Origin of the sequence: Paenibacillus sp. S25 (assembly GCF_019454085.1) — a bacterium.
In the GTDB taxonomy this organism is placed as follows: Bacteria; Bacillota; Bacilli; order Paenibacillales; family Paenibacillaceae; genus Paenibacillus; species Paenibacillus polymyxa_B.
This window is the reverse complement of record NZ_CP073683.1, coordinates 591201-648871: the sequence shown is the minus strand read 5'-3', so window position 1 is coordinate 648871 and position 57671 is coordinate 591201. Positions and strand designations below refer to the sequence as shown.

Sequence of the window (57671 nt, the reverse complement as noted above, 5' to 3'; positions counted from 1 at the left end):
TCGCTGAATATAACGGAGATCGTGAACAGATTGGGAAGGCGCTTGCCCATATCATGAGCGAAGTGAATGAAATGATATTCAAGGAAGAGAATATTTTGCTGCCGATGGCACTCAGTAAGCTGACAGAGGATGAGTGGCTGAAAATAGCCCGGGAAAGCGAGGAAATCGGGTTCTGCCTGACTGCTCCCGAACGTGAATGGATACCCGAACGGGCAGAGGAACCTGCAGAAGCCCTTGAGCAAACGGAAGGCACATCCGGAACACCGCAAGGCTTCGTGAGATTCGAGACAGGGATTGTATCCGTCCAACAATTGGAACTGCTGTTGAATCATCTACCCGTTGACCTGACTTTTATCGATGAAAATGATGTTGTTCGCTATTTTTCCCATGGTAAGGAACGAATCTTCGCGCGCACGAAAGCCGTCATTGGTCGTACCGTACAGAATTGTCATCCACCCCAAAGCGTGCATGTCGTTGAGAAGCTGCTGGAAGATTTTAAAGCAGGCCGCAAGGATGCTGAAGATTTTTGGATTCCAATCAAGGACAAATTTGTCTACATCCGTTATTTTGCCATCCGTGATGCTGAGGGCCACTATCTGGGAACGTTGGAATTCACGCAAAATATTGCACCAATTCGTGCCTTGGAAGGACAAAAGCGTATTCTATCCGAATAGTATCCAACCGTAAGCCACCATGTTTAGGTTTTTGCCACTCATATTTATAATATGTTGTTCTACTATAAGTTTGGCTCCCAGCCTTTCATAAAAAGTACATGCTGGATTATCTGCTAGCACCCATACGATTACAGAGTGAATATCCATACTATCAAAATGTTGAAGCAGGCGTAAAAATAGTCTCTTCCCCAAGCCTAAACTATGGTATTCACTCAAAACGTAAATAGCCGTTATTTCTCCCCCATACGGGGGATATTCACCTGACTTTTCCGGACCTCCACTCACAAATCCGATGATTCCCCCCTTCTCATTTTCAGCAACATATACCCGATGACCGTCTTCACTGGATAGATTCGCATTCCACAGTTCTGTTCTTTGCTCATAAGAAAGCTGTTCCAGAACCTGGGCAGGCATTATATCTTTGTACGTCGTTCTCCAGCAATCTACGTGCACCTTGGCGATGCCCTCGGCATCTGATATCGTTGCTTCCCTGATGATCATGTGAGTTCCACTCCTAGTTTCCAATATTATGCTTTCTATTATACCGACGATCCAAATCTTGATCTATAATAAGAATATTCATTGTTTAGTGAAGTTGGATAGGATAACCGTTCACTACACTACTCGTTCATTACTGGAGGATTTGACTTGAATAAAATTGTTTCATTTTATGTGCCGCTTGGCATTTCGTCATTAATTGCTGCACTAACGCATGTCATCGTCAATGCTGTGCTTGCTCGTTCGGAACATCCTTCGTTTACATTAAGCAGCTATGCGGTTGCCGTCAGCCTGTGCCTACTGTTGGAAACTCCGTTAACCGCAGTACGGCAGATGACCACGAAATTCGGTTATGATCGCAAGTCCGTTCATTCTATTGGTATTTTATGTACGTTCGTGGCGGTGACTGTATTGATCATAGGCTGGAGTATCGGGTTGACGCCCGTAGGCAATCTAGTCTTTCAATATGTATTTGGTGTGTCCCCAGTATTGATCGAACCCACCAAGAACGTATTTCAGGTTCTTACTTTACTATACATATTAGTAGCTGTCCGTAACATATATCAGGGACTTATTATTAACAAGCACCGAACGGCATGGATGACATTCAGCTCGTCCATACGTATTATCGTGATGCTAATTGCTTCCTGGTTTTTGATCCATGCTGGCTGGACGAATGACGGACGAGTCGGTGCCGCCATTTTTATTGCAGGTATCCTCATAGAGCTGGTCGTTACTTTTTTAGAAGGCCGAGTTCTCAAAAGAAAGCTGCCTCCTGACAACGCGGAGCAAACCATCCATCATGCGAAGCATCTCCTACCTTTTTATCTTCCTTTGCTATATTCGGCGCTGGTACTGGTTATCTTGAATCCTTCCATCCAAGCTGCGCTGAACAATACAACTGATCCACTTTTGGCCGTGGCATCCTTTTCTGTAGCACTGCAAATCCTAAATTTATTTGTCTGGTTTTGCAGCTCTTTGCATCAAATTGTGATTCAATTTTATACGTCCAAGCGCAGGGAAGTGCTGATATTTTTGAGCTTTTTGTCTATCCTATCGCCGCTGCTACTCCTGTTACTTTCCTTCAGATTTGCTGGCGATCCTGTGTTACGGAATGTATTGGGATTGGAAGGAGAATTGTTGCTAGAAACCAGAGGATTGCTTCGCATACTGGCTGTCTATGTCGCATTTTATCCTTGGGTGGAATATTTTATTGGAAGGTCAATATTAATCGGCAATACCAAACCTATCTTTATCGGTAGGCTGTTTTCTGTAAGCTTTGCGATTCTCGCGCTTATTCTGTGTATCTGCTTTTTTCCAGGACTGGACGGCAACGTGGCGGGAATTGTGATGGCTGTTTCCTCCCCTGTCGAGCTGGGGATTTATCTGTTGCTTTACCGAAAAATCTCTACAAGCACGATGAATGTATCCTCCTGAAAAAACTTACCTAGAGAGCCTTATGCAAACGACCCGCACATTGACTCCCTATGGCACAACTATCCTTTACGAGGTCAAAATATAGGGGCCGTTCTTAGTAATCGCAATCGTGTGCTCGTATTGAGCTCCCCAACTGCCGTCTGCTGTGCTGATGGTCCAGCCATCGTCCCCCCAGAGCACGGCCCCCTCGGTTCCGAGGGTAAATACCGGCTCAATGGTAATCACCATCCCTTCTCGCAGTGGTAATCCCGTCTTGGGACGACCGTAGTGCAGAACCTCTGGCGGCTCATGCATTTGGCGGCCAATGCCATGCCCGATCAGAGGCTTGACGTTGCCGAACCGCCGCCAGCCTGCCGCTTTTTCCACAGCATGCCCGATATCCCCCAACGTCCTCCCCGGGCGGGCAACCTCGATACCGCGTACCAATGCCCTATGGGTCTGCCGCAACAGTCGTGCTACCGGGCGGCTAATGTTACCTACCGCATAGGTCCATCCTCGGTCAGCCAGCCAACCATCTTTGTTAACCACAATGTCGATGGTCACAATATCCCCATCATGAAGCACCCGCTCCGAGGGAAAACCGTGACATACTACCTCGTTGACCGAAGCGCAGGTGGCATAAGGGAAACCTTTATAGCCCTTTTGTTCAGGCGTGGCTCCACGCTTGCTTAAAAACTGCTCCACCCAAGCATCGATTTCAAGCGTTGTGATTCCCGGAAGAATACGACTTTCCAGCGCACGATGGCAATCTGCCAAAATACGTCCGGCCTCCCTCATGTAGCCGATTTCCTCCGGTGTTCGTATCGCTATCTCTATTGGAATCCGCCTCCTTTGAGCATACAAATTCACTAAACCTATCCCATTGTATGCAGGACGGACACAAAAAAACCGTCTCCTCTGTGGATAGACGGTTTATAAAAGTCGTATTTCTAGTTTTTCGGGTAATCGAACCCTTTAAGATACTGAAGAATTTATGCGACCGAGTTCGTTTTCCACCACCATGGTCAACTCTTCCTCATACCCTCCTGTAATCCGGTATTTTCGCACATATTCCTTTACAAATTTTTTGGGATCCTTAGGCCGGAAAATTCGAGTCATTTCCCGCAGACTTTCCTTAACTTCATTGTGACCTTTCGTTGCCATGTAACTCCCTCCCAAAACGTTGAAAATAAGTGCTCCGTTGAAGAGAATGCCGAAAAGTATTGATGTCCTTATGCAGTGAAGTAGTATGTCTAATTGCAGCTTAGGTCGGGAACACCTTATACAAGGCATGTACCTGACACTATTATTAACCGATTTTCTTTTGGCTGAATCACTACCCCATTATAACATATTCAGATACAGCTTTCAGCTTTCCAGTAAATTTACATTGATTTTACCTATCTTTTACGCATCATGTCATTTGGGGTACTCAATCAGCTGTTGCACAGGAGGGTATACCTTATTTATCGGTTTTTGGAGTGTATGTGTTTGGGGTAAAATAAATAAACATAACAAGGAGGGAAAAGGATGAGCCGCTATGCTCCGCTGTTCACTGCACCTGTTGCCCGTATGTCTGCCCTGAACATAGGAACTTGCGAAGAGGAGGGCATCAGCGTCTCCCTACTTGATCAGGCAGACCGTGAAATCCAAGCCAAGTTTCCTAAAATGCACAGCTTCCTGCTGCTGCGCCACGGCAAACTGATCTGGGAACGCTATTATAACGGGCATGAAGTAAGCTCTCTGAACGATTTGCGATCCGCGACCAAAAGCTTCACTTCCACGCTCATCGGCATAGCTATGGCTCGCGGTGATATGCCCGGGCCAGAGACGGCTGTGCATAAGCTGTTGTCTGAGTATTTACCTAGGCGGAAGGAAACACTGCTAGAGCAGATTACGATTCGCCATCTGTTGACCATGACATCCGGCCTATATTGGCAGACGGGCAAAAAGCTCGGAGAAGCTTTTATCCACCGTTTTCATCGCAGCAAAAGCTGGCCGTCCTTTGCCCTGCGTTTACCTGTACAGGAGGATCAACTCGGTGTATTCCAATATCGTAGTGTTGATTCTCACCTGTTGTCCGTGCTGCTGACCCAATGCTGTGGGATTGACGCCTATACGTACGCTCTCCAGCATCTGTTCGAACCCTTAGGTTTTGGAAGAAGTGGTTGGGCACAAGATCCAGAGGGCTACACCATGGGACACATCGGGCTATATCTGACATCGCGTGACATGGCTAAATTTGGCGATTGCTGCCTTCATCAAGGCAGCTGGAACGGAAAAGAATTGATTCCGGCCGATTGGCTGCATCAGGCGACACAGCGACAGGTTGAAGGCTATCCAGAATTCGGGGATTACGGATTCCAATGGTGGACAGGACGACTCCACGGCATCAACTACGCGTGTGCACACGGACATGGAGGACAGCAAATTTATCTTGTGCCAGAAGCGAACGCAGTCGCGGTATTTACAGCAGACAGCAAGGTGAGCCGTTGGAAAAATCCGCGAACACTGCTGGAGCGCTACGTTTTGCCAGCCGTATCCTCCCTCAACTTGGAACGTTCCTGATATGAGCTTCATGTGCTTATTGATAATAGGAGGCTAAACAATCATGGAAGTCTCACCACCAAAAATTCTAATATTGTACGCCAGTTACGGGGAAGGCCATGTGCAGGCCGCTCGGGCAATTATGGACAGTTTGCGAAGACTCGGACGCTGCGAGGTACAACTTCTCGACCTGATGGCTGAATCTCATCCCTGGTTGAACGGTCTGACCAAATTTGTATATATGCAAAGCTTCAAAACCATTCCGCAGCTTTACGGCTGGGTCTATAACATCACGCGCGGTATGCAGGCTAAATCGGCCTTCGGCCATGTGTTGCATTCATTCGGGATGCGTCAACTCACGCTCACTTTGAAAAAGGAGTTGCCGGATCTCGTGATACATACGTTCCCGCAGCTCGCGCTCCCGGTGTTACGCCGCAAAATGGGAATGAATTTGCCTATTGTCAACGTGGTTACAGATTTCGATCTGCATGGGCGCTGGCTGCATCCTGATATTGACCGCTACTATGTAGCCACTGAGGATATCCAGCAGGAAGCCGCCCAGCGGGGAATACCTATCGAACGCATTATCGCTACGGGTATTCCGATTCACGCTTCTTTTTATAACATGTCTGCCAACGAAGTTCCCGTTCAGGAACAGGTAATTCCATCACTACAGTCTGAGACTACTACGCTACTCATTATGGCTGGCGCCTATGGTGTGCTATCCGGCATACTGGATATCTGCCGGCAATTAAGCCAGCTTCCTCAGTTGCGGCTACTGATCGTCTGCGGACGTAACCAGCAACTGAAAGCAGAATTGGATGCGCTGTATGCAAACCACCCGGACATTTACACCTATGGATTCGTGGACTTTGTCCCAGCACTTATGCGTGCGAGCAATCTGGTGATTACGAAGCCCGGCGGCATCACACTCTCGGAAAGCATCGCATCCGGTTTGCCTATTCTTGTGTTCAAGCCCGTACCCGGTCAGGAGCTAAATAATGCTCTGTATTTGCAGCAAAAAGGAGCTGCCCGTATTGCTCGCACTACGGAGGAGCTGATTCAGCATTGTCTCGACCTGATTTCCACCCCCTCTCTTGCCGAAGAGATGATGCAGGCGATTGAGTTGCTTCGCAAACCTCATCCCGCAGACCAAATTGCCGAGGATATTTTGCATCAGCTTGTGGATAAAAGACCTTCCGTCCGGACAAATTAACGAAGAATAAAGTCAGACGGAGGGGATACCTATGGAACACAAAGGGAAGGATTTGCTCCCGCTAACAGGAGAAAAGGTAGAAGTGGATGGTGTTTATATTGATGAGGATGGACATGAGCAGCATTTGCACAGAGGTCAGCATTTTCCCGCTGATGTTGTTCTGGGGACTTCCGAGTGGAAAATGACCGAATATGCCTTTGATAACCATCATGAAGGACGTACTGATGAACGACTTATCCCCAAAGAGGACGACGAGGATAAAAAGGGTAAAATCACACATCCACGCCGTCGTTTACAACGCGGAGACCGCTAAATAAGACAACTTATCCACGGTTAATACCAATCTGTTGATATTTTGTGGACAACCTGTGTGCAAAGTGTGCTAAATCGCTATACTGTCTACAGTTTGTGCACAATTTGTGCATAACCTATGTTTATTTTGTGGACAAGTAGTAGGGTTTAGTGGATAAAATGCGTACAACATGTGCAAAACCTGTGTATAACCCTGTGAATGACTGAGCGAATTCTTTTCGTTCAGTCTTTTTCGTGTTTTTATACACATTCCCTGATTGAACTTTTTCTGGCGTTTCGGGCATATCTTTAATTCCTATCCTCATAGCTTGTATAGTACGGATAACTTATAAAGGGGGATTTGCCTGACATGTCAGTCTATAAGTCTTCCACGGGATTGGATGAAAATATAGCAGCTGTCCTGTGCTATCTGTTCGCATTTATTGGCGCACTGGCCTTTGTCATGCTGGAAAAGAAAAGTCGATTTGTATTATTTCACGCGCTGCAATCCATATTTCTGTTTGTCACCCTCATGATCGGGCATGTGCTTGTTGGATTCATTCCGCTGCTCGGTCCTCTGCTCGCTTCCCTACTAACGCTGGCAGGCCTTGTATTGTGGGTCATCCTGTTAATTCGCGCGGGACAAGGCAAGTGGCTCAAGCTTCCCTGGGTAGGCGATCTAGCTCTTCATCAAGCCCGGCAATTGTGAAATCAACAAAAAACCTTGATCCTTAGCAGGATTCAAGGTTTTTGCTGTTTCGATGATTACTCTTTATCGCATGTTCGCTTCTTCTGTCCTATATGAATGTATCCCAGCTTATCTGGGTTGACCATTAAATAAAAGCTCTGAATATGCTCCCCGTCCGGTGTCAGTCTGAGACATAAGGTTTCTCTCACTTTTCCATCTTCCAGAAATGCCAGCTGGACCTCACCATTGATGATGGTGTGGAACACATCTCTTTCTCGTAAAACGGTTAATACCCGACGAGAAGTCAACAGGGCAAGAACGCCTTTGCGTACAACCATCGGTCTCATCACCGTATGGACATTACCTCCGCCATCTGACACGAATACAGGTTGTTCAGCCAGTAGTTCCAGCATAGCAGTCACATCGTAGGCAAGAAAGGCGGTTGTAAAACGTTCTAGTAGTTTTATTCGGGATGAGTTATTCATATTACGACTGGACTGAGCCTCAAGAGCAGATTCTCCTGAAGATAGAATACGACGGGAGCGACTGAACAACTGACGACAGTTGCTCTCAGTCTTCCCCAGCAATTCCGCAATATCTTTGTAATCATATTGAAAAGCTTCCCTCAGCACAAAAACAGCCCGCTCTATCGGCTTTAGCTGCTCCAGCAAAACCAGAAAAGCGTAAGATATCATGTCTTTACGCTCTAACCAATCCGCAGGGAGATCTGCGCTTTCACCCAACGGCTCCGGCAGCCACTGTCCTACATATGTCTCTCTTTGCTTGCGCGCAGAGTTCAACAGATTCAGACACCGATTCATCGTCATTTTGGCTACATAGGCTTTGGGATTGTGTATATCATCCAGGGGCTTATTCTTCAGCTCGACAAAGCAGTCTTGAACTACATCCTCGGCATCCGTAACCGCTCCAAGCATGCGATAAGCAATGGCAAAAGAATATTTGCGATATCTTTGATACAGCTCCTCCAGATTTAAATCCACCGATTCTTGTTCAATTCTGTGTTCTTTGCCAGACAAAGCATAGCCCCCTGTTCATTTAAAGAATGCCCGGATACATTCCCGTTGCAATCGCAATCCGGTTCCAACTGTTAATCACGTTAACCGCGGTTATCAAATCTACGTATTCTTCCTCTGTAAAATGTTCTCTGACCCTATTGTACAAATCCGTAGATACCCCTTGTTCAGAGATGCGAGTGACCGCTTCAGCCAATTCAAGCATAACACGTTCTTTTTCCGTGAACAAAGGAACCTCCCGCCATAAGGCTAGCTGCAAAATGTGGTCAGCATAATCCCCCAGCTTGAGCAAATCCTTCGCATGCATATCCAGACAATAGGAACATCCATTGATTTGGGATACTCTAATTTTCAGTAGTTCGTACAATACTTTGTCTGTAAAACGACTGGAAATATATTTTTCCATCTCCATCATTGCCTTGAATGTGCTAGGACTCACTGCTCTGTGATTGAATCTTAAACTCACGATACATCGCCTCCATTATTGGTTTACATATAGAAGACAAATGAACATGTGATTTTGTGACAATGTGTAATACATCAATTTGGAATTGCCCTCAATTGACATAGCATGTATTATAGATAAATGATTTTATGTAAAGAAGGTGAGCACTCACATGAGCGGAAAAGGTATTATAAAAGAATTTAAAGAATTCGCTGTACGGGGTAACGTGATTGACCTCGCGGTCGGTGTTATCATCGGTGGAGCGTTTGGCAAGATTGTTACTTCTGTGGTAAACGATATTATTATGCCTCCGATTGGTAAACTTCTGGGCGGCATGAATTTTCCAGACTTGTATGTAGCTTTACGAGCTGCCGACCCTTTAAATGCTGACGGTACACGCATGACTTTGGCACAGGCCAAAGAAGCAGGGATCGCAGTCCTCGCCTATGGTCAGTTCATTAACGTTCTGCTGGACTTCCTGATCGTGGCCTTCTGTGTGTTCATGCTGGTCAAAGGGATTAACATGCTGAAACGCAAAGAGGAAGAAAAACCTCCTCAGGAAAAAACGATCAAGGAATGTCCACATTGCCTATCCGAAATTCCTGTAGCCGCTACCCGTTGCGCACATTGCACTTCCAAGCTGGAAGGGTACGTCGAAGCACGCTGACCCAACCCACACCTATATGACTACAACAAACGGCTTAAGACGGTATACCGTCTTAAGCCGTTTTAGTATGGTGTAGGAGATCTGATTAGTTGAAATTGGTGATAATGCCACGGGGTCTGACGGGCAAGCCCTCAGCGTACAGATGGGAAACATCACCGAAGCCGATGCAACGGGGAACTGCCCATTCCTGAGAGCGCTCATCAAACAAGATCGTGGTTACGGAGCTAGGCGGCATCCAAAAACCGGACCAGACCAAGGCCAATGGCAGCTCCAACAGATGAGCAAGCCAGGTCAACCCGAAGCCGCCATGACAAAACACGGCCACCTGATCTTCGGTATGCTTCAGAATCCGGTACCTGCCCTCCACCCGCTCAAAGCCTTGCCGTTTCAGGAATTCATCGGAATGAAGCTTCAGCCGTTCGAAGGTTTCGGGACTTTGCGTTCCCTGATAATAGGAAATCTCCTGCCAAGAGTCATGAGTCGGCAAGGGCAACTCGGAACGGATCACTTCACCTGGCAAATCCCAATGGGAAAGACGACCGTATGGAGTTTCCTCCAGCTTTAGAGCCAGCTCCTGTGTCCAGTGTTCCACTTCATGAGTCATACCCAGAGAATCGGCGGTGTAGCGCATCGTATCCAAAGCCCGCCCCAAAGGAGAGGCATAAATTCGATCCAGTCCGTGACTGGAAAGCCGTTTGGCCAGTGCCTGGGCTTCCAAATGCCCCTCCGGCGTGATGGTGTTGTTGGGGTAATCGGGGTCTGCGTGCCGGATAATATACAATCTCATTATTGGTTCTCCGTTTCTATGAATGGCGACAGGATCGCTTTATCTCATTACATCGATTAGTTCTCCTGATCTTTAACGTTTATTCAGCAAATTTTCCAAAATCGCGCGCAAATCCCTGTCTTCCTGGTAGACTTCCTCACCTGTATCCAGCTCAATAACCCGGATATATGTATAATTGGCTCTGACATCGACTGGTTTAAAAATTAATTCCTCCGGATTGTCTGGGCGGACATCATAGCCCATATTTTTGAACATATCCGTGATTTGATCAATCCCCGGCTTGCCTCCGCTTTCCAGCATAATCAACCCGCGCAGTTCCTTGGGTTCCTCTGGATGCATGACTCGAAAATGTACTATACATTCCATGTAAAATCGCTCCTTTCAATCGTAAACCTGTGTGATATTACAAATCCTTATGTTCCCAGCATACCCCAAATGCCACTCCACATTCCACACCCGCCTTCATATCGTCGGGACAGAAAACACGTTATACTGTAAAGTAGACCTTTGATTTCTGCTTACTATAGGAGGAACCACGATGACTAGCGAGCTTCTGGATATCTACGATGATGAAGACAAACCTCTTGGCACAGCCTCGCGACAAGACGCACATGCCAAGGGATACTGGCACCATACCTTTCACTGCTGGCTTGCACGAGACACTTCGACAGACCGTCGCTTGCTGTTCCAACAGCGTCAGGATACGAAGGACACCTTCCCCGGATGCTACGATATTACAGCAGCCGGTCACTTGACGGCAGGCGAAGACATGTCTCAGGCGGCTCGTGAGCTGGAGGAAGAACTGGGCATTCATGTTCCCTTTACCTCATTAACACCGCTGATGACCGTTCGGTATGAAAGCAAAGGTACCGCACAGGGCACCTCTTTTTGGGATCGGGAGGTTAGCTCGGTGTTTGGACTGCTATCAAACCAGCCATTGGAAGCTTATCACCTCCAGCAAGAAGAAGTAGCCGGACTGTACGAAGCAGATCTTAACCAAGCACTGGCCCTTTTTGAAGGCCGTATTCCCTTTATCGAAGCCCATGGCATTACGTCGGGGCCGAACCCGGAAAAAACTCGCCGCCTGATTACATCGGATCAATTCGTGCCTCATAAGGCGGGCTATATTACATCTATATGCCGGGCACTAATGGAACTTCCTACCCGGTAATCTTTAGCTATTCTCCAGCTGACATATATTTGCCGATAATGCCTTCATACCGCCAGCCATACCGGGTCGACAGTTCTCTGCCCATATCATGCTCTAGCTCATACAGAATAAGATCCTGAGCAAAATGATTAAGCAGCAGACCTGTCATTACCGGATGCTCGGTAATAAGCGCCTGTGTCGGGCAATTCTCTCCCCGCATACCCAGCATGCACCAACGCCGATCAATAACAAAAGAAAATTTGCGCCCTGCTGGTTCCTGTCCGTCTGTACCAGACCTAAGCGGTAACCACGGTCCCATCATGCTTTCTCCGTTATCGCAGGACCAGAGCAGACGCACACCTCGACTCTCAGCTTTCTCCAACTCTGTCCGCAGCAGTTCGGCTTCCTCGCGCCACAAATCCAACACAATCTCATGCTCTGCCCGTTCCAATTCACGTGTCAGACTTTCCAGCACCTTCCGATCGCCTTCCGCGTTATAAAAGGTCGGCTTGCTTGGTTCTGTTCGTGGCATTTCCTTCTCCACCGCACGTAGAGACTCCTGCATCTGCCCTTCGATCATCCGGGTCAGTTCACCCGGTGGCAGCATGCTGTAACGAACAGGCTCTCCAGCACTGGTTCTGAGGTATCCCTGCCCGGCCAAACGCTGCAAAGCCGCGTACACGTTGGAGCGCGATGCGCCCAGACGCTTAGCCACTTCATAGCCGGAAGCCGCATTTTGCCTCGAAAGCTCGACCATAACCTTGGCTTCCATTTCCGTAAAACCCAGATTCCGCAGATGATGCAGCAAACGCTCCATATGTTCTGTTCCCCCTATGCTGCCTGGCGTTATGTCTGTGTCCTGCGGCAGCCTGTTCGGCTGCGTCAAATCTGTTCAGCTCCGCAGCGCGGGCACCACTTAGACCCTTTGGGTAGTTCTGCAGTACAGATTTGGCATTTTACATTTTCACGTACTTGTGCAGACGGCGTTGCCGGCTTCTCGGCCCCGGAGTTGTTGGCCTTCCAATATCGAATCCGCTCGTCCAGCTCTTCCTGACGCTCACGCTCACGTGCCAGTTCTTCAAGACGACGGTGTTCTTTTTCCAGATCTTCCTGACGACGGCGCTCCCATTCAGCGTCGAATGCCGCTTTTTCTTCTGGCGTAAAATCAGATACTGTGTAATCGCGGTCTAGTCCCGCTGGTTCGTGTGTTTCATACCGCTCATCCTGTTCCTGTTCATGCCGATCGACTACTTCATGTTCTGCATATTCCGTGTAAGCAGGCGCAGCATCCTTCACTACCTCTGGCTTGCGCAGATCAAAAGAATAGACGTCCGTTGGCACCTCTTCACGCACAGCAGCTACTTGTTTGGAAGCAGCCTGTCCTTCATTGAGCTTGCGTCCGCATTTGGGACAAAAGTTCGCATCCAGAGGCACAACCGCTCCACAGGTGCATAAATGAGCGTTTTTCAATTCTGCAATTCTACTGCGCAGCTCGTCAATTTCATCCTGAAGCTCATCACATGCAGTGGATAGCTGTGTCATCTCGGTTTCTGCCACTGACATGTCGGATGCGCGGTAACCTTCGTAAAAGATCTGACCCATTCGTAAGAAATGAACATCCATTTCCTGCTGAATCGTTGTAATTTGTGAATTGATCTTACTAATCTCGACAGCATGCTGCGCCTTTTCTGTTGCGCGATTAGCGCCTTCCTTTATACGTTGAATCAGCTTCATCGTTATTTCCTCCCCATATCCAGCCGGATTTCATTGTACCGTCCGTATATCCCAAAGTTTTTTTCTGTTGGCAAACCTCGAACTCCTGTATAATGGAATGCGGTCATATCGCCTGATTGAAGGCTATAGGCATTAGCGTCAACGTATTGACGTTCTGATGCTCCGCCAAGATCCGCATGAATTTCAGCATTATTTTAGTCCATCGCCTTGTTCTTATCGTCAGCTAAAGCTGACTAGAACTCTATCATACCAAAAACTACCCCCATTTGTGAAAATGGAAGATTTTAAGAACGAAAGGGGTTTCAGGATTATGGACCCAAATCCTTCTTTTTACCCCCGACCCATCGGGGTTCCTTATTCAACGTCGAGCCCTCAGGCACGTCGTGCTTCCATGGATACCAGTATAACGCTGGTGCCCGACACCGACCAAGACTCGGCCTATTTTCGTGCTTTAGAGAACGCCGGCATTCACCTGAACCGCCCGCAGATCCAGGCCGTTCGCCACGGCAAAGGCCCCCTTCTAACCCTTGCAGGGGCTGGCTGCGGCAAAACCACAGTGCTGGCTGCCCGCGCAGGCTACCTGATGGCTATGCGGGATGTCCCTGCATCGTCCATTCTGCTGGTGACCTTCACCAGCAAGGCAGCTGCCGAAATGAAACTGCGCATCGGCGGATTACCCGGTGTGCGCCCTGCCGCTGCACGTGCAGTTCAGGCACGCACCTTTCACTCATTCGCTTTGGCGATGCTGCGTCATCGTGGCGTACAAGATGAAGTGTTCGGCGAAACGCAGGCCCAGCATACCGTCATGAAAATGATGCTGCGGCAGCTTGGGCTCAGCGAGGCTTTCCAGCCAGAAAGCCTGCTGTCTGCCCTCTCCGCCTGGAAAGCGGAAGGCCGCAGCGCGGATGAGCTACCGGAAACCGTGCGCGAGGAATCGGATGCCAAGCGTGCCATGCTCGCCTATGAAGCGTGGAAACAGGAGCGCAATAAAATGGATTTTGACGATATTCTGCTGCGTGCCTCCGCACTGCTGCGTGACCCGGATGTGCTTCAGCCGCTTCAGCGGCGTTTTTCACATATCATGGTCGATGAATTTCAGGATACGAATGCCCTGCAATATGAGATGGTGCAACGATTGGCTGCCCGACATCGCAATCTGATGGTTGTGGGGGATGATGATCAGACGATCTATACGTTTAATGGGGCACGCCAGGAATCCATTCTGGAGTTTGACAAGGTCTATAAGGATGCAAAGGTCATCACCCTGGATATTAATTATCGCAGCGATGCGCGGATTTTGGGGCTGGGCTCTAACATTGTCGCCAAAAATGTTCATCGACGCTCCAAACGTCTTTCGGCTGCCGGGCGTGAAGGCTTGCCGCCGCAGTTTGCCACCCCATCCGGACCCGAGGAGGAAGCGGGGCATATTGTTACCCATCTACTCGGACAGGTAGAGGAAGGGCGGCTGCGCTACCGGGATATCGCTATTTTGCACCGGACAGCCAGCGGAAGCCGGTCTATTTTTGAGCAATTAATTATGCGGGATGTCCCATTTATTCAGTACGGAGCAGGGGCTGTATTTTATGATCAGTCCCTGATTCGTCCCTTAATGGATCACCTGCGCTTGTCGCTGAATCCCCGGCGTATGGAATCCATTCCGAGCACCCTTGGGCCGCTGTACGTCTCCCGTGAGGCGGGTATGGAATGGATTATGCGCGAGGAGAAACAGCAGGCTAAAAAATACCCGTTGATTCATCTCAGCCGCTGGGATCGACTACGCGATTTTCAGCGTGAGCAGGTAAAAGAACGTATTCGTTTGATTCGCAGTCTCACTACAATGAAGCCTGCCTATGCCATTCAAGAAATGCGGCGCATCTTTTATGACAAATATTTGGAAAGCGGAGATACGGGCGCATGGACTCATTATAAGGAAACGATGCAAGAAAGTCTGGAGGAGCTCGAAACGGCAGCCAAGCGGTTTGACACCGTGGAGGCGTTCGTCAGCTTTGCAGATGAGCTTTCCGAGCGTCACCGCCAAATGGAATCGCTGCGCAGAGAAGAAGACAGCGATGCTGTTCGGCTCATGACGATCCACCGCGCCAAGGGGCTGGAATTCCCTTGCGTATATTGGATCGGAGCCAGCGAAGGCATTCTGCCGCACAGCTCGGCGCTGCACAGCGAGCTGCCGGAGGATCGGCGGGCAGGCGCCGCCCCGACTACCGCTGTGGATAACGATGCAGCGCTTGAAGAAGAGCGCCGCCTCGCTTACGTGGCCGTCACCCGGGCGAAGGAGTTGCTGTACATCACCTCTCCCGCCTCTAATCATGGCAAGCCTGCCGCCGTGTCACGATTCCTGCTGGAAGCCTATGGGGTCACCCCTGAGGCTTCCAAGCCAGAAGCACGCCGCAGCAGCTTCGGCCAACCGAAGGGTGCTTCCGGGTATAGCAGCCGTGCTGGCGCTGGATCGCCAGCGTCTGGCACAGCGACCCGCGTGAGCAGCAGGCCGGGACCAGGCAGTGCTACGACACGGACGACCTCGTCGGTGGCAGGGTCTCAGGCGGAGCCACGCATCAACGTGCCCGTGTGGAAATGCACCGACGGCGCCTGCAAAGCGTGGATGCGGCGCGACACAACAAGCGGACGCCGTACAAGCGCGGCTAGCACAGGCACGCCGCCGGTGTGCCCGCTCTGCGCCTCCCCGATGACAGAGGGGACACGCAACATCCCGGCCAGATAGGTATAAGGCGTATAGCTGGTATTGGAGAACTGTGCTTTTCTGGACTGGTGACACCCGTGATTTCCAGCCTAACTGTTGCAGATTTTAATGAATCAAATAAGCTTTAGACAGACCAATAAAAGAAAAAGCGGCAGACTAGGACGTGAAAATAAAGTCCTAGTCTGCCGCTTTCTGTTTCAACTCGCTATTGAACGTTCGTTTTCCGTTAGTTCAATGCCTTGCTCTTTGTGATCATCCAATAGGTGTTCCATCAGGTAGTTTGATATCTGGTTTCAATAGAACCACATCCCCCTTTTCGGGAATTCCTCCAAGGACTAATACCTCTGATTTAAAGCCTGCTATCCGTCGAGGTGGAAAGTTGACTACACCTATGATTTGTTCCCCTATAATATCTTCAGCCACATATCTTTTTGTGATTTGTGCACTCGAAGCTTTTATTCCGATATCTTGTCCAAAATCAATTTCAAGTTTAATAGCAGGTACTTTTGCTTCTGCAAAAAACTCAGCTTTAATTATGGTTCCAACTCGAATATCTAGTTTCAAAAAATCATCAATCGTTGCCATCTAAACATTCTCCTCATCGATTATTTTCTTCAATTTCGTGATAATCAGTTTCAAATTTAATATTTTGCAACTGTAGTATACCTTAAAGATTTTGCCCAAAAATACATCCCCATACCGAATAAAGTCATGATTCCACCTATGAATTGAAATGCAGAGATTATTTCTCCCAAGAATAAGTAGGCGAGAATTATGGCAAGAACAGGCTCTCCAATAATACCAACTGAGACCGTAGTTGCACCCATTGATTTCAACAACAAATTAAAAATATATTGTCCGAAAATAGTTGGGATTACTGCAAGTAACAAGAAATACATCCAATCCGACGAGTCATATTCGATCAAGGAATAGTGATTCAACAAATTGTAGACCAGCATGATGCTGCCACCAATAAAAAAAACAATAACACTATATAAATTTGCATTTATTTTGTGGCTTACTTTCTGTCCTGCCAACATATATGCTGAAACCAAGATTGTTCCTACTAAAGATAATCCATCTCCGATTAATGCCTCTCTCGAAATCCCTATGTCTCCCCAAGCTATAACGATTGAACCGACAAGAGCGGCGATCAAACAAAGAATGGTCAATATATTTGCTCGTTCTCTGAACATAAAGTATGAACCCATCATTACAAATAAAGGCTGTAAGGATAAGATGACCATGGAGCTCGCAACTGAGGTATATACTAAAGATTCCATCCAGAATAAGAAATATAACCCGAGAAAAAGACCAGCTATGAAAACAGTACTCCAATCTTTTTTGTTCATTTCTAAGGAACGAAACATTTTCCAAGGTACAAAGGGAAGCATTATGAGTACTGACATATACAATCTGTACATCCCAGCCACAGAGGTTGGAGTATCTGAGGATTTTATCATGATAGATGAGATAGAAACAGACAGTATGCTGATTAAAAGCAAAATATACGGATGAAACGGTAACGACGATTGATTTATTTTCACATATACGCCTCCAAGATGTCTTATCCAATCGCCTGTGCACAGGATTGTAATGATAAGCCGAAGATCTGGTATAATAATATCACCACTTTTATTTTATTTGTGTAACTATATCTTTAATTTATATAGAAATATCGTCATCAGAAAGGACCTCGCTAAAATGGAAAAACAATTGCATGAGACCATTCTATATCCCGATGTTTCATTTCCATACATCATGTACACCCATACTATTCATGCAAGTAGTCCTGAAGGTAGAGGATTCAACGATTTACATTGGCATGAGGAACTACAAATCACTTTGGTTACCAAAGGAAAGCTAGTGATACAAGTTAACGGCATTGATCATGAATTAGAAACAGGTCAGGCCATTTTAATTAACAAAGGTGTCCTTCACGTTACTACACACCTTACACATAACGGTCAATATGTCAGTTTTAATTTCCCTGAGAAGCTGCTGGCCTTTTATGCAGATAGTGCGATGGAAAAAAACTATGTACTGCCTTATACAAACTCTTTCTTATTGTCATTAGTAATCAAAGGAGATGTTGAATGGCAAAATCAAATACTGCAAATGCTTTGGGATATGAAACAAAAATTTGATATGAAAAAAAAATGGGGCTGGGAATACGAGGTTTCCATCAAAACGGCACAATTATGGTTAGTCTTAATATCTAATATTTCGCTGTCTTCTGAGGAAGCACCTAAATACATGAAATTGCAACAGGAGCGACTTCAATTGATGCTCAGCTTTATCCATCAAAACTACTCAGATAATATAACACTGCAAGAAATTGCCGATATAGCACATTTAAGTATTTCGGAATGCACTCGTAGTTTTAAGAGAACCATTCATATGACACCTTACGACTACTTAATTAAGTACCGTATCAAGAAAAGCAGCGAGTTATTAATTTCAACAGATTCTACAATAACTGAAATAGCCCACAGAGTGGGGTTCAATCATGTAAATCACTTCATTCAGTCTTTTAAGAAACATCATAAAAAAACACCTAATGAATTCCGGAAATTTAGAAATGAATTCATTAATTAAGGAATGAAGCAGCCGTCAGCGTAACGACTTACTCTGTTGATGATCCTGTTTTCAATCTACATTCAAATGTAACTCCCACATCTTCCTCAGTTTCATGTCATTCATCATTCGTATAAAAAAATGGCTTCCCCTTCCTCAATCAGTACAGCTGTTGCACGCAAAATGCCCCTTTTCATATAAAAAGGGGCATTACTCAATCGATTGTCTTTTCTCTTTCGGCAGTTTTACAGTTGTACTAATCCTTTACGCCTTGCCGGGCCATATTGCCCGAAGCCTGAACCATCCACTTTCATAGTCTTTCTGTCCGTAGACAAGAGGGAGGCCCAACTTCATAAGCCTATCCCCCCCATTAATAGACTTTTCTCCGCTATTTCCTGACTGAACTTCGTATTCGAGCTCTGGATTAAGTCCGTCAAGGCGGAGAACTCGCCAAGGCGCGTTCGGAACAGCCATCACTTGGAAATAATAGACGAGGGCTTCCTCTTTGTCTTCAGAAACAAACATCCAAGCCGACTCGTTATTTTCAAACGGACTCTTTAGGCGATACAAGTCACCCTTCTGTACTAAACCACGAATCTGCTTGTAGGCTGTGATTTGGCGTTTAACCGTCTCTTTTTCCTCAACGGTGAATTTCGTGAGATCAAGCTCATATCCAAAATTTCCAGACATGGCGACATCACCTCGAAAATCAAGGGGCGTTATGCGTCCAACTTGATGGTTCGGAACTGCCGACACATGCGCTCCGGTTGCACTTACAGGATAGACAAGGCTAGTTCCATATTGGATTTTAAGGCGTTCCACCGCATCGGTATTATCACTAGTCCAGACTTGGGGCATGTAGTAAAGCATTCCTGGATCAAAGCGCCCTCCGCCACTTGAACAGCTCTCGAAAAGAATATGCGGAAATTCGGTGGTGATGCGCTCCAACAGCTCATACAATCCAAGAACATAGCGATGGGCAGTCTCGGATTGGCGTTCTGGCGGCAGAGCAGCGGAACCGATTTCCGTCAGACAGCGGTTCATATCCCATTTCACGTAAGAAACCGGCACGCTGGAGAAAATGGCAGCAAGTGAATCGTAGATGAAATCGCGCACTTCCTTGCGAGTATAGTCCAGCACTAGCTGCCATCTGGCTTCGCTGCGCCTGCGTCCCGGAACGTGGAGACACCAGTCCGGATGCTCCCGGTACAACTCGCTGTCTGGAGAGATCATTTCTGGCTCAAACCAGAGCCCGAATTTAAGACCCAGCCGATTGATACGGTTCGCGACATCCGCGAGTCCGTCTGGCAGCTTCCGACGATCCTCGTACCAATCGCCGAGAGACGAATTGTCGGAATCCCGTTTTCCAAACCAGCCGTCATCTAAGACAAATAGTTCGATGCCTAGCTCAGCCCCCTCTTTCGCTATCGATACCAACTTATCTGCATTGAAGTCAAAATAGGTAGCTTCCCAGTTATTGACCAGAATAGGGCGTTCTTCGTCCCGATATTTCCCTCGGCAAAGTCGAGTCCGATACAAGCGATGATACGTCCGCGACATATCTCCCAGTCCTTGACCGGAGTAAACCATAATTGCTTCTGGCGTTTGGAAACTCTCCCCTGGGCTCAGTAACCACGAAAAGTCAAAGGAGTTCACGCCGATGTTAAACCGTGTTGAGCCAAATGAATCCATTTCCGCTCCCGCCTCAAAGCCCCCGCTGTACACGAGGCTAAAGCCGAATACCTCGCCATAGCATTCCGTTGTCTCGCGAGTGACCAATGCAGTAAAAGGGTTGAGTTGATGGCTGCTCATGCCCCTTTTACTATCAATTCGGGTTTCACCTTGAAGAATCGGTTTGCGGGTAATATTCCCCTCCCGAGCCCATGCTCCCGAAAGATACATGAACTCCAAATCGCTTTTACCCGAAAAATCGACACTGGCACTTAGTGCACGAAGGAGCCTAAGATTCTTTTCCCCCGCATTAGTCAAACGAGCCGAACGAGCGATTACGTTTCGATCCGCGAAGACGGTGTAAAGAAGAACAACTTTAAGACCTGAAAAGTCATCTTTTAACTCCAGTTCCAACGTATCCGCTTCGTCTTCATTCTCGGTATATACGGCCGGAAGCCCGGTTAATGATGGCTTTCCCTTAATGATCCGGTAACCATTGTACTTTAACTCTGTGATACGAGTTCCATCTTCAAGTTCTACTTGATACGCCGGGTTACGGAAGTCCCCACTCCCATACTGCGGGTACTCTTGCGGTAGCCGATCCAATCCAGCCATCGCAGAAGTGTGAAGCCATAGATCGGTCATTGATTCGCGGTGCTTCAGCCTATCTCCCCAATATACGTGCACAGGAAATCCATCCACAATCTGAATAATATAACTCATGCCCGACGACTGTAGATGAAACAGCCCCGTTTGCTCTTGAACAATGATACCCATTGGAAAAACAACCCCTCCCTCTAGATCATACCCCTCGGAAATCCGCACCTAAAAAAGGACATAGAAGAACCTTTTTGTAACACCACCAACTAAGTTCACATGGTGTAAAGCTTGATAAGCTCCTCATTAGTCGCAATAGGTTCTACAGAAATGATATATTAATTTTAGATATGAAGTACATGGCATGGTACTCACTATTTATGTTATAATGCTTGATAATTTACATAAGGAGATTTAGCGTGATAGAATATTTGCCACGTAGTAAACAGCACTCTGAATTGTATCTAACTCAGTTTGGCATGGAGGAATGCATACCGGGGCACTTTTTTGGACCTGCGATAAGAGATCACTATCTGCTCCATTATATTTTGGACGGAGAAGGTACCTTCGAGGTCGGTGGATTCAGTTATCGCTTGCGGAAAGGACAGTGGTTTCTAATCTGTCCCCAGATCGTCACTTATTATCAAGCCGATGTAGTAAATCCTTGGTCTTATTGCTGGTTTGGTTTTAACGGGGCATTGGCAGAAACACTCCTCAAGCAAGCAGGTCTAACGATGACGCGTCCAATTCTCGACTTTGAAGGAGACCATTTGATTTATCAGTATTTACAGCTCATGAACGAATCAAGTGGATGCCATAAAGCTCGGGAAACCAGACTGACCGGTCTGCTATGCCTAATGTTATCGGAGCTTATAGAGTTCGGTCCGGTAACACCTCCCGAACAAAAGGAAAGCCGGGCGGAAATTTACGTTGAAAAAGTGAAGGATTTTATCGAAATGAATTATGCTCAGAAAATTACTATTGAGCACATTGCAAATTTTATTGGACTCAATCGAAGCTATTTATGTTCGTTATTCAAACAACAAGTGAACACAAGCATTCAGGATTATTTGGTTCGCTATAGGATCAACAAAGCATGTGAAATGATGGGAAACGCCGAACTTTCGATAGGTGATATTTCCCGTTCAGTCGGCTATAACGACCCTTTACTCTTCTCGAAAATTTTTAAAAAGGTAAAGGGATTCTCCCCCAGACATTATCGAACTGAAACCCATGCTCAAACTCAAGCCTACTACTAAAAATACAATCGCTGACTTATTTGGAGGATGGGGCAACATCAACTCAACGTTTGTCACCTATTCGGCGTGGACTCCAAGAGCAGAGATGACGTTCTACCCGACTACCGGTAAGAGGCCTCTTACACGAACAAAAAAGATCAGCCAGAAAAACTGGCTGATCTCATAAGTTTATTTTGTTGTAGTTTGTCCTTCCAAATAAGAAACCGGCTCTTTAACCTCTACTTTGGTACCGCCAAATTCATCTTTAATGTATTTTTGAGTATCCTCGTTATGATAGAGATCCGCTAACTTTTGCAGCCCTTTGTCATTCGCCTTATCAGATGAAGTAACCAGGACGTTAATATTATTTTTGGTTGCCTGACTGATTTCCTCATGGAACAAGGAATCTTTCAGTACATTCAGACCCCCTTCTAAAGCAATCGTATTCCCAATCAGCACCAAGCCTACATCTTGAATCACTCGTGGTCCTGTTTTGTCATCAATTAGTTCAAATTTCAGGTTTTTAGGATTGCTAGTAATATCATTGACTGTACCCAAGGCATCATTAAAGTCAGCCTTAAGCTTAATCAAACCGGAGGCTTCCAATAACTTTAAACCTCTTGCTGTATTGGCCGGGTTATCTGCCAAAGCTACCAGAGCCCCGTCGGTCACTTCATCGATGCTTTTGAATTTTTGCGAATAAATCCCCATAGGCTCCAGGTAAGTTGTGGCTATAGCCTTCAAATCGGCTTTGCTCTCTTTGTTATAGCTAACCAGGTACGCCCATGATTGGAATGCATTCACGTCTACTTCGCCTTCTTTGGTCGCATTGTTCGTTTCGATTCCACCGTTAATTTCTTTCACTTCAATGTCCAGCTTGGCATCCTTGGCGGCCTGGGACTGGGCAATATGCTTCCATATCTGGGCGTCAGAGCCCATGGAGCCGATGATTACTTTTTGCGTTTCCGAACCGGAAGCGGCGCTGGAGCCATTACTGTCTGAACTTTTATTACCGCATCCTGCAGCAACTAATAATAAACTAATCCCTAATAGTAAAACGAACGATTTCCTCATGTTGTTTTCCCCCAGATCATGCTAGTATGCTAGTGCATCGTCATTCCACCTGTAACATTAATCGCTTGTCCTGTCATATATGCAGAGAGTGGACTTGCCAGAAATAGTACCACATTGGCGACATCCTCCACCTCAGCCGTTCTCCCCAAAGGTACCTGTGAACAATCTTCTTCGTATATTTCTTGAGCGGTCATTCCGCGAATGACGCCCCCTTCAATCCGTTCACGATGCTTCATCGGCGTTTCTACAATGCCAGGGCAGACCGCATTTACCAAAATATTTTGCCGGGCAAGCTCAATGGCCATTACCTTGGTCAAGCCGAGAACCGCATGTTTGGAAGCACAATATCCGCCCATGGCCCGATATCCATTTTTTCCTGCCTGCGAAGCAATTTGAATAATTCGTCCTGATTTACGAGCGGCCACCATTTCTTTGGCAAAACGTTTGGACGTTACATATAATCCGGTTGAATTGATCGAAAATACTTTCTCCCAATCAGCTAACTCACTATCAATGACATAATCCATCGTAGAAGTACCCGCGCAGTTCACCAATATATCAGGAACTCCCGCTTCGCTGATTAGTAGATCGCACCATCTTTCGATATCATCCGGTTTGGATATGTCCAATTGAGTTTCAACCAACTGTGGATTGACCACTCTATACGGCTCTTCATAAGAAATATCAGCAGAAATCACTTTAGCTCCGCTTTGAATGAAAAGCTCTACAATTCCCTTGCCTATGCCTGACTTGCCGCCTGTCACTACCGCTGTCTGATGAGATAGGTCAATCGAAATCATAGATTTTAAAATACTCTTTCGAAAGGATCGCGGCTAATACCCGCCTCTAATACAATCTTCACATATTCCTGCGCTGAAAAAAGAGAGTGGTCCTTGTAGTTCCCGCATTCCAAAGCAGTAACAGCCGGAACCTCTGTCGTTTCCAGAATTCTTTTCAGGGTTTTTTCCAAAGCGAGTGCAATTTCCTCAGGCTCATGTTCATTCCACAAAATCAAGTAGAACCCCGTTCTGCATCCCATAGGAGAGATATCAATAATTCCTTTGATTTCATCTCTCAGGTACGTCGCTAATAAGTGCTCCAGCGTATGTACAGCTGCTGTCGGAAGTGCGTCTTCATTAGGTTGTAAAAATCTCAAGTCATATTTTTGTACTGTGCTTCCTTTTTCATCATGCTCTACTCCCGCTGCTCTTACATAAGGAGCCTTTACAATCGTGTGATCTAATTGAAAACTTTCTACTTTTGCCATTTTTCTTTTCCTCTTTTCTGTAATTTATATTTTTAATCTAATGATGGATACTAGATACTCTACATTTGTGATTTTTTTAAGGAAGAATTAAATGCTCCAAATCAGCATTTTTGTAATTATACATCGGATTACTCGGTTTTACCACCATAATTCTTGTCGTATTTCTTTTTTCTTTGACCGTCGCTCCTTTGCCTGTAGGTTTTGACATAGTGTACAATGTATACGATAATGCTTTTTTACGAAAAAGATCGAGGACATCATAAGCCTCATTTAGGAGAATGCTCTGTGAATGAACCGGATTGGAAGCACCTGAATGCTGTCCCATTACCCTTGCAGGAATTTCAGCTACAGCTGGATCAAAACAGTGTTAACGCCAAGCAACTAGAGGAGTGGAGAAAGATTCCCGTCCTTTATCAACTGGCTCTGGAGGAATTAAAGAATAAAATCAAGCTAATCCAGACGGAATGGAAGCTGTTAGACGGTTTTAGCCCGATAGAGCATATTAAAACCCGGATCAAAGAGCCCCACAGCATCGTGGAAAAGGTTCGGCGCAAAGGGCATGAAGTCACCTTAGACAATATATTGCGTGAAATTCATGATATCGCGGGAATGCGCGTGGTATGCGCTTTTGTGAAAGATATTTATCGTCTGATGGATCATCTTCACACACGGGAAGACATTCGTATCCTGGAGGTCAAGGACTATATAGCCCATCCTAAGCCCAACGGCTATCAGAGCCTACATGTCATTGTGGAAATTCCACTGATCCTGTTTGAGGGCACACGCTGGATCAAGGTTGAAATTCAATTGCGCACATTGGCTATGGATTTCTGGGCCAGTATGGAGCATATTTTGTACTATAAGTTCGATAAGAAAGTGCCTGAACATGTCGTTAATGGATTGACCGAGGCCGCACGTGCAACCTACGAGCTGGATCAGAAAATGCTGAAGTTGCGCGGCGAAATTTTATCGCTTAGCGAGGAACAGGATGCGGAAGAATCCCCGGCGAAACAATCCGAAGAGTCGTCCTTGAAGACACTATCCCTCCCTGCAGATCACGCCACTTCACGGCCACAAACCTGCTAAGTTTTTGTGCACAAGATAACTTAAGAATTCAGTCGAGGCTGCAAAAACTATGGTTCATTCTTACGCTGGATTCTTATGTATTGGTTATAAATAAAGAGCCATCAAAACCACGTTCATCATGGTTTTGATGGCTCTTTTACACATTTTTTCGATCAAATATTACTGCTTCTCGCGAATTTCTGTGCTGATTTTCTCTACGATGTCCGCAATGCTGAGTGATCCCAGATCGCCTTCACCGCGTTTACGAACCGCTACAGTACCGGTTGTTTTTTCATTTTCCCCGATAACGAACATATATGGAACCTTCTCCAATTGCGCCTCGCGGATTTTATAACCAAGCTTCTCATTGCGAGTATCCACTTCGACGCGCAGACCTGCTTTCAGCAACGCATCCTGTATCTCATTGGCAGTCTCGATATAGTTCTCGGATACTGGCAACAGCTTCGCATGAACAGGAGCCAACCACAATGGGAATGCACCTGTAAAATGCTCAGTCAGGATGCCCATGAAGCGGTCAATCGAACCGTAGATGGCACGGTGAATAACGACTGGACGGTGCTTCTGGTTGTCCTCGCCCACATAAGTAAGGTCGAATTTTTCAGGCATTTGGAAGTCCAATTGGATCGTTCCGCACTGCCAGCTACGTTTGAGCGCATCGAGAATGTGGAAGTCAATTTTCGGACCGTAAAATGCTCCATCTCCCGCATTAATACGGTAGTTGATGCCCAGGTGATCCAGCACGTTTTGCAGAGCTTGTTCCGCTTGATCCCACAGCACTGGCTCGCCCATAAAGTCATCAGGACGTGTGGACAATTCCACTGTGAAGTCAAAGCCAAACACACTATACATTTCGTTAATCAGCTTAATTACGTCTGTAATTTCTTGTTCAATCTGACCTGGTGTAACGAAAATATGCGCATCATCCTGACAGAATGTACGAACACGCATCATACCGTTCAACGCGCCGGACAGTTCATGGCGATGCACTTGTCCAAATTCGGCTATACGAATTGGCAGATCGCGGTAGGAGTGAAGCTCATTTTTAAACACAAGCATATGCCCTGGGCAGTTCATCGGTTTCAGAGCAAATGTAGTTTCATCCACTTCGGAGAAGTACATGTTTTCCTTGTAATGCTCGTAGTGTCCCGATTGTTCCCACAGACGATTGTTCATCATCAGCGGTGTACGTACTTCCTCATAGCCATGCAGACGTTGAATGTCACGGGAGTAATCTTCCAATGCAGTGCGGACAACCATACCTTTAGGCAGGTAGAACGGCATGCCCGGTGCTTCTTCGGAGAACATGAACAGTTCCAACTCTTTACCCAGCTTGCGATGGTCGCGTTTTTTCGCTTCTTCCAGCAAATGCAGGTGCTCATCCAGTTGTGCTTTTTTCGGGAATGCTGTTCCGTAGATACGTTGCAGCATCTTGTTGTTGGAATCGCCTCTCCAGTATGCGCCCGCTACACTCAACAGTTTAAAAGCTTTGATGCGGCCAGTAGATGGCAAATGCGGGCCACGACACAGGTCAAAAAATTCGCCTTGATCATAGATTGTAATTTCCGCTTCTTCCGGCAAATCACGAATCAGTTCCAGCTTCAGCGGATCTTCCAACTCTCCAAAAATACGAGTAGCTTCCTCGCGGCTGACCACACGACGTGTGATCGGCAGATTTTCCTGTGCGATCTTCGTCATTTCCTTCTCAATCTTGGCCAAGTCGTCAACGGACAATGGGTTTTCGATATCAATGTCATAGTAGAAGCCGCTGTCGATGACCGGACCGATACCCAGCTTCACGTTTTTCTCACCGTAAATGCGTTTGAGCGCCTGAGCGAGCAAATGCGCTGTACTGTGGCGGTAAATTTCCAGACCGTCTGCACCGTCCAGCGTAATGATTTCAAGGTCAACGTTCTGATCCAAAACGGTGTTCAGATCTACAGCCTTCCCGTTCACTTTACCTGCTACTGCGTTCTTTTTCAGCCCGGAGCTGATCGCCCCCGCCACGTCGGCAATTGTTACGCCCTGCTCGTACTCGCGTACGGCTCCATCCGGCAATTTCACTTGAATACTCACGATTAAAGCCTCCATTCAAATTGTGTGCTATATCAAAATTGAACGCAAAAAAACGCCTCTCTCCCTCAAGGGACGAGTGCGTTCAGCTCGTGGTTCCACCCTAGTTCGGCCCGCTCCTGTGCGTACATTCATGTTCATCGGAACATGCTTCATGCACGACATGCGTGACCCTCCATTGGTATCCGTTAACGGGGATAAAGCGGTAGGCGCTTAATGATGTTACTGCCAGATTGCACAGCTACATGTTCAACGTCACGGCTACAAAGGGGTAACTTCACATGCGGTTGCCGGAAAAGCTCTCAGCCTCGTCTTTTCTCTCTGAACGGCCCTTCAAGGAAATCATGTCTTTGGTCAATGCCTTGAATATCACTATATGCTACAGCATTATAGATCAAATTCGCAGGTATTTCAAGTGGGCGATTATGTAATTTCATGCCTCCTATGCATCAGCTAGCTAAGGGAGCTCATGTGCCCATATTTACACAGCTCTAAAAACACTATAATATACACTTATCTAGACGATACCGTACAGAAAGGGAGAAGGAAAAATGCCTAAAATTATTGTCACAGAAGAACAATGGATTCAGAAAGGAATCGAGCGTTTTGAACAGGGTGGAATTGATCAACTTGTTGTTGAGAAAATGGCCGTTTCTTTAGGGTGCAGTAAGAGCAGTTTTTATTGGTATTTTAACAATCGCAGCAGCTACATTAGACAGATTGTGGAGACATGGAAGGAACAGACGACACAACAGGTTATTGCAGCGTCCATCATCCATGCTGCCGCAGATGAGCGGATCAGAGAGTTGTTAACCCAGATGTTCGGGAAAACGAAACGAGGAGATTTTCTGTTTTATCTGCGAAAACTGTCATTGAAGGATGATAGTTACCATTCCCTGCTCAATGAAGTCGAACAGATGAGAATGGAGTTTATGAAAGAGCTTTTAATACAGAAGGGAATGCAACCAGAGAAAGCCTTTCAGAGATCATGGATGCTGTACCATTACTACTTAGGTTGGTATGAGCGTCACAAGCAAGAGACATTAAGTGACGAAGCCATTCAGCAACATATTCACATGGTTTGGACAGAGTGGATTTCGAATGAATTCAATTAAGGAGGATGCCACATGTTGGAGTTACTTACATGGGTAGTTGGCGGAATTCTATGGGTACTGAGCGGCATGCATCTATATTGGGTATTCGGCGGACAAAAAGGTGCAAAGGCAGCGATCCCAAGCACAGGAACGGCTTTGCTCTTTGAGCCCTCCAAGATAGGGACATCAGTTGTAGCTATTCTACTAGCTTTAGCCGCTTGGTTCGTTTTAGAACTAGGTGGAGTTACACAATCCCTGTTTTTCAATTCCTTTCATTCCTACGGTGCAGGTTTGTTATCGTGCATATTTATTTTACGTTCTATAGGAGATTTCAAATGGGTGGGATTCTTCAAGAGAAAAAAAGGAACTGTTTTTGCAAAATGGGACACTGTGCTCTACTCGCCCCTTTGTTTTCTCTTGGGAACAGCCATTTTAATGATTATGCTTTTGCGTACGGCATAGGTTAAAGCTGACCTCTATCAGGTGGTTTGTTTCTTTCGCACATCTCCACTCGTTTCTTTCTCAGTGAAAAAGTACAGCAAAGCCAGCACAGGCAGGACGACTCCAATCAGAGCACTGAAATTCCAGCCACCTAACGCATAAGACCAACCGCCTAATGATGATCCAATCGCTCCGCCTATGAAAAAGATAGACATGAATAATCCGTTCAAACGCCCTCTCGCTTCACTTCCCAAGGAGTAAATAACGCGTTGTCCAAGTACAAGGTTTCCCGATACAGCCATATCCAGTGTAATCGCTGAAATAAAGAGAAGTACGAGCGCAACGGTCGAATGACTTTGAAAAAGATAGATGAGCAAAAAAGACAAGGCTGCAATGATCATAGCTAGCCCGGTTAGTACTTTGCTCCAGCCTTTATCAGCCAATCTGCCGGCAATCGGAGCAGCTACTGCACCGCCTACGCCTACCAAAGCAAACAATGCAATCCCTTGTTGAGACATTCCGAAATCATCCGCCAATCGTAAAGGAACAACAGTCCAAAATAGGCTGAAAGCTCCAAATAGGCAGGCTTGATACAGGGCACGGCGACGCAATGCAGGCGTTTGTTTTAAAAGAGTGCCTAACGAGAAAATCAATTTACTGTAAGATACCGTAGGCACAGGCTTGCGCTCTGGAAGAGCTCGCGAGAGCAGAATCGTCAACAGCGTCAAGACAATGGCTGACAAAATAAATACGGCTTGCCATCCCCAGATGCTGGTGATAAAGCTTGCTACTGGCCGTGCGAACATAATGCCTAGTAAGAGTCCACTCATGACATTCCCAACAACGCGACCGCGCTGCTCTTCGGATGCTAAATAGGTGGCGTACGGCACCAGTATTTGGGCTACCACAGATCCAATTCCAATGAATAAGGATGCGGTCAGGAACAACGGGGCATTGGTGGCAAAAGCAGCAACAACCAAGGCACAGACTGTGATGATTAGCGATATGACCATGAGCCGTCGATTTTCAATAATGTCGCTGAGCGGTACGATAAATAGCAATCCCACCACATAACCGATTTGAGTCAAGGTGACAATGAAGCCCGCTGCTGTAGAAGAAAGACCCATAGCAACGTGAATAGGTCCTACAAGGGTTTGAGCATAGTACAGGTTGGCAACAATAAGGCCGCATGCGGCTGCCAACAAAAACATCATCCAATTTGAGATACGGTTACTTTCTAAGGCTTGTTGTTCTCTTTGCATGATAATCCTCCTCAATAATTTAAATACTAAACGTATAGTTCGTTAATTCGATAATCAAATAATATACTGAACGTTTCGTTTTGTAAATAGGCAAAATCAACTTTTTATTTTCACATAATATTTGATATACTGAACGTATAGTTTATTTTTCGTGTTTACTTATATCTGTTAAGAAGGTGAGCATTCCAGTGCAGAGCAAAAGAGGACGTCCACGTAATGTCGAGACGCAAAAATCTATCCTTAACGCTTCCTATGATCTACTATTGGAGCAAGGCTTTGGGGCGGTGACGGTAGAAAAAATTGCTGAGCGAGCGAAAGTTAGCAAAGCCACCATTTATAAATGGTGGCCTAACAAAGCTGCCGTAGTGATGGATGGCTTCCTGTCAGCCACCATAGCAAGATTGCCCGTGCCCGACACGGGTTGTGTATTAGATGACATTCTCATTCATGCCACGAATTTAGTGCGGTTCTTAATAAGTCGAGAGGGTAAAATCATTACGGAGTTAATAGGCGAAGGGCAACTTGATTCAGGATTGGCAGAGGCATACCGGACCCGATATTTCCACCCTCGGCGACTTGAAGCTAGGTTTCTTATTGAGCGCGGAATGGAGCGTGGAGAATTGAGGGAAAATCTCGATATTGAATTATGTATCGATCTCATTTATGGGCCGGTTTTTTATCGATTGTTGGTAACCGGTTATCCATTAGACGATTCCTATGTGCGACAATTAGTCATAAATGCGTTCAAAGGAATTGGCTTGGACTAAATGGCATGGCATCAAGCAGTTCTCACAGAGTATCCTCTGTGAGGGCTGCTTTTTCTTTTACCTGCCACGATCCTCTAGCTAACTCCTGATTTGTTTATTCGTCAGGGTCTATACTAATTTTTTGCAGTAATTCGATAAGAAGGTCCTCTTCCTCTTCGGATAGATTGTGGACAAGGCTGACATTGGACTCGTCCAATATTCCTTGTAGGACGGGGAAAAATTCTAGCGCCTTGGCCGTAGGAGACAAAAGATGGGAACGGCGGTCATTTGGGTCTGTTTTCCGTTCAATGTAGCCTGATTCCTCCAATTGTTTCACAGAACGTGCCGTGGTTGCTTTGTCAAATTTAAGTTCATTCGTCAACTGCTCTTGTGTAATGCCCGGCTGCTGCAAAATGAGCTTTAAAAAGCTGTGTTGTCCTCCACTGCCGATTCCGTAAGGAGTCAGTTTTTTGGACAATATTTTTTGATTACGACGGTACAGGTGGGAAATTAGCTTTCCAATCGGTTGTTTTTTTCTCATCAAATACACCTCATTGGCTTGAAAATCACACATCCCCAGTTGGGACCAAAGCAAAGTTTACAATAATATTGTTGCACACGCAACTAATTTGCTGTACACTAGAACCGTTCTATTTAGTTGCACGTGCAACTAAATAGAAATTGTCAACGATAACGAGGTGTAATGATGAGTTCAACTGCTACAACGGCTACAACCTATCAAGAGAATATCGAAGTCCAGAAGAAACGTTGGCTGATTTTAATTGTTTTGAATCTGTTTACATTTATGTCCACATTGGATGGAAGCATCGTCAATATCGCTCTTCCTGTGTTGTCTCGCACGTTACATTTACCCGTGGCACAGATTGAATGGGTGACAACCGCCTATTTAATGGCGATATGTACCGCTATCTTATTTTTTGGCAAGCTTGGAGATATCGTTGGTAAAATCAAAATATTCAAAATCGGCACAATCGTATTCATTCTTGGCTCCCTATTGTGCGGTCTTAGCTCTTCGCTCTCTATGCTGCTGATTTCCCGCATTATTCAGGCGTTTGGAGCGTCCATGACCATGGCGAACAGCCAGGGGATCGTGACAGATATCTTCCCGTCCAATGAACGGGGCAAAGCGCTTGGCCTCATTGGAACCTTCGTTTCTCTGGGCAGTATCGCCGGGCCAAGTTTGGGCGGTATTATTGTCTCGTCGCTGGGCTGGCAGTACATTTTCTGGGTCAATGTACCGGTAGGGCTGGTCGCTGTCTTTCTTGGCTGGAAGCTTCTGCCGAAGGATTTGATCAAGGTGAAAGATAAAATTGACGTTCCCGGTAGCTTGGTGTTTGCTATTTTTATTCTCACTTTGTTCGTCGGATTGTTGCTGGGACAGCAGGTCGGGTATGGAGACAAACGTATTGTTGCTTCGCTGGTGGTGGCTGTAGTTGCTTTTGCCATGTTCATTAGGTTGGAACTTCGTCGTCCTGGGCCGCTGTTACAGCTCGCGCTATTCAAAAATCCGTTATTTTCGCTCAGTATTTTGTGTGCTTTTCTGGTGTTCGTCGCTAACTTTTGCTTTAACATCATTTCGCCTTTCTATGCGCAAAATATGCTGAACTTGTCGCCCTTTCATGCCGGCTTCCTGCTGATGCTGCTCCCCATCTCGATGGTTATTGTGGCCCCTCTCAGCGGTGCGCTTTCCGATAAAATCGGATCTGAACTGCTTACATTCGCCGGGCTGGTCGTTATGGTCATTGCCCAGATTGGATTGGCCCAACTGCATGCAGGCAGCTCCATCCCGCTTGTGGGTCTGTGGATTGCCATGCTGGGCATTGGCAGTGGTTTATTCCAATCGCCGAACAACTCGCTGATTATGTCCACGGTACCCCGCACACAGCTCGGCTCAGCCGGGAGTGTCAATTCGCTGGTTCGCAACGTCGGTATGGTTGTGGGGATCACTTTGGCCACATCCATCCTCTTTTATATTATGAGTAAAGAGGCTGGTTATCGGGTCACCGGCTTGGTCCCGGGTCATCCAGAAATTTTTCTGGCAGGCATGCATGTAGTCTTTATGACATCCGCGTCCATCTGTCTTGTGGCGGCATTGTTAACAGGCTGGCGGCTGATTGGGGCTAGACGGGCAAGAACGCAGCAAGAAAAGGGATAAAGACCAAGAGAAGAAATAAAGCGTCCGTAGACAGAACAGTGATCGTAGAATTAAGATGATGAGTATTGCAGTACAAACACGGCATTAAAAGCAACATTTACAATTTTAAAAAATGTGATACAAGGGTGGCGCTTACATGAAATATTGCTATGAATGCGGAACGAAATTGATGGTGAAGGAGTGTGAAGGCGAAGGCCCTATCCCCTTTTGTCATACATGCCAAGTCTTTCGTTTCCCGATATTCAGCACTGCGATCAGTACCGCTGTATTGAATAGTCAGAGAGATAAGGTGCTGCTCATACAGCAGTACAATATTCAGGGCTTCATTTTATTGGCAGGTTATGTGAGCAAGGGTGAATCCGCCGAGCAGACATTGGTGCGTGAAGTTAAGGAAGAAGTAGGATTACAAGTCGATGAGTATCAATATATGCGCAGTGAGTATTTTGAACGAAGCAATACACTGATGCTGAATTTTGTATCCATTGTGAATGACGACCAGTTGGATGTTCTTAGTACGGAGGTAGATCAAGCACGTTGGTTTACACTGGAGGAAGCCAAGCAAGCTATTTTGAAAAACAGCTTAGCTGAATCCTTCTTGCTGACCATTATTGAAAAGATTGAGGCAGGCTTATTTTGAAGTGATATAAGCGTGGCGATGCGAAATTGATGAAAAAGATGTCTTTACAGATATATTGAATTGCTAAACCGCAAGATGGCTGCTCTTTCCAAGAAACCCTCTTGCGGGTCACAGCATGTATATCCTCTTTGTCATTGCTGGAATTTCAGCGACTCCCCTCACATCCCCTACATTTCTACTAAACGTCCATTCTCTTTCCATGATTGCAGTATTTTCTCAAGTACCCACTGGTTTTTGTAGCCGTCCTCGAATAAGGGAGCACGATCTACAGACTTTCCCCTTGCCAGCTCAACAAAATCTTCATAGGCCGTATGATTATAGATTACAGGGACAGCCCAAGTCTCGTATTCGGCACCCGGGTGTTCCAGGTCACGCAGCACGATGCTGATACTTTCCGGGTTATTGAGGCTGGCGTGCAGCGTACCAAGTTCTCCATAGATATCGACTTCAATATCGTGTCGTATGCCGATGGCATTTTTATGAGTGATAAAGGTTCCCACGGCATTGTCGCCTACGATGCCATGAAAGGCAGCGAGATCTTCCACATCCACTTTTACAGGCAGCCCCGTGATCGGATCGAACCGCTCGGGTGTAATGGTATGTAGCAGCGCTGCGACACTTTTAAATTCACCCACCAGAAAACGGGCCAGATCAATGATATGTGAGGCGGTATCCCCCACTACTCCAGAACCAGCCTTGGCTAAATTGTGACGCCATGTATACGGATGCTGACGATACGGCGCAAATGCATCCATTAGATAACGAAATTGAATGTTATAGATTTTACCCAGCTTTTGCTCATCCAGCAGTTGCTTGGTATATTGGAAGGCCGCGCCGTAGCGATGCTTATAGTGAACCAGCAAAGGCACCGGATTCGCTGTATATAGCTTTTTCAACTGATCCGCTTCTTCCCATGTGAGAGTCAATGGTTTTTCTGCCAGTACAGCTTTGTGTTCTTCCAGCGCAATACGAATAATGTCAAAATGCACATCATTGGGTGTCAGCGACAGAATCGCATCTACCTCTGAGTCACGGATTAATGCTTCATAATGGGCGTACCGCTTGGAAGCAGGCAGTTGCAATTGTTCTCCGATGGCTTGAAGGCGATTGGGATTCACATCACTAACGGCCACAATAGATACCCCCGAGATGGTGTGCAGTGATCTCATGTGATATTCAGCGATAAGACCCAGGCCAATGATACCCATCCGAATTTGTTTGGTTGGGGAGGTGGAGGTACTCATATGTTCAGAATTCCCTTCTCTTCAATTTGATTTGAACTCTGTAGTAAATTCCTTTTTGCTATGCAGTATCACCCGTTGCTTTGTAGAATAGTCCCCACAGGAAGTGATCGTCACAACCATTCAATTCAACAAGCTGATGCCGGGCAGTGAATACAATGTCCATAAAAAAAGGATCTGCAGCTCCGTTGTCCGGTGTTGCAGATCCTTGGTATTCCTTCTCTATACCGACTACATCAAAAATGTACCTACCACAAAAGACACCCCGACGATGATCGAGCGCAGCAGCTGTGCCAGAGCCACATTGCCTTTGGCAATTTCCTCGCACACCTTGGTACGCGGCGTCACCAGATCAAAAATCACATAGACCAGACACAGCACTACAATGCCCACAGCCGACCAGGTCAGCATATCTAGCCATGAATGACTGCTGTACGACACCATCCCCACGATGATACACAGACCTAGCAGCTTTGCACCCATATAGATGCCTGCCGCCTCATTGCCGCGTGCGATTTCTTGATTATCGTTATAACGTGTCAGCAAGCTGAACACAAAATAACCTACGATTAAGATGGCAAACAGGATAAGCAGACCGATACCCACATTGCCCAATGCGTTGCCCAAACTGATATGAGAGTCCAATTTTCTTCCTCCTTAGGATACTTCAGGATTTTGCAAAATCCTCACTTGTGAAAATAACAGATATGTTCGAATGTTGTACATTTTTTAATTCAGCTTATATAACAGGCGGATTAGGAGGTACGGTGGCAACGGCGGCGGCGCAATAATAGGCCATATCACCTGTTACCTTTTCACCGATTCGCGGCAGGACACCCGCAAAACGCCCCCCGATCACGAATATGCCTGTCAGCACATAGCCGTGAAATAGCCCTTCCTCGGTCTGTACCTCTGCGCTTTGCATGGGCCATAGCTGCTGATAAATCTTAGGCTGTCCCTCGTAATAAGCGGCAATATGTGCGGCTTCCTCCTGCTCAGGCGTTCGTGGACCATCAGCTTGGTGAAGCAGATCAGGGTTGTCAGTCTGCGCAGGTTCAACTTCTCCCAAAGCACCTTTCAGCATCTCTTCGGATTGAGGATGTTCAATCAAGTGCGTCCCTTTACCCTCCCGACCCCATATACCTTTGGCCACATAAGGCTCTTTATTTTGCATAAACACCGAGGGTTCAAAATACGTAGGCAGCAGGTAGGTTCGTATCACCTCCATCTCGCGATCGTCAAACAATCGAAAACCGCAGAACTCTGGTGTCTGCTCATTGCGCTCATATAGCGACCACACGGTTGCGGTGAACCCTTTGCTCTGGGTAATGATATGCTGCGGCGGGTTGATTAATCCTATTTTCCCGTCTGCCACCATATCCATTAGCGCCTGCCCCACCTCAAGCCCCGTATCCTCCTCCCGGTCATCAATTAGATATTCCAGGGGATACAGGCGATAGAGAATGTGGATCTGCTCTCCCCGGTGATACAATCCCTGATTCGGGATAATCTCCAATTCCTCCAAAGGCGCATAAACCACTTCAAACCCGGCTTGTTCACATAAATGCATGATATATTTGGTGTTCGTCTGATCCTCGATGTGCCAGTCAAAGCAAGTGAAATATACCTTTGTCCCTAATCCCTTATTGCTATAAAAATGAATGAACTCTGTCAAGGCAGACTGAATCGCCTCGTCCATTCCAGATGAGGGTCCATGTAATGCATTGTCATCTTCCGACATTCCATCCCTACTCAGCACCTCCAGCAGCTTTCCTTCGAGATAAGCCACCTCGGGAATCCCGGTTGGGGTATCGGTGTTATTCTCTATGCACTTGATACCCGCTTCCCCCACAATCCAGTCCTGGCGGGTTATCCCATCCGGCTCGGCCTCCATTCGTGCAGCACGCAACAAGCCCGGATGAATTCCCAACCGTTCCACCAGGTATTCATCCGGCATATAGCGCTGGACGAATTGCTGAACCTTGCGATAAATACGATGTACCGCCTCAGAAGCAGTCTGAAGCTCTGCCAGCTCGCTTTCCCGATATACCGTTAAGGCCGGCACGCAATAGGATTTACCATACATGCGATGATACGGAATTCTACGGCTGATTTCACCCTTAAAAAGCTCATTATGTTCATAAGGCAATTGCCGAATCGTGCGCATGCTCATCTTAACCCCCAGAGAAAAAGCCACTGCGTGAACCGCTGCTGCCAAAACCGCTGTGTGAGCTGGAAGATGAGGATGAACTTTTTCGGTAAGAACTGGAAGAAGAACGACTGCTATGGTAGGAGGAGCCCCCACTATAATAAGTCGATCCGCCATAGTAATACCCGCTGCTGCCTGAATCCCGACACGCTGTTTGTTCCGATACAGGAAGCTCATCGCAGTCATAATACTCGTCGTTACCGCAACCCGTCAGAGCAGCCGGGACAGCCAACATCAGGGCAAAGGCCGCCATCCGTGTACGAGAGCCGGGCTTGGATTTCATTTTTTCCCAAGAATGCTCCATCACAGATCGACCTCCTTCACAAACAGATGTACCTTTTTCAGCTGAGGGTCCAGTACCGAATATATAAATTCATATGTTTTGCCACCCAGTACTGTATAGTGATCTAATAACCGTTGGGCCAACTCCAAGGTAAATACCGAGCCTTCCCGCTGATCCATACTACGGAATCCAGGTTCATGCCATATCCAGTACATTGCACTGAATGTGGAAGTGTAACCTCCCTCACTGGCAAGCACGAGGTCTGTGATGGAGGCACCGTAAGGCTTTGCACGTTCCCCTGTAAATTCAGTCACATAGACGGAATGATCCGTATGTTCCTCACTTTCATTCGAGATATGCGACCATAGTTTGTCATGGAGACGCGTAGCGTCTACAAGCTTGCGTAGAAACAGCTCATCTCCCGATACGGATTCCCGTGTCAGGCTGCGCAATTCCTTTTGAGTGTCTTCCGACCATTCGCGATACGTTAATGAATAATAAATGATGATTCCCTTCCCTTCCTGCACGCTTCTGTCATGAGGTTTGCAACAAATCAAAGCGCTTCTGTCGTCGTTCACTATACGAGATTCTACCTTGAAAAGGTTCAATTTGGAAGAAAAACACGACAAAAAGCCGTAATCCCTAGGATTACGGCTTGATTTTAGCTGCTACAGCTTGATATTGTTCTCGTCGAAATATTCCTCCAGCGTCATCCCCTGCTTGGCTACATCCTCCGCAATATCTATTCCCACATAACGGATATGCCAAGGCTCGTACACATAGCCGGTTACATCTTCTTTACCCTTCATATAACGAATAATAAATCCGTATTCCGGTGCATGTTTTTCCAGCCATTCGCCTTCCTTGGAAGCTCCGAAGGATTGCTCCAGCACATTACCTACGCTTGGGCTGGATACATCAATGGACAAACCTGTCTGATGCTCACTCGTACCCGGTACAGCGCTAACTTTAGAGGCATATTCCTGCCCCTTTGTCTTTACATTGTTGTTGAAAATAGATACCTGACGCTTATAGGAACGGTATCCCGATACCGCACGCAGCTCAATGCCGTCTTTTTCCGCACCGTCGAACAGCTTCTCCAGTGCCTCTGCCGCTTCCTTACGCAAATGCCGCTTTTCATGCGGTCCCTCGAAGGAAAATGGCACCTGCGGCTCCACCAGGTCATCGGGGACATAGCCTACAGGCAAGCTGCGCTTTTTGTTCACAACGACTGTGTCAGAAGTCGCATTGGTGACAATCGCGGTTCCATCCTCTTCCTTAACCGTGGCTTGCAGCGCACTCTGGCTCCGCAACGCCATCACAGGGTCGGCCTGTCCACTTTCTGTACCCGCAGAGGCTTGTCCAGCGCTAGTGCTGCCATTGCCCGCATCCGGCTGGGCGGAAGGCTGTACATTCTCCTGTACCGCTGTAGATGACTTCAACGGTTCGCTTTCCTGTCCACCTGATCCTCCCTGCTGGCAGGCTGCCAGTAATAGACCTGGCAGGATCAGCCCTGGAATGAGCGCTTTGGTCCAGCGCTTAGATGCTCGCGTCTGTTGTATATGTCGTTTCATGCTGGTATCTCCTCCAATATTGCAATTGATGCATGACTTGCCGTCACTTTTCCGTTTCCCCATTGTAACTGAACTTTTGGCACTCTTCGAAGCCGTTATCCCGTTCGATGAAGGCGAATAGACTCGAAAAAGGAAGTATAAACCCGAATTGTTACGGAGTATGACGTTTTTGCGGGATTGCAGCTCGGGCCCGCTCGGCTACCCGTTCACGTATGAGTTTCAATGCCTCTTCCACACGGGGTAAACCCGGCAGCAAAGCCGTAATATCCGCTTCCTTCTTAGGAGCAAGCTTCTGCGGCAGACCAATCTCAATCGCGTGAAAGCCTGCACCGGGACGATGCAATGCTCCTTCTGCCGCAGACTCTGCAATCCATTCGCTAATCGCTGCCGATCCGCTGCGTCCGCCTTCCTGCCGTGAGGTAGACTCAAGCGCGGGGGATGTCCCCTGCACATGGGATAACTCTCCGGCCCAAGCACTAAATACGTACTCCAGCAGCTCTTCTCGCGTCATTCCGATCAGTTCCAGACAGGTCTGCGGCTCGCTTTCCAGACCGGCTTGAAGAGCTTTCTTCACATTGTCTACTACACCCACGCCATCCTCCATGCTAGAAGTGGCTGTCTCAGCTGCTAGCTGAACGATCTCATCCAGCGATAGACAGCTTTCCCCTTGCAAAAAACGGTAGATGTCCAAAGGATCTGCTTTTAGCTGCTCCAGCCATGCCTTCTGCTGTTCGGGGTTCAGTACAGGCGCTGGGCCAGTCCATTGGACAGCATGTGTGGAAGGTACACCCGTTGATTCGCCTTCCAACCCATTTCCGTCTAATTCCGCTATCCAGTGACCGTCAGTTACTTTTAGCTTCACTCGCGGCCTCGTCATCGCCTTCATCCTTTCTCTGCTCACTCAATCCATACATCATTTTGCAGCGCAATCAGACCGCGCAATTCATCATCAGACATTTCGGTGAGCCAATGTTCACCGGAGCCGACAACCTGCTCGGAAAGTGCCTTTTTGCTCTCGATCAGCTCGTCGATCCGCTCCTCCAGTGTACCTTGGCAAATCAGCTTGTGCACTTGTACATTGCGACTTTGACCAATACGGAATACACGGTCCGTCGCCTGGTTTTCCACTGCAGGATTCCACCAGCGGTCATAGTGAATGACATGGCTGGCACGTGTCAGGTTCAGACCCACGCCACCTGCACGCAGGGAAAGTACGAATATATTTGACCCTTCTCCCTGCTGGAAGTTGTGAACAATTTCATCACGTCTGGTTTTCGCCAGTCCTCCATGCAGAAAATACGGCTCTTCCCCGAAAATTTTGGCCAAACGAGAGACCAGCAATTCTCCCATCGACACATATTGGGTGAATATCAGCGCCGATTCGCCGTTCTCGCGAATCGTCTCTACCAATTCCAGCAGTCGCTCCATTTTGCCCGAGTTTTCAGTTTTACCACTATCAGCCCGGCCCGGAATGATCAGACCCGGATGGTCACAAATCTGCTTCAACTTGGTCAGTGAAGACAGAACAAGCCCTTTGCGAGCCATACCGATCTGCCCATCCAGTGTTCCCAATAATTGATCCACCACGCCCCGATACAATCCGGCCTGCTCTGGTGTCAGTACACAGTAGGATTTCAACTCCAGCTTCTCTGGCAAATCCTTGCGTATATCTGGGTCGCTTTTGAGACGACGCAGCATGAACGGGGAGACGAGGCGATGAAGCTCACGCAACGCGGACCCCCGTTCCTCTCCTGCCAGACTGTAACGCTGGCGGAATGAAGAAGCCGTACCAAGATAACCTGGATTCAGGAATTGAAAAATAGACCACAACTCGCTCAACCGATTTTCTACCGGAGTACCTGTCATGGCAATCCGGTGTGGTGCAGACAGCTTCATGACGCTTTGTGCTTGCTTTGTTCGTGCATTTTTTATATATTGCGCCTCATCCAACACGATGGAGGACCAGTATACCGCAGATAAATCGCTGCCATCCCGGCCCGCCAAATGATAGGTAGTGAGGACGATATCATACTCACGTACACTTTCCTGAAACAGCTCGCCGTGGAGTCGCTGGTTGCCATGGTGAATATACAGTGACAAATCCGGTGAAAAGCGCTTCAACTCGCGCTGCCAGTTGCCGAGCAAGGACGTCGGACAGATGATCAACGCCGGACGTTGATCATCTGCGCCGATGCCACCGTCGAGCAGGCAGGTGATGACCTGAATCGTTTTACCAAGTCCCATGTCGTCCGCAAGGCAGACGCCAAAGCCCAATCCGCGCATTGCAGCCAGCCATTGAAAGCCGCGCTCTTGATAGGGCCGTAATGCGCCATGCAGCGTCTCCGGCACAGGCCTTGGCTCTACCGAACGGAGTACGCCGCCCTCAGCCAAAGACGCAAGCAATCCGGCGGATTCCGCGCCAAAGATGGACAAGCCTTTCCATGAGGCCTCGCCTGCACTTTCATTTTCTGCAGCCAGATGCATCCATTCGGACAAGCTCATCTCACCATTTTCCCCGCGCTTGATAAAGCGCAGCACCTGACGGATTTCCTTGGGATCGACCTCGATCCATTCCCCTCCGAGACGTACATACGGCAAATTGGCCGCGACGATGCTTTCCAGTTCCTCCATCGTCAAAGTCGTATCACCCAGCACAGCCTCGGCATCAAACGAAATCATGCGGTTAATGCCGACAGACGATGTATCGGCAATCACACCATCTGGCTTGGCACCCTGCTCTGTCGAACGCATTTTGAGCCGCAAGCCTGCACGTCTTCGGCCCTCCCGGCTCCAGCGTGAAGGCATTTGCACGGTGATACCGTTCCTTTGTAATGCGGGAACGGCTTCCGTCAGGAAGCGGAAGAACAACTCTGGCTCCAGTGTCAGCCCCTCGGGATAAGGACGGTTCAACGCTTCTTGCAATATAGGTGCCGCTTCAGCTGCCTGTCCGAGCCTCATTAGCAGTTGCGCCTGCACTTGACGATATACAATTCCGCCGCGAACCAGATCACGTTCAGGATGCGCCCACAGTGCCAGAGCAGGCAATCGCAACCCCGGCTCAGCATCGCTTTCTGCCCAAAAGGTAATGCGCCATTCCTTCACACTCTCTTCCAGCGAAGGCTCCAAACGAAGGCACAACCGCAGTTGCCCTTCTGTCGGCTCCTTGTCTTCCCGTTCCGTGACAGGCATTGCGCTCCCTTCAAGAGAAGAAGCTTGAATCACCAGTTCCTCCATCTCCGCGGGCGTTCCCTGAATCGCCACCGGCCGGGAACCTGTCAGCAGACTGTTCCACCACAGCTCTGCCAGCGGCGATCCTCCGCGCCGATACTCTGCGCGATATCGGCCCAGCTCACGGTCTGATGCTGCCAGCACCGCGGTCGTTTCCGCATGGATGATCGCACACAAGAAGGAGTACAGCACGATTCCGGCTGCATCCTCGCGTGTTTCAGGCTCCTTGCCCGCAAAAACGGCCGGAGCCGCCATACAAACAGCCGGCATTGCAGCAGCCAGCTCATAAAAGCGGCGTATGTCCTCCTCTTGACACAGTCGAGGAATCCACACCCCGACAGCCGCATCGGGACCACGACGGCGCGGTCCCGATGGACGCGCCTCTGTAAGCGATGGCGCAATTTCGCCCCGCTGCATCAGCTCTAGCGCGAAATAAGCAGCTTTTTGCCAATATTGCATTTCCTCGCCCAGCGTAATGCCCGATGCCGCACAGCCCTTCTCGTCCATGCGGGTCAACAGTGCCATCGTCTCGCGCGGTTCCAGCGCCAAACCCTCCAATGTACGCCCCAGCATGGAACGTCTTTTGCCACCTCTGCCCGCGGTTTCCACACGAGCAGTGTTCGGTATCCGTACCTCAGCAAGACGCAACGCAGCCTGCCGAAACGGCCGAAGGTCTCCCTTTAGCGTCAGCCTGCGAATTACACTGCTCCACGCATCGATACGTGGTTCCGACGTCTCACCAGAAAAGCAAAAAAACACATCTCCGAGCCATATTCCATAAAGCGGTTGATTCATATCTGTCTCCCGTCCAGCCTTTTGAATTATTACTCTTCATCATATACGAAAACGGGCTCTTTTCAAAACTTTATCACAAAAATAAATGGAAAGTCATAAGTTAATAACCTTAAATATTCATGTGGTTAACTATAAATAAGAGAATCAATTTACAGGATTAATTGTCTTTTTCTTCATCATCCGCTTTTGCATCCTTCAGATAAGGGTTCAGGCTGTCTTGCAACAGTTGCTTGACCTGTACTCGCAGTTCTTTGGGATATACGACCTCGGCCTCTGGCCCGTATTTTAGTAAAAGTCGGGACACATATCTAAACTCTTCGACCGGAATATATCCCTGCCATTCCTGACTCTTCCCTTCGTGATGGGAAACATTTTGGAAGAGGGCATCTGATCCGGCCAGCCTGGCACCCAATGCGGTAAATTTTATTTTGGACGGAATTCCTATACGAGAATCCTCCGAAGCCAACCATTCCTGAAGCGTGGGAAGGCTGTCCAAGGTTTCGTCCAGCATCGTTATTGTGATCACCCGATCTGAACGGTACAGAATAATGCGGTCTCTGCTATGCGCTGGCATGTACCAATATCCGTGATCAAAATACAGTCCAATCGGATATACTTCGGTCCACTTTTCACCGGAAGCGGAGCGGTAATGCATGTTTACCCGGCGCTTATTCAGCGCAGCCTCCAAAATGATTGAGGTGTAGGGTGACTCTGCGTGAGTGGGTAGCATACGAAAAGAAATGTACTCCTTTAATTGATCGATACTGTCCTGCACATCCTGTGGAAGCTCGGCATAATAATACTCGGATAAATGTCCACGAACCGAGCCAAAAGGGATATCTGGAATGTTCTCCAACAGTTGCAGCATAAGAAAAAGACCCAAGGCCTCGTCGCGAGCAAGATGAAGGGGAGGAAGAAGCCGATTGGGGAGTGCCCGATACCCGCCATGAGGACCCATTTCGGTATAAAGGGGTAACCCGGTCTGCTGCAAATAGTCGAGATCTCTTTGTATCGTCCTGACGGAGACACCAAAACGTTCAGCCAGCTCACGCGCCGTATATTTTTTTCGGGAATCCAGTATCCTCATAAGAGCAATTCTGCGTTCGTTCATAAGGTACCCCTCTAACCAAAAATTAATTTTAAATGGCCGTTTAACTACGACATACTATGTCATAAATACATTGTAACATTAGGAAATAGAAAGGAGTGAATGAACTATGGAGGATTTGAAATCAAACGCAGTTGTGCTGTATATTGCCATGAGTCTCGACGGGTATATAGCTTTGCCGGACGGTTCGGTGGACTGGCTGTATGATGTTAAAGGGGATGGCGGGGACAATGGATATGCCGACTTTTACGACACCGTAGGTACAGTGCTGATGGGCAGGCTGACGTATGAGGAAGTATTGAAGCTCTCAGATGATTTCCCTTATGCTGGCAAGCCATGTTATGTGCTCACACGAGCATTAACGGAGCACCAGCAAGCGCCACATGTTACATTTACGGACGAAGCTCTGACTGAACTGGTTCCACGTCTACAAGAACAATCGGAAGGTGCGGTATGGCTAGTCGGTGGAGGCCAGTTAGTCCAGGCCTTCTTACAAGCTGGACTGCTGGAGAAGGCTGTTATTGCGATCATTCCCAAGGTGCTTGGACAAGGAATACCGTTATTTCCAGAGGGAACGCTGCCAAGTACGTTTAAGCTTAAAGAAATAGAACACCGCGGGGATATCGCTCTGCTCCATTACCATATATAATTTTGTTTACAGAAAAGCCTTCATATGTCAGGATCATGCAATCTTCCTGAAATATGAAGGCTTTATCGCGTGCTTTTGTTCATTATTTGGTCTTCAAATTATCCCATGTTCTCTGGAAATCCTCGAATAGCTTCCCGGCATCCGATTTACCTGCCACATAGGCTTGCATCTGACTTCCGAATTCTTGCTGTGCTCCTTCAGGATAGCGGCTAAAGAACCAGCCCAACAGTTTGTTTTCCTTACTGTATTTCACTACCTCAGCACCCAATTGGCCCATATCAGCCTCTGCCCCTTCGATGCTCTTGAACGCTGGAATAAACTTGAATTCCTTGGTGATATACTTTTTACCCTGCTCGGATGTCACCATCCAGTTTAAGAACTCTTTCGCCTCGGGTTTGACGGACGAATTTTTATTAACCACCCAGTTGTTGGCGACACCTACAAACAGCTTATCTCCGGCTGTTGCGTCTTCACCAATCGGCATAGGCAAAATCCCCAAATTTAGCTTAGGATTAATTCCGTCAATTTGGACCTGAGTCCAGTTCCCTTGCTGCATCATGGCAGCCTTTCCAGTGGCGAAATTCGTTACCTGCGTGTTGTAATCGGTCGTGAGCGGCTTCGAATTGCCATACTTCAGTGTCAGATCAAACAGCTTAACCCACTCGGCGAATACAGCGTTGCCCGGAATCTTTGCAGTTCCATCATTCAGTCCCTTGACGAAGGCCGAAGGGTCTGGCTGATTGGCAAATGCCACGTTCAGCAAATGATTGCCCAGCACCCAAAACTCCTGATATCCATTAGAAAATGGAGTAATTCCTGCAGCTTGGAGCTTTTGCGCAGCTCCCTCCAGTTCGGACAATGTTTTAGGGGTCTCCGTAATCCCCGCCTTCTTGAACAAATCCTTGTTATAAATAAAGCCGTACCCCTCCAGATTCATCGGCTGGCCATACAGCTTGCCGTCTTTGGTCATCGGCTCTTTGGCGACATCCACCACATCGCCAACCCAAGGCTGGTCAGACAGGTCCTCCAAATATTCCAGCCACGTATCCAGCTCGCGGTAACCTCCTACGTTAAAAATATCCGGTTGCTCCCCGGAGGCGAACTTGGCCTTTAACGCCGCACCATAGTCACTGCCCCCGCCCACGGTCTGAATATCGAGCTTGATGCCCGGATGAGATGCTTCGTATTCCGCTTTCATGCGATTCAGCGCCTCTGCAATCTCTACCTTAAACTGAAAAATGTGAATTGTTTTTTCCTTCACTTCCTCTTTGCCTGCGTTTTGTCCGCCACTGCTGTTACAACCTGCCAAAACCAGGGCAAAGGCCGCGAGAAGCAAGATGAGTGCTTGAGCTTTCTTTTTAAAAGTATGCGTTTTCATTTTCATGTTCCTTTCTATTCTAAATTCATATCAGATGAACTTGAAAAATTCATGTGGAAACGAAGCAAACGGAATGGTGCTGAACAAGCGATAGTGCTCGCCTTTGTCTCTAGATTCCCACCTTTATTCGTTTATTCAGGGGAATCTGGAGGCAGCAGCGATGGTAAGCACCATCCGTTTGCGTAGTGGCACACCATGTGCATTTCAGCTCATCGCCACACTCAACCTTTGACCGAGCCAGCCATAATACCTTGAATAATATATTTTTGCATGGCCAGAAAGAATACGATGACAGGCAAGATGCCCAGCACCAGAGCAGGCAAAGCCAAATCCCACTGCTTCGTGTATTGTCCGAAAAAAGCATAGGTCGCAATCGGAATTGTGCGCAGTTCAGCCTTTTGCAGTACCAGAGAAGGCAGGAGATAATCATTCCAAATCCAGAGCGTATTTAAAATAATAACAGTTACCATCATCGGCAGCATCAACGGATACACAATTCGGAAAAATACTCCGTAAGGCGTACAGCCGTCCACCGTAGCTGCTTCTTCCACCTCGACTGGCACACCTTTGACGAATCCATGAAAGAGAAAGATCGACATTGGAGCTCCAAATCCCAGATAACAGATTACCAGACCACTTATACTGTTCATTAAATCCAGTGTACTTACAACCTTGACCAAAGGAATCATCACCGATTGAAAAGGAATCACCATGGCAGCTACGAACAGGCTGAACAACACTCGATTATAACGCGTCGGACGCCGGACCATTCGGTAAGCAGCCATTGAGCTGATCAGTACGAGCAGTAGATTACTAATTACCGTAACCACGAGTGAATTCCATAAAGCTTCGGGAAAACGCGTGATGCTCCACGCTCTAGCGTAGTTGCTCCATACAAAGGTTTGTGGCCAGGCCGCAGAATCGGTGAGCAGGTCACCAAAGCTTTTGACCGAATTCACGAATAAAAAGTAAAACGGGACAAGGAATAACAATGCGACGAGGATCATCACCATCTCGGTCGCCCATGTTCCAAAGCGGTAGCGCTTGCTTGTTTCCATTTACGCTTCCACCTCCCGACTTTTCGTCAGTCGTACCTGAAGGCTCGTAACCAGAGCAACAATGATAAAGAAAATGAGTGCTTTAGCTGTTCCCAGCCCATAACGATTATTCACAAACGCTTCATTGTAAATATTGAGTGCAACCGACTCTGTCGACCCGAAGGGACCGCCTTTGGTCAGTGACAAATTGAGATCGAACATTTTGAATGACCATGATATCGCCAGGAAAAGACATACCGTAACGGCAGGCATGATCAAAGGAAGTATAATCGACCGCAAAATTTGCATCCGGCTTGCTCCGTCAATTTCAGCTGCTTCCAGCATATCGCGGGGCACATTGGTCAGGGAAGAGATGTAAATAACCATCAAATACCCGGCAGTTTGCCAGATAAACACGATTACAATGCCCCAGAAGGCGGTGATCTCATCTCCCAACCAGGACAGGTTGAAGAAGGACCAGTTCGTGCTCTCTCCGATTGCTGCAAATCCCTTGACGAAAATAAACTGCCAGATAAAGCCCAGCAACAGACCTCCGATCACATTGGGCATAAAAAAGATGGTCCTTAGTACATTTTTTGTTTTCAGCGGTTTGGTTAGAAAATACGCCAGCAGAAAGCCAAAAATATTCGCAGCCACCACTCCTACCACCGTAAAACGGACCGTAAACCAGAACGCTGTCCCAAATTTGTCATCATTCCATAAAATGTGACTGAAATTATCCAGCCCCACCCACTTTGCCTCATTGGCTACCCCATTCCACTCTGTAAAAGAATAGTACATTCCGAGCATAAAAGGGATTACAATAATGATAACGAAAAATAACGTCGACGGCCCTACAAAAATCCATTGCTGGAGCCATTGCGACGACTTGGCGCGATTCAATCCGATCCCCCCCTTTTGTTGTCTGTTGGTGTCTGGAACGCTCCCTTACGGCTTTCCTTCAGCAGCATGATGCTTGGGCCGTACGGATATGCGATTCACATGTTCATTATGTCGAATAAGCGCTCTCGAGAACACGTAGGATCGTGAACCATTAGGGGGGAAAATATTGACCTCTGGCTCAACTTGAATTGTGAAAGGAGCTCACTGCATGAAATTTCACAGCATTCGTTCCCGCCTGATCTGGTTTTTGCTCATTGCCGTCACTCTGCCGCTGCTGCTGTCGATGACAATGACCTTCGTTCTCACCAAGCAATCCTTGCGTGAGCAGGCTACACAAGAAAATGAACGGCTTATCTTTCAGGGAATTACGAATCTGGATAACTATTTACAGGGGCTGAATCGCGCGTCCATCGGAGTCTATAATGATCCTCATTTTCTGCGTAATCTGGCCAAAATCCCAGATGATTACCGGGCCGTCGCTGAAATTTACACCACGCTGCAAACGATGATGAATGCTTCGTCAGGCATTGACCAAGTGTATTTGCATTCTTTTGAGGCGGGGCAATCCACGTTGATTACCAGTACAGTCCCGCTACGGGAATTCCGGCTGGCGCCCTTTACTGGTTCTATTCATTACGGCCCTTCCGGACTATTCATACAGCCTTCGCACATGAAGCATTTGTACGGCTTTTCGGCGGTTTCCTATGCGGAGCACAGCACAGAGCGGCAGGTATTTACACTTCATCGGGCGATTCGGAACATTCCTGCCTCAGAGACGCTTGGGGTACTCGCTATAGATGTTGATCTGGAGCCGCTGCGCAGTATTTGCCGTCAATTGTATGATGCGGATACAGAGGAGTTGTATTTGATCGATCGGAACGGAACAATCATATATAGCGGAAAAGAAGCATCGATTGGAACACACTGGAAGGAATCTGACCTGCTCAATCGAATTTCTAAAGAAGGCGAGCACGGAGTGATTGAGGATGATACGGCACTGCACGTGTATGGCAAGCTGGATGCCAACCTGTCAGGCTGGACGCTCGTCAAGAAAATTCCACATCGTACGCTGTATATACGGGCTACCCGCCTGACTCAGATCAATGCGGTCATTACAGGCGCAGCGTTGCTACTCGTCATTGTTGCCACGTTATGGATTTCGATAAAAATCACGGAACCTATTAAGCGACTGACTCGCTACATAAAGCAGATTCAGTCCGGTCAACTGGATGTAGACATCCGGGCTATGAGTAACGATGAGATCGGAGTGCTGTCGCGCCGTTTCAGACAGATGATGGATACCATCAATAACCTCATTTTGCAGGAATACAAGCTGGAGCTGGCTAATAAGACACATCAATTGAAAGCGCTTCAAGCACAGATTAATCCTCACTTTTTATATAATACGCTACAGTCTATTGGAACCCTGGCTCTACAGCATGAGGTGCCGCGAATTTATTCTCTGCTCTCTTCCCTTGCCAAAATGCTGCGTTATAATATGCGTGACCATACGGTCGTAACACTTAAGGAAGAAGCCGAACATGTAAAACAATATCTTGATTTACAAAAGGAACGCTTCGGTGAGCAATTAGAGGTCACTTACCAGTGGGAATATGAGGTCCTGAATGATCGGGTGCCTAAAATGATTCTCCAACCGTTGGTGGAAAACTACTTTAAACACGGTGCAGATCCCCGGCTGGGACCCGGTGAAATTCGCATTACAGGCAGCCGAATCCGGGAAGGTATTGTGAAAATAACCGTGGAAAATAACGGAACTTCCATTCCACAGGCCGAGTTAGAACAGCTCCAGCATATGTTAAAACGTCCGCTGAAAGCCTACGAGGAGCCAGACACTAGCGAGCAGGACTCCATTGGCCTTCGTAATGTTCTATTGCGTATTCAGCTTCACTCGGAGGATGGTTCTAACACCCTGTGCGTAGACAACATTCTGCCTCATGGCGTCCGTTATACACTCGAAATTCGTACTGAAGTCCCTACGGAAATTCATATTAAGGGAGAGTGATCTGTCAATGAAAGTCCTGATTGTAGATGATGAGAAGCATGTACGCCATGCCATACGGATGCTCGTACATTGGGAAGCTTGCGGTGTGAGCGAGGTGATTGAGGCTGAGTCGGGCGATCAGGCGATTGAGGTCATTACCGCCCTTTCCCCACCTGTTGTACTCACGGATATGCGGATGCCCGGCAAGGATGGAGTAGCACTGATGGAGTGGATTCAAGTCAATTCCCCAGCAACCCGAGTCGTGGTGGTCAGTGGCTATGATGATTTTGAGTTGGTTCGACAGGTCATCCGCCGGGGAGGCATGGACTATATTCTTAAGCCCGTGGATCCAGTCGAGATTAACGAGGCTCTTAATAAAGCCACTCAAGCCTGGCGGACAGCGGAGCAAGACCGGAACAGGCAGACGATGCAGGCAATGGAGGTCAATCGGATGAGGCCGCACTATGCTGATAAGCTCCTGACTGAAATCGTTTCCGGTATAGCGAATACCCCTCTTTCCATTACGCCCTTACGTGAGGAGCTACGTCTTCCTGCAGCTATTCAGATATGTAATGCAGCTGTGATGAGCACCACTCAGCTGGATGCCGATATACTGGACAAATATAAAACGCGCCGTGCGCTTTTGAGCTTTTCCCTCATTAACATCTGCAACGAATTTCTTGGAACTTCTCAAACCGGAATTGCATTCCGTCATCTGGAGCGTATGGACGAAATTATTCTGCTGTATTGGGGCGAGCCATCTCGTTGGCCGCTGCTCTTGCAGGATATTCACACAGGGATCAAAACGGCTTTGCGGTGTTACATGCACATCGGGGTTGGCTCTTTTGGCTCTTTTGGCGCTTTTCCCATAGCGGCAGCCACTGCCTACCAAGAGGCACGGCAAGCGTTGTGGAAACGGGATGTGTTGCAAACCGCCGACTGGATGCACCAGAGTTCCCAGACACGCCAGAGCATTCGTCTTCCCCAGTTGCCTGAGATGGAAGAGGAACTGCGGCTTAGTGCGCTCAGCTGTAATGCCAATCGTGTGTCGATAGCGGTAGGCCATTGGATAGCAGCCGTAGCCGAGCTACCTTCGGTGACAGCAGAGCAGCTAGCCAGTTGGAATCAGGAGTTGGACTGGATGCTGGCCCGCTGGCTGAATGACAGACCTGGAGATACCGATGGCGAGGAACTGGCAGATGAGTCCGGCTCCATTCATGCCTTGCCGGTCGACAACCGTGGCATGCTTTCATTGCCCTTATGGCAAAGACAGGTCGAAAACCGACTGTTGGCAGCTGGTCAGGCACTTACACCAAGCCATAGCCCAAACAACCCGACCATACGTGATATTGCCCGCTATCTGGATGCACACTATAACGAGGACATTTCTCTACAGGATATGGCGAGCCGCTTTTACCTCAGTCGGGAATATATTTCTCGTAAATTCAAGCAGGAGTATGGGGTTAATCTGTCGGACTATTTGTGCCAGATCAGGATGGGCAAGGCAAAGCTATTACTGCTGAATGACAAGCTGCGCCTTCATCATATTGCCGGTATGGTCGGGTATCAGGATGAAAAATACTTTGGCAAGGTGTTCAAAAAACTGGAGGGGGTCACGCCCGGCGAATTCAGAAAACGCCATTCTGCAAATCCTCAGCCGTTACCGCATACAGCACGTGATCTTCCCACACACCATTAATCTTCAAATAGTTGAGAGCCAGCCCTTCGCGGCGAAATCCTGCCTTTTCCATCACTCGATTGGAAGGCGTATTTCTTGGCATCACTCCAGCTTGAATACGGTGTAATTCCAACTCATTCAGGGCGTAGCGTACGATATCCTTCACTGCGGAAGTCGCATAGCCTTGTCCGTGGTATGCAGGATCTACAAAGTAGCCCAGATTGGCGTTTTGAAAGGGGCCTCTAGCGATACCCGACAGCTCCATTCTGCCAATCAGCTTATCATTTTCCGGCAAAAAAAGTCCAAACGTATATCCCTGACCGGCTTGTGCCGCTTCCAAACCGTTGGAAATCAGACGCGCCTGTTCTTCCAGCGTAAAGTAAATTTCAGGTCGTTCTGGCTCGAACGGTTTGAAGAAATCAAAATTTTCACGTCTGATCTCTAATAAACGTTCTGCATCATTGACTTGTAACAGTCGAATCTGTAGCCCCGGATGGGTAGACTTAATCAAAATTACGCCATTAGCTGCATGTAGCATTGTCATTTTCCTTCTTTCTCAGTTATTCCTATATTATTGTGTTCACGGTCACGAGACAGGAAAATACCCCAGGTGCATGAGAGCAACCTAGGGTATCTCCATCATTCAAAATTTAGTCCGTAACAGGCATCCAGCCTGGAAGGGTCGTCAATACATTCCACAAATAGTCAGGAATGACTAGCTCCTGCTGAGCTTGTTTGGATAATGTCGTGCGAATAGTATCTTCTGTGCCGTTTTTCACCTTCTGAACCCATTGCGGCTCCATCAAAAGCGGACGTCCCAGCGATACAAGCGGTACACCTGTCTCCAGTGCTGCAAGCGCCTCGTCCGGTGTATTCAGCGACCCGACTCCCATAATCGGCACACGGTTACCTACCTTCTCATGGATGAGAACGGTACGTGACCGTTCGTCACTACGGTCACGGAACGAACCACCGAAGAAATGATTTACGGAAATGTGCAGGTAATCCAGCCCTTGATCCGCCAGACGGTCTACAAGCACCATCGTATCATCCAGCGTAATGCCTGGTGTGTGTCCTTCCTCAGGAGACAAGCGGTATCCAAAGATGAATGGCCGCTTTGCATGTTCTGCGATCACTTTCTTCACTTCGTGAACAATCGCCAGCGGGAAGGTCATTCGTTTTTCAACACTTCCTCCCCATTCATCGGTACGAAGGTTGGAGTGCGGGGAGAAGAACTGCTGCACCAGGTAACCGTTCGCTCCGTGAAGCTCCACACCATCATAGCCTGCTTCAATCGCGCGGCGAGTCGCTTCGCCATAGGCACGGATGACGCGGTGGATATCGTCGGATGTCATTTCACGCGGTACAGGCGCGCCTTCTTTCTCCTCGGCTACTGCGCTTGCACTGATCGGCTGTCCATCTGGTATTTGATCCGGTGGACACAGGCGGCCACCATGATAAATTTGCAGGATCGCTTTTGCGCCCTCTTGATGAATCGTATCTGCCAGGCGGCGCAGGCTCGGAATCATTTCATCCTTGTCCGCACCAAACTCATTAACAAAGCCTTTACCATCTGGAGTTACATACACACAAGCGGTAATAACCGCGCCCACCCCACCGGAACGTTCACGGTAGTATGCCAGCTCCTGGTCACTGACTTCACCATTTTCGTGGGAAGCAAAGTTAGTCATAGGGGCCATGGTAATACGGTTCTTCAACGTAACACCGGATGGCAGAGTAAAAGCTTCAAATAGAGAATTATATTTTGGGTTCATTCGTTCTCTCTCCTTCAGTTTAAATCAGATCAGATAATATGAGGCTGTTGAGCATGAAGCCGAATATGAATTCGATGCAGTTTTCCTTCCATAACGAACTCAAACTACTGTTGCTTACTTAAATACAGTGGTTGTAACAACCACAGTATAATGATCCGCAACTATAAAGTCAAATCTATCCTTTCTGACCTTCCCTAAACGGTTCGAAAAAGCTGAACCGCAGCCACTTGTCACAAGCCACTGACAAAGCTTAATGGTTCCCGGATGTGCTGTTCTTCTCCTCCCGGCGGGAAAACCAGGTGGCGAGCAACGAGCCGGAAATATTATGCCACACGCTAAAAATTGCACTCGGTACAGCAGCAATCGGATTAAAATGAGCTGCTGCCAGCGCAGCGCCCAGTCCGGAATTCTGCATTCCCGTTTCCAGCGTAACAGCTTTACGCTTGGAAAGATTCATACCGAATAGCTTGGCAAACCAATATCCGAGCAGGAACCCGATACCGTTATGCAAAATAACCACACCAAAAATAATCGGGCCTGTCTCCAAAATCTTGCCCTTGCTGCCTGCAATCACAATAGCCACGATGAGCATAATCACCAGTGTTGATATGAGCGGCAGCGCCTGTACACTGGCTTCTGCCTGTTTGCGAAATAGCGATTTGACGATAACACCCAGCACAATGGGAACAATAACCACGATGAGAATATCCATGATCAGCGACTTCGCATCAATATTCATCCAACGTCCAGCAAGCAGGTTAATCATGGCCGGGGTAGCCAGTGGAGCAATCAGCGTCGACACCGAAGCAATCGACACGCCCAATGCCACGTCGCCTTTGGATAAGAGCGTCATTACGTTGGACGCGGTTCCACTCGGGCAACAGCCTACCAAAATGACACCTACCGCAATATCCGATGGCAGCTGCAATACTAATGCCAATCCAAAGGCCAGTAACGGCATAATCAGATAATGTCCGACCACGCCAATAGCCACATCCACTGGACGCCGGAATACTTCACGAAAGTCAGCCGCAGATAAAGTCAGCCCCATCCCGAACATGACAATGCCCAAAAATAACTGTATGTATCCTTTCAACCCTGTAAACGCCGCAGGAAAGAAAAATCCCAAACATGCAAATAAAAGTACCCAGATGGAAAAGGTTCCTCCTACAAATTTCCCTACTTTCTCCAAGCCATTCATTCTACTTATCTCCTTACTTCTATATAATTTGAATTTGAGGAAATTCTGCTTATATAGTGCTTAAAATTTTCACCATTGTACTACATATGACTGCATATACATACAACTTTTTATGATTTTACCGGGATCAAGAAACTTTTTCCGGTAAGGACATATTCGAAAGCAAAGTGGGTATATTCATAATAGAAGTTTGTGACCAGTCGGTCATTTTTGGATCATCATTCGTTGAGGAGGAGATATCCCTATGTCACGAAGCCATCCGTATAAATGGTGGAATATTATTGCATTTATCGCTGTCGTTCTCGTTAACATTCTGGCTTCTACACTTCCTATCGGCGGCAGAAGCACTGCTGCTGTATCCAACATGTACCCAACCTTGATCACCCCAGCGGGTTACGCTTTTTCCATCTGGTCGGTCATCTACGTACTGCTCGCCTGCTTTGTCGTGTACCAAGCTACACCTACAGGTCAAGCCAAGACAAGCGTTCAGTCCATCGGTATTTTTTTTATTCTAAGCTGTCTCTTCAATATCATCTGGATTTTCCTCTGGCAGTATGTATACGTAGAGCTGTGCGTCATCGTCATTATTCTATACTTGCTTTCCTTGAGCGTCGTGTATGTACGTACCCGCACGCCGCAGCCAACCCGCGGAGAAATGTGGTTCGTCAAGCTACCGTTCAGCCTCAACCTCGGTTGGGTATCCGTTGCTACTATTATCAACATTACAGTGGCACTGGAAAAGAATGAATGGAGTGGCTGGGGACTGAGCGATACGACATGGGCGATCATTATCCTGCTCATCGGCACCCTATTGGCGATCATGGTCAGCTTCCCTTATCGCGACAGCATTTATCCTCTCGTATTTGTATGGGCCTATGTCGCCATCGCCGTCGAGCATCCGAACAATGAAAATGTACGGCTGGCTGCATTGATCTTGGCGGCAATCATTCTAGTGTACGCGCTATGGCTATTCTTTGCCCGTAATCGGGACCGAGATTAAAGAAAACTAATATTATCTCCTAGCCAGAACAAGCGAGTTTGGGTCTGAATCATCTAGCCCAAGCTCGCTTGCTTTGTTTATTCATTTTAACCATGTGATTAGGTATAGACTTTAATCAAATCTATAAGCTTGCTTGTCGAGTGATCTGCATTTATTTTCTTCATATTGATAATATAATCCGACCTTTTTTCATACAAACGAAGAATCATGTCGACAAATCGTTCAGATTCCAACTCTTCTTCTTCTAAAAACTCACAAAAGCCTTGCGCTTTAAATGATTTGGCATTTAGAATTTGATCTCCCCGGCTAACCGCCTTTGAAAGAGGGATCAATAGCATCGGCTTCCGCAGCGTCAAGAATTCAAAAATGGAATTTGAACCCGCCCTAGAAACAACCATATTTGCCATCGCCATAACATCCGCCAGTTCATCATTTATGTATTCAAACTGCTTGTAGCCATACATATGAATGGAATGATTCACTTGGTCTTTACCACAAATATGCACGATTTGAAAATGAACGAGCAAAGCCTCTAAATTCATCCAGACCATCTCATTGATCTTCTTGGAACCCAAACTCCCACCCATGATCAGAATGATCGGCTTATTTCGAGTAAATCCGCAATAGGTCAAACCTGTGGCTGCCTCCCCATCTTTTAGTTCATCTCTCACAATAGCACCTACATACCGGGTATGCTTAGAGCGAAAGTACTGAATGGTTTCAGGAAAGGTAGTACAAATTTCTGTAGCAAATGTGCTGGAAATCTTATTAGCTAATCCAGGGGTAATATCTGATTCATGAATGATTACAGGGACTTTATTCAACCACCCAGCCAATACCACAGGAACCGAAACAAACCCGCCTTTTGAAAAAATAATATCCGGTTTTTCTTTTCTTATAATCCGGTACGCTTGAGAAATCCCCTTCAGCACTTTAAAAGGGTCCTTAAAATTATTCCAATCAAAATATCTGCGCAATTTCCCAGTTGAGATACTAAAATAACGCACATCTTCCAGTCCAGAAATCAATTTTCTTTCAATCCCTTGTTCAGAGCCTATGTATTGGACACTCCAATGTTGTTCCAGTAAGTGAGGAATCAAAGCTAGGTTTACTGCTACATGTCCTGAAGAGCCTCCACCAGTGAAAATTATTTTTTTAATCATCTCCACCTCCACTCTGTATTCAAAAAAAACAAAACACATTAAATCTGAGCAACCGGGTGCCTCTATTTAATAGGGACACCCGGTTGCCATACAAACTTTTTATTTTATGAACGGACCTTTCAGACTATTCGCCCTTCAATGCAATGACTTCAATCTCCACCAGTGCATCCTTAGGCAGACGAGCTACCTCCACCGCACTACGCGCTGGGTATGGTTGCTCGAAGAAAGAACTGTACACCTCATTGACGCTGACAAAATCGTTCATGTCCTTCAGGAATACAGTCGCTTTCACAACCTGGTTCATGTTGCTGCCTGCCGCTTCCAGAATGGCTTGTACGTTGCTCAAGGACAGGCGTGCCTGCTCCTGTACATCCTTACCAAACTCACCTGTTGCCGGATTCAGTCCAAGCTGTCCCGAAGTGTAAATAAACCCGCCTGCCTCTACCGCTTGGCTATAAGGGCCGATAGCACCGGGTGCTTTTTCAGTAGCAATTGTTTTTTTCATATGGGTTGGATTCTCCTTCCTGATACTGGTTCACCGTATTATAGCATGTGAAGTCCAAAGCCACTATTCCGTGCGACGGATTAACGCACTGGGTTTCTTTTAATACACCCCATTGTGACGGTGCTATATTTTTTTATTTCCGC

The 57671-nt window shown here is 47.3% G+C and carries 56 protein-coding genes (1 of these 56 only partly in view); 21 read left to right on the top strand and 35 right to left on the bottom strand.

Annotation, left to right across the window (positions count from 1 at the left end):
* On the top strand, window positions 1-674 hold the 3' portion of the coding sequence (locus KAI37_RS02895) for a DUF438 domain-containing protein (RefSeq protein WP_071639412.1). 586 nt of this gene lie to the left of the window's left edge; 674 of the gene's 1260 nt are visible here — the last part of the coding sequence; the start codon falls outside the window, past its left edge; the stop codon is at window positions 672-674.
* Here KAI37_RS02895 and KAI37_RS02890 read toward each other — a convergent pair.
* Window positions 663-1175, bottom strand: coding sequence for a GNAT family N-acetyltransferase (locus KAI37_RS02890; RefSeq protein ID WP_071639411.1), 513 nt, complete (start codon window positions 1173-1175; stop codon window positions 663-665). The genes KAI37_RS02895 and KAI37_RS02890 overlap by 12 nt on opposite strands.
* Before the next feature lie 147 nt (window positions 1176-1322).
* Between KAI37_RS02890 and KAI37_RS02885 the strand changes: the two genes are divergently transcribed.
* Window positions 1323-2609, top strand: coding sequence for a hypothetical protein (locus tag KAI37_RS02885; protein WP_220030685.1), 1287 nt, complete (start codon window positions 1323-1325; stop codon window positions 2607-2609).
* A 66-nt stretch (window positions 2610-2675) separates the two neighbouring features.
* Here KAI37_RS02885 and map read toward each other — a convergent pair whose 3' ends face one another.
* Both map and KAI37_RS02875 read right to left on the bottom strand, forming a co-directional pair.
* Window positions 2676-3458 (bottom strand): type I methionyl aminopeptidase, encoded by a 783-nt coding sequence (map, locus tag KAI37_RS02880; protein WP_081327425.1) that lies wholly within the window; start codon window positions 3456-3458, stop codon window positions 2676-2678.
* Between the two features lie 105 nt (window positions 3459-3563).
* Window positions 3564-3752 (bottom strand): hypothetical protein, encoded by a 189-nt coding sequence (locus KAI37_RS02875; RefSeq protein WP_007428354.1) that lies wholly within the window; start codon window positions 3750-3752, stop codon window positions 3564-3566.
* A 366-nt stretch (window positions 3753-4118) separates the two neighbouring features.
* On the opposite strand from KAI37_RS02875, the gene KAI37_RS02870 reads away from it, so the two are divergent.
* From KAI37_RS02870 to KAI37_RS02855, 4 genes are all read left to right on the top strand, one after another.
* On the top strand, window positions 4119-5156 hold the full coding sequence (locus tag KAI37_RS02870; protein WP_071639410.1) for a serine hydrolase domain-containing protein: 1038 nt from the start codon (window positions 4119-4121) through the stop codon (window positions 5154-5156).
* Window positions 5157-5199: 43 nt separating this feature from the next.
* On the top strand, window positions 5200-6351 hold the full coding sequence (locus KAI37_RS02865; protein ID WP_220030684.1) for an MGDG synthase family glycosyltransferase: 1152 nt from the start codon (window positions 5200-5202) through the stop codon (window positions 6349-6351).
* Between the two features lie 31 nt (window positions 6352-6382).
* A complete protein-coding gene (locus tag KAI37_RS02860) occupies window positions 6383-6664 on the top strand; it encodes a hypothetical protein (RefSeq protein WP_023986830.1) in 282 nt (93 codons plus the stop codon).
* Between the two features lie 348 nt (window positions 6665-7012).
* On the top strand, window positions 7013-7351 hold the full coding sequence (locus tag KAI37_RS02855) for a DUF4870 domain-containing protein (RefSeq protein ID WP_023986829.1): 339 nt from the start codon (window positions 7013-7015) through the stop codon (window positions 7349-7351).
* 56 nt (window positions 7352-7407) lie between these two features.
* On the opposite strand, the gene KAI37_RS02850 is transcribed toward KAI37_RS02855, so the two are convergent.
* Both KAI37_RS02850 and KAI37_RS02845 read right to left on the bottom strand, forming a co-directional pair.
* The gene (locus KAI37_RS02850) at window positions 7408-8367 is read right to left on the bottom strand and encodes a sigma-70 family RNA polymerase sigma factor (protein WP_220030683.1); all 960 of its coding nucleotides are present in this window, start codon (window positions 8365-8367) and stop codon (window positions 7408-7410) included.
* A 19-nt stretch (window positions 8368-8386) separates the two neighbouring features.
* Window positions 8387-8830: a carboxymuconolactone decarboxylase family protein gene (locus KAI37_RS02845; RefSeq protein WP_071639406.1), complete on the bottom strand. Its 444-nt coding sequence runs from the start codon at window positions 8828-8830 to the stop codon at window positions 8387-8389.
* A gap of 151 nt (window positions 8831-8981) precedes the next feature.
* Between KAI37_RS02845 and mscL the strand changes: the two genes are divergently transcribed.
* Window positions 8982-9476, top strand: a complete 495-nt coding sequence (gene mscL, locus KAI37_RS02840; protein ID WP_023986826.1) for a large conductance mechanosensitive channel protein MscL — start codon at window positions 8982-8984, stop codon at window positions 9474-9476.
* Window positions 9477-9561: 85 nt separating this feature from the next.
* Here mscL and KAI37_RS02835 read toward each other — a convergent pair whose 3' ends face one another.
* Both KAI37_RS02835 and KAI37_RS02830 read right to left on the bottom strand, forming a co-directional pair.
* Window positions 9562-10263 carry a histidine phosphatase family protein gene (locus KAI37_RS02835; protein ID WP_029515948.1) on the bottom strand — a complete coding sequence of 234 codons (702 nt, stop codon included), beginning with the start codon at window positions 10261-10263 and terminating at the stop codon, window positions 9562-9564.
* A 72-nt stretch (window positions 10264-10335) separates the two neighbouring features.
* Window positions 10336-10629 (bottom strand): hypothetical protein, encoded by a 294-nt coding sequence (locus KAI37_RS02830; protein ID WP_023986824.1) that lies wholly within the window; start codon window positions 10627-10629, stop codon window positions 10336-10338.
* Between the two features lie 172 nt (window positions 10630-10801).
* Here KAI37_RS02830 and KAI37_RS02825 point away from each other — a divergent pair, with 172 nt between their 5' ends.
* Window positions 10802-11434 (top strand): NUDIX hydrolase, encoded by a 633-nt coding sequence (locus tag KAI37_RS02825; RefSeq protein ID WP_071639405.1) that lies wholly within the window; start codon window positions 10802-10804, stop codon window positions 11432-11434.
* Window positions 11435-11441: 7 nt separating this feature from the next.
* On the opposite strand, the gene KAI37_RS02820 is transcribed toward KAI37_RS02825, so the two are convergent.
* Both KAI37_RS02820 and KAI37_RS02815 read right to left on the bottom strand, forming a co-directional pair.
* Window positions 11442-12230, bottom strand: a complete 789-nt coding sequence (locus tag KAI37_RS02820; RefSeq protein WP_069010963.1) for a TrmB family transcriptional regulator — start codon at window positions 12228-12230, stop codon at window positions 11442-11444.
* A gap of 65 nt (window positions 12231-12295) precedes the next feature.
* Window positions 12296-13147, bottom strand: a complete 852-nt coding sequence (locus KAI37_RS02815) for a zinc ribbon domain-containing protein (RefSeq protein ID WP_071639404.1) — start codon at window positions 13145-13147, stop codon at window positions 12296-12298.
* 310 nt (window positions 13148-13457) lie between these two features.
* Between KAI37_RS02815 and KAI37_RS02810 the strand changes: the two genes are divergently transcribed.
* Window positions 13458-15884 carry a UvrD-helicase domain-containing protein gene (locus KAI37_RS02810; protein ID WP_220030682.1) on the top strand — a complete coding sequence of 809 codons (2427 nt, stop codon included), beginning with the start codon at window positions 13458-13460 and terminating at the stop codon, window positions 15882-15884.
* A gap of 231 nt (window positions 15885-16115) precedes the next feature.
* On the opposite strand, the gene csaA is transcribed toward KAI37_RS02810, so the two are convergent.
* Window positions 16116-16448, bottom strand: coding sequence for a chaperone CsaA (gene csaA, locus KAI37_RS02805; RefSeq protein ID WP_025719785.1), 333 nt, complete (start codon window positions 16446-16448; stop codon window positions 16116-16118).
* A gap of 56 nt (window positions 16449-16504) precedes the next feature.
* On the bottom strand, window positions 16505-17410 hold the full coding sequence (locus KAI37_RS02800; protein ID WP_220030681.1) for a DMT family transporter: 906 nt from the start codon (window positions 17408-17410) through the stop codon (window positions 16505-16507).
* 157 nt (window positions 17411-17567) lie between these two features.
* Here KAI37_RS02800 and KAI37_RS02795 point away from each other — a divergent pair, with 157 nt between their 5' ends.
* On the top strand, window positions 17568-18461 hold the full coding sequence (locus KAI37_RS02795; protein WP_071639401.1) for an AraC family transcriptional regulator: 894 nt from the start codon (window positions 17568-17570) through the stop codon (window positions 18459-18461).
* 243 nt (window positions 18462-18704) lie between these two features.
* Here KAI37_RS02795 and KAI37_RS02790 read toward each other — a convergent pair whose 3' ends face one another.
* Window positions 18705-20888: an alpha-galactosidase gene (locus KAI37_RS02790; RefSeq protein ID WP_220030680.1), complete on the bottom strand. Its 2184-nt coding sequence runs from the start codon at window positions 20886-20888 to the stop codon at window positions 18705-18707.
* 239 nt (window positions 20889-21127) lie between these two features.
* On the opposite strand from KAI37_RS02790, the gene KAI37_RS02785 reads away from it, so the two are divergent.
* Complete coding sequence (locus tag KAI37_RS02785; protein ID WP_220030679.1) at window positions 21128-21967, top strand: AraC family transcriptional regulator; 840 nt, start codon at window positions 21128-21130, stop codon at window positions 21965-21967.
* Between the two features lie 168 nt (window positions 21968-22135).
* Here the strand turns inward: KAI37_RS02785 and KAI37_RS02780 are convergent, their stop codons facing one another.
* From KAI37_RS02780 to KAI37_RS02770, 3 genes are read right to left on the bottom strand one after another with little or no spacing between them, the layout of a single operon-like run.
* A complete protein-coding gene (locus KAI37_RS02780; protein WP_076293249.1) occupies window positions 22136-23020 on the bottom strand; it encodes a MetQ/NlpA family ABC transporter substrate-binding protein in 885 nt (294 codons plus the stop codon).
* Between the two features lie 29 nt (window positions 23021-23049).
* Window positions 23050-23820, bottom strand: coding sequence for an SDR family NAD(P)-dependent oxidoreductase (locus tag KAI37_RS02775; protein ID WP_025719772.1), 771 nt, complete (start codon window positions 23818-23820; stop codon window positions 23050-23052).
* A gap of 5 nt (window positions 23821-23825) precedes the next feature.
* Complete coding sequence (locus KAI37_RS02770) at window positions 23826-24287, bottom strand: S-ribosylhomocysteine lyase (protein WP_007428584.1); 462 nt, start codon at window positions 24285-24287, stop codon at window positions 23826-23828.
* 285 nt (window positions 24288-24572) lie between these two features.
* Here KAI37_RS02770 and KAI37_RS02765 point away from each other — a divergent pair, with 285 nt between their 5' ends.
* Window positions 24573-25373, top strand: a complete 801-nt coding sequence (locus KAI37_RS02765; RefSeq protein WP_023986812.1) for a GTP pyrophosphokinase — start codon at window positions 24573-24575, stop codon at window positions 25371-25373.
* A 159-nt stretch (window positions 25374-25532) separates the two neighbouring features.
* On the opposite strand, the gene thrS is transcribed toward KAI37_RS02765, so the two are convergent.
* A complete protein-coding gene (gene thrS, locus KAI37_RS02760) occupies window positions 25533-27446 on the bottom strand; it encodes a threonine--tRNA ligase (RefSeq protein WP_220030678.1) in 1914 nt (637 codons plus the stop codon).
* 548 nt (window positions 27447-27994) lie between these two features.
* On the opposite strand from thrS, the gene KAI37_RS02755 reads away from it, so the two are divergent.
* A complete protein-coding gene (locus KAI37_RS02755) occupies window positions 27995-28558 on the top strand; it encodes a TetR/AcrR family transcriptional regulator (protein ID WP_220026871.1) in 564 nt (187 codons plus the stop codon).
* A 12-nt stretch (window positions 28559-28570) separates the two neighbouring features.
* Window positions 28571-28999 (top strand): DUF3995 domain-containing protein, encoded by a 429-nt coding sequence (locus KAI37_RS02750; RefSeq protein ID WP_076293252.1) that lies wholly within the window; start codon window positions 28571-28573, stop codon window positions 28997-28999.
* A 17-nt stretch (window positions 29000-29016) separates the two neighbouring features.
* On the opposite strand, the gene KAI37_RS02745 is transcribed toward KAI37_RS02750, so the two are convergent.
* A complete protein-coding gene (locus tag KAI37_RS02745; protein ID WP_076293253.1) occupies window positions 29017-30240 on the bottom strand; it encodes an MFS transporter in 1224 nt (407 codons plus the stop codon).
* Between the two features lie 188 nt (window positions 30241-30428).
* On the opposite strand from KAI37_RS02745, the gene KAI37_RS02740 reads away from it, so the two are divergent.
* Entirely contained in the window at window positions 30429-31007 is a 579-nt protein-coding gene (locus KAI37_RS02740) for a TetR/AcrR family transcriptional regulator (RefSeq protein WP_220030677.1), read from the top strand.
* A 94-nt stretch (window positions 31008-31101) separates the two neighbouring features.
* On the opposite strand, the gene KAI37_RS02735 is transcribed toward KAI37_RS02740, so the two are convergent.
* Window positions 31102-31527 carry a MarR family winged helix-turn-helix transcriptional regulator gene (locus KAI37_RS02735; protein ID WP_071639392.1) on the bottom strand — a complete coding sequence of 142 codons (426 nt, stop codon included), beginning with the start codon at window positions 31525-31527 and terminating at the stop codon, window positions 31102-31104.
* A gap of 165 nt (window positions 31528-31692) precedes the next feature.
* Between KAI37_RS02735 and KAI37_RS02730 the strand changes: the two genes are divergently transcribed.
* Window positions 31693-33162: an MFS transporter gene (locus tag KAI37_RS02730; RefSeq protein WP_220031426.1), complete on the top strand. Its 1470-nt coding sequence runs from the start codon at window positions 31693-31695 to the stop codon at window positions 33160-33162.
* A 136-nt stretch (window positions 33163-33298) separates the two neighbouring features.
* Entirely contained in the window at window positions 33299-33799 is a 501-nt protein-coding gene (locus KAI37_RS02725) for an NAD(+) diphosphatase (protein WP_023986803.1), read from the top strand.
* A gap of 167 nt (window positions 33800-33966) precedes the next feature.
* On the opposite strand, the gene KAI37_RS02720 is transcribed toward KAI37_RS02725, so the two are convergent.
* The 9 genes from KAI37_RS02720 to KAI37_RS02680 all read right to left on the bottom strand — a co-directional run bounded on the left by KAI37_RS02720 (window position 33967) and on the right by KAI37_RS02680 (window position 44240).
* Window positions 33967-35043 carry a Gfo/Idh/MocA family protein gene (locus KAI37_RS02720; RefSeq protein ID WP_076293255.1) on the bottom strand — a complete coding sequence of 359 codons (1077 nt, stop codon included), beginning with the start codon at window positions 35041-35043 and terminating at the stop codon, window positions 33967-33969.
* 228 nt (window positions 35044-35271) lie between these two features.
* Window positions 35272-35685 (bottom strand): DUF350 domain-containing protein, encoded by a 414-nt coding sequence (locus tag KAI37_RS02715; protein ID WP_071639389.1) that lies wholly within the window; start codon window positions 35683-35685, stop codon window positions 35272-35274.
* A 94-nt stretch (window positions 35686-35779) separates the two neighbouring features.
* Entirely contained in the window at window positions 35780-37213 is a 1434-nt protein-coding gene (locus tag KAI37_RS02710) for a glutathionylspermidine synthase family protein (RefSeq protein ID WP_220030676.1), read from the bottom strand.
* Window position 37214: 1 nt separating this feature from the next.
* The gene (locus tag KAI37_RS02705; RefSeq protein ID WP_043882043.1) at window positions 37215-37553 is read right to left on the bottom strand and encodes a hypothetical protein; all 339 of its coding nucleotides are present in this window, start codon (window positions 37551-37553) and stop codon (window positions 37215-37217) included.
* Window positions 37553-38110: a hypothetical protein gene (locus KAI37_RS26255; RefSeq protein WP_258383035.1), complete on the bottom strand. Its 558-nt coding sequence runs from the start codon at window positions 38108-38110 to the stop codon at window positions 37553-37555. Before KAI37_RS26255 ends, KAI37_RS02705 begins: the two co-directional genes overlap by 1 nt.
* Window positions 38111-38200: 90 nt before the next feature.
* Window positions 38201-39106: a M15 family metallopeptidase gene (locus KAI37_RS02695; RefSeq protein WP_071639387.1), complete on the bottom strand. Its 906-nt coding sequence runs from the start codon at window positions 39104-39106 to the stop codon at window positions 38201-38203.
* A gap of 151 nt (window positions 39107-39257) precedes the next feature.
* The gene (locus KAI37_RS02690) at window positions 39258-39983 is read right to left on the bottom strand and encodes a phosphoribosylglycinamide synthetase (protein WP_220030675.1); all 726 of its coding nucleotides are present in this window, start codon (window positions 39981-39983) and stop codon (window positions 39258-39260) included.
* A gap of 20 nt (window positions 39984-40003) precedes the next feature.
* Window positions 40004-43129: a DEAD/DEAH box helicase gene (locus KAI37_RS02685; protein ID WP_076293259.1), complete on the bottom strand. Its 3126-nt coding sequence runs from the start codon at window positions 43127-43129 to the stop codon at window positions 40004-40006.
* Window positions 43130-43286: 157 nt separating this feature from the next.
* Window positions 43287-44240, bottom strand: a complete 954-nt coding sequence (locus KAI37_RS02680) for a helix-turn-helix transcriptional regulator (RefSeq protein ID WP_071639384.1) — start codon at window positions 44238-44240, stop codon at window positions 43287-43289.
* Between the two features lie 106 nt (window positions 44241-44346).
* Here KAI37_RS02680 and KAI37_RS02675 point away from each other — a divergent pair, with 106 nt between their 5' ends.
* The gene (locus KAI37_RS02675; protein WP_071639383.1) at window positions 44347-44886 is read left to right on the top strand and encodes a dihydrofolate reductase family protein; all 540 of its coding nucleotides are present in this window, start codon (window positions 44347-44349) and stop codon (window positions 44884-44886) included.
* 82 nt (window positions 44887-44968) lie between these two features.
* On the opposite strand, the gene KAI37_RS02670 is transcribed toward KAI37_RS02675, so the two are convergent.
* The 3 genes from KAI37_RS02670 to KAI37_RS02660 all read right to left on the bottom strand — a co-directional run bounded on the left by KAI37_RS02670 (window position 44969) and on the right by KAI37_RS02660 (window position 48204).
* Window positions 44969-46264 carry an ABC transporter substrate-binding protein gene (locus KAI37_RS02670; protein WP_071639382.1) on the bottom strand — a complete coding sequence of 432 codons (1296 nt, stop codon included), beginning with the start codon at window positions 46262-46264 and terminating at the stop codon, window positions 44969-44971.
* Between the two features lie 221 nt (window positions 46265-46485).
* The gene (locus KAI37_RS02665; protein ID WP_023986791.1) at window positions 46486-47322 is read right to left on the bottom strand and encodes a carbohydrate ABC transporter permease; all 837 of its coding nucleotides are present in this window, start codon (window positions 47320-47322) and stop codon (window positions 46486-46488) included.
* Complete coding sequence (locus KAI37_RS02660; RefSeq protein ID WP_023986790.1) at window positions 47323-48204, bottom strand: carbohydrate ABC transporter permease; 882 nt, start codon at window positions 48202-48204, stop codon at window positions 47323-47325.
* A gap of 208 nt (window positions 48205-48412) precedes the next feature.
* Between KAI37_RS02660 and KAI37_RS02655 the strand changes: the two genes are divergently transcribed.
* Window positions 48413-50227, top strand: a complete 1815-nt coding sequence (locus KAI37_RS02655) for a sensor histidine kinase (RefSeq protein WP_220030674.1) — start codon at window positions 48413-48415, stop codon at window positions 50225-50227.
* A 7-nt stretch (window positions 50228-50234) separates the two neighbouring features.
* Window positions 50235-51905: a response regulator transcription factor gene (locus KAI37_RS02650; protein ID WP_220030673.1), complete on the top strand. Its 1671-nt coding sequence runs from the start codon at window positions 50235-50237 to the stop codon at window positions 51903-51905.
* On the opposite strand, the gene KAI37_RS02645 is transcribed toward KAI37_RS02650, so the two are convergent.
* The 3 genes from KAI37_RS02645 to KAI37_RS02635 all read right to left on the bottom strand — a co-directional run bounded on the left by KAI37_RS02645 (window position 51835) and on the right by KAI37_RS02635 (window position 54860).
* Window positions 51835-52422, bottom strand: a complete 588-nt coding sequence (locus KAI37_RS02645) for a GNAT family N-acetyltransferase (protein WP_071639379.1) — start codon at window positions 52420-52422, stop codon at window positions 51835-51837. The genes KAI37_RS02650 and KAI37_RS02645 overlap by 71 nt on opposite strands.
* A gap of 112 nt (window positions 52423-52534) precedes the next feature.
* Window positions 52535-53659, bottom strand: a complete 1125-nt coding sequence (locus KAI37_RS02640) for an NADH-dependent flavin oxidoreductase (RefSeq protein WP_071639378.1) — start codon at window positions 53657-53659, stop codon at window positions 52535-52537.
* A gap of 250 nt (window positions 53660-53909) precedes the next feature.
* Window positions 53910-54860, bottom strand: a complete 951-nt coding sequence (locus KAI37_RS02635; RefSeq protein WP_071639377.1) for a bile acid:sodium symporter family protein — start codon at window positions 54858-54860, stop codon at window positions 53910-53912.
* 244 nt (window positions 54861-55104) lie between these two features.
* On the opposite strand from KAI37_RS02635, the gene KAI37_RS02630 reads away from it, so the two are divergent.
* Window positions 55105-55860, top strand: a complete 756-nt coding sequence (locus KAI37_RS02630; RefSeq protein ID WP_071639376.1) for a TspO/MBR family protein — start codon at window positions 55105-55107, stop codon at window positions 55858-55860.
* Between the two features lie 98 nt (window positions 55861-55958).
* On the opposite strand, the gene KAI37_RS02625 is transcribed toward KAI37_RS02630, so the two are convergent.
* Window positions 55959-57023: an undecaprenyldiphospho-muramoylpentapeptide beta-N-acetylglucosaminyltransferase gene (locus tag KAI37_RS02625; RefSeq protein ID WP_076293266.1), complete on the bottom strand. Its 1065-nt coding sequence runs from the start codon at window positions 57021-57023 to the stop codon at window positions 55959-55961.
* A gap of 124 nt (window positions 57024-57147) precedes the next feature.
* On the bottom strand, window positions 57148-57528 hold the full coding sequence (locus KAI37_RS02620; RefSeq protein ID WP_013308546.1) for a RidA family protein: 381 nt from the start codon (window positions 57526-57528) through the stop codon (window positions 57148-57150).
* Window positions 57529-57671: the final 143 nt, after the last annotated feature.

Bases quoted from the DNA above. Each gene is read 5' to 3' on its own strand.
- KAI37_RS02890 (WP_071639411.1), bottom strand. From the start codon at position 1,175: ATGATCATCAGGGAAGCAACGATATCAGATGCCGAGGGCATCGCCAAG.
- KAI37_RS02875 (WP_007428354.1), bottom strand. From the start codon at position 3,752: ATGGCAACGAAAGGTCACAATGAAGTTAAGGAAAGTCTGCGGGAAATG.
- KAI37_RS02870 (WP_071639410.1), top strand. From the start codon at position 4,119: ATGAGCCGCTATGCTCCGCTGTTCACTGCACCTGTTGCCCGTATGTCT.
- KAI37_RS02865 (WP_220030684.1), top strand. From the start codon at position 5,200: ATGGAAGTCTCACCACCAAAAATTCTAATATTGTACGCCAGTTACGGG.
- KAI37_RS02860 (WP_023986830.1), top strand. From the start codon at position 6,383: ATGGAACACAAAGGGAAGGATTTGCTCCCGCTAACAGGAGAAAAGGTA.
- KAI37_RS02855 (WP_023986829.1), top strand. From the start codon at position 7,013: ATGTCAGTCTATAAGTCTTCCACGGGATTGGATGAAAATATAGCAGCT.
- mscL (WP_023986826.1), top strand. From the start codon at position 8,982: ATGAGCGGAAAAGGTATTATAAAAGAATTTAAAGAATTCGCTGTACGG.
- KAI37_RS02835 (WP_029515948.1), bottom strand. From the start codon at position 10,263: ATGAGATTGTATATTATCCGGCACGCAGACCCCGATTACCCCAACAAC.
- KAI37_RS02830 (WP_023986824.1), bottom strand. From the start codon at position 10,629: ATGGAATGTATAGTACATTTTCGAGTCATGCATCCAGAGGAACCCAAG.
- KAI37_RS02825 (WP_071639405.1), top strand. From the start codon at position 10,802: ATGACTAGCGAGCTTCTGGATATCTACGATGATGAAGACAAACCTCTT.
- KAI37_RS02820 (WP_069010963.1), bottom strand. From the start codon at position 12,230: ATGGAGCGTTTGCTGCATCATCTGCGGAATCTGGGTTTTACGGAAATG.
- KAI37_RS02815 (WP_071639404.1), bottom strand. From the start codon at position 13,147: ATGAAGCTGATTCAACGTATAAAGGAAGGCGCTAATCGCGCAACAGAA.
- KAI37_RS02810 (WP_220030682.1), top strand. From the start codon at position 13,458: ATGGACCCAAATCCTTCTTTTTACCCCCGACCCATCGGGGTTCCTTAT.
- csaA (WP_025719785.1), bottom strand. From the start codon at position 16,448: ATGGCAACGATTGATGATTTTTTGAAACTAGATATTCGAGTTGGAACC.
- KAI37_RS02795 (WP_071639401.1), top strand. From the start codon at position 17,568: ATGGAAAAACAATTGCATGAGACCATTCTATATCCCGATGTTTCATTT.
- KAI37_RS02790 (WP_220030680.1), bottom strand. From the start codon at position 20,888: ATGGGTATCATTGTTCAAGAGCAAACGGGGCTGTTTCATCTACAGTCG.
- KAI37_RS02780 (WP_076293249.1), bottom strand. From the start codon at position 23,020: ATGAGGAAATCGTTCGTTTTACTATTAGGGATTAGTTTATTATTAGTT.
- KAI37_RS02775 (WP_025719772.1), bottom strand. From the start codon at position 23,820: ATGATTTCGATTGACCTATCTCATCAGACAGCGGTAGTGACAGGCGGC.
- KAI37_RS02770 (WP_007428584.1), bottom strand. From the start codon at position 24,287: ATGGCAAAAGTAGAAAGTTTTCAATTAGATCACACGATTGTAAAGGCT.
- KAI37_RS02755 (WP_220026871.1), top strand. From the start codon at position 27,995: ATGCCTAAAATTATTGTCACAGAAGAACAATGGATTCAGAAAGGAATC.
- KAI37_RS02750 (WP_076293252.1), top strand. From the start codon at position 28,571: ATGTTGGAGTTACTTACATGGGTAGTTGGCGGAATTCTATGGGTACTG.
- KAI37_RS02745 (WP_076293253.1), bottom strand. From the start codon at position 30,240: ATGCAAAGAGAACAACAAGCCTTAGAAAGTAACCGTATCTCAAATTGG.
- KAI37_RS02735 (WP_071639392.1), bottom strand. From the start codon at position 31,527: ATGAGAAAAAAACAACCGATTGGAAAGCTAATTTCCCACCTGTACCGT.
- KAI37_RS02730 (WP_220031426.1), top strand. From the start codon at position 31,693: ATGAGTTCAACTGCTACAACGGCTACAACCTATCAAGAGAATATCGAA.
- KAI37_RS02725 (WP_023986803.1), top strand. From the start codon at position 33,299: ATGAAATATTGCTATGAATGCGGAACGAAATTGATGGTGAAGGAGTGT.
- KAI37_RS02720 (WP_076293255.1), bottom strand. From the start codon at position 35,043: ATGAGTACCTCCACCTCCCCAACCAAACAAATTCGGATGGGTATCATT.
- KAI37_RS02710 (WP_220030676.1), bottom strand. From the start codon at position 37,213: ATGAGCATGCGCACGATTCGGCAATTGCCTTATGAACATAATGAGCTT.
- KAI37_RS02705 (WP_043882043.1), bottom strand. From the start codon at position 37,553: ATGGAGCATTCTTGGGAAAAAATGAAATCCAAGCCCGGCTCTCGTACA.
- KAI37_RS02695 (WP_071639387.1), bottom strand. From the start codon at position 39,106: ATGAAACGACATATACAACAGACGCGAGCATCTAAGCGCTGGACCAAA.
- KAI37_RS02690 (WP_220030675.1), bottom strand. From the start codon at position 39,983: ATGACGAGGCCGCGAGTGAAGCTAAAAGTAACTGACGGTCACTGGATA.
- KAI37_RS02685 (WP_076293259.1), bottom strand. From the start codon at position 43,129: ATGAATCAACCGCTTTATGGAATATGGCTCGGAGATGTGTTTTTTTGC.
- KAI37_RS02680 (WP_071639384.1), bottom strand. From the start codon at position 44,240: ATGAACGAACGCAGAATTGCTCTTATGAGGATACTGGATTCCCGAAAA.
- KAI37_RS02675 (WP_071639383.1), top strand. From the start codon at position 44,347: ATGGAGGATTTGAAATCAAACGCAGTTGTGCTGTATATTGCCATGAGT.
- KAI37_RS02670 (WP_071639382.1), bottom strand. From the start codon at position 46,264: ATGAAAACGCATACTTTTAAAAAGAAAGCTCAAGCACTCATCTTGCTT.
- KAI37_RS02665 (WP_023986791.1), bottom strand. From the start codon at position 47,322: ATGGAAACAAGCAAGCGCTACCGCTTTGGAACATGGGCGACCGAGATG.
- KAI37_RS02655 (WP_220030674.1), top strand. From the start codon at position 48,413: ATGAAATTTCACAGCATTCGTTCCCGCCTGATCTGGTTTTTGCTCATT.
- KAI37_RS02650 (WP_220030673.1), top strand. From the start codon at position 50,235: ATGAAAGTCCTGATTGTAGATGATGAGAAGCATGTACGCCATGCCATA.
- KAI37_RS02645 (WP_071639379.1), bottom strand. From the start codon at position 52,422: ATGCTACATGCAGCTAATGGCGTAATTTTGATTAAGTCTACCCATCCG.
- KAI37_RS02640 (WP_071639378.1), bottom strand. From the start codon at position 53,659: ATGAACCCAAAATATAATTCTCTATTTGAAGCTTTTACTCTGCCATCC.
- KAI37_RS02635 (WP_071639377.1), bottom strand. From the start codon at position 54,860: ATGAATGGCTTGGAGAAAGTAGGGAAATTTGTAGGAGGAACCTTTTCC.
- KAI37_RS02630 (WP_071639376.1), top strand. From the start codon at position 55,105: ATGTCACGAAGCCATCCGTATAAATGGTGGAATATTATTGCATTTATC.
- KAI37_RS02625 (WP_076293266.1), bottom strand. From the start codon at position 57,023: ATGATTAAAAAAATAATTTTCACTGGTGGAGGCTCTTCAGGACATGTA.
- KAI37_RS02620 (WP_013308546.1), bottom strand. From the start codon at position 57,528: ATGAAAAAAACAATTGCTACTGAAAAAGCACCCGGTGCTATCGGCCCT.